At 44.4% G+C, this 57,671-nt stretch carries 56 protein-coding genes; 18 read left to right on the top strand and 38 right to left on the bottom strand.

The genetic code is table 11. The annotated features are described in order from the left end of the window. Positions 1 to 55: 55 nt before the first annotated feature. The 6 genes from lysM to VXQ92_RS09405 form a co-directional block, all read right to left on the bottom strand. A complete protein-coding gene (lysM, locus tag VXQ92_RS09430; RefSeq protein ID WP_064101792.1) occupies positions 56 to 553 on the bottom strand; it encodes a peptidoglycan-binding protein LysM in 498 nt (165 codons plus the stop codon). A gap of 187 nt (positions 554 to 740) precedes the next feature. Continuing rightward, positions 741 to 977, bottom strand: a complete 237-nt coding sequence (gene acpP, locus VXQ92_RS09425) for an acyl carrier protein (protein WP_064096988.1) — start codon at positions 975 to 977, stop codon at positions 741 to 743. Positions 978 to 1,060: 83 nt separating this feature from the next. Then, positions 1,061 to 1,795, bottom strand: a complete 735-nt coding sequence (gene fabG / locus VXQ92_RS09420; protein WP_064101793.1) for a 3-oxoacyl-ACP reductase FabG — start codon at positions 1,793 to 1,795, stop codon at positions 1,061 to 1,063. Next, positions 1,792 to 2,778, bottom strand: a complete 987-nt coding sequence (gene fabD / locus VXQ92_RS09415) for an ACP S-malonyltransferase (RefSeq protein ID WP_416681211.1) — start codon at positions 2,776 to 2,778, stop codon at positions 1,792 to 1,794. Before fabD ends, fabG begins: the two co-directional genes overlap by 4 nt. Positions 2,779 to 3,028: 250 nt before the next feature. Then, entirely contained in the window at positions 3,029 to 3,211 is a 183-nt protein-coding gene (rpmF, locus tag VXQ92_RS09410; protein ID WP_004279227.1) for a 50S ribosomal protein L32, read from the bottom strand. A 77-nt stretch (positions 3,212 to 3,288) separates the two neighbouring features. Continuing rightward, complete coding sequence (locus tag VXQ92_RS09405) at positions 3,289 to 3,846, bottom strand: YceD family protein (RefSeq protein WP_416681210.1); 558 nt, start codon at positions 3,844 to 3,846, stop codon at positions 3,289 to 3,291. Between the two features lie 99 nt (positions 3,847 to 3,945). Here VXQ92_RS09405 and VXQ92_RS09400 point away from each other — a divergent pair, with 99 nt between their 5' ends. From VXQ92_RS09400 to VXQ92_RS09390, 3 genes are all read left to right on the top strand, one after another. Further along, a complete protein-coding gene (locus VXQ92_RS09400; RefSeq protein WP_416681209.1) occupies positions 3,946 to 4,608 on the top strand; it encodes an elongation factor P hydroxylase in 663 nt (220 codons plus the stop codon). A gap of 87 nt (positions 4,609 to 4,695) precedes the next feature. Next, positions 4,696 to 5,313 (top strand): L-threonylcarbamoyladenylate synthase, encoded by a 618-nt coding sequence (locus VXQ92_RS09395; RefSeq protein ID WP_416681208.1) that lies wholly within the window; start codon positions 4,696 to 4,698, stop codon positions 5,311 to 5,313. A gap of 54 nt (positions 5,314 to 5,367) precedes the next feature. Continuing rightward, the gene (locus VXQ92_RS09390; protein WP_416681207.1) at positions 5,368 to 5,652 is read left to right on the top strand and encodes a hypothetical protein; all 285 of its coding nucleotides are present in this window, start codon (positions 5,368 to 5,370) and stop codon (positions 5,650 to 5,652) included. An 81-nt stretch (positions 5,653 to 5,733) separates the two neighbouring features. Here the strand turns inward: VXQ92_RS09390 and VXQ92_RS09385 are convergent, their stop codons facing one another. After that, complete coding sequence (locus tag VXQ92_RS09385) at positions 5,734 to 6,213, bottom strand: hypothetical protein (RefSeq protein WP_416681205.1); 480 nt, start codon at positions 6,211 to 6,213, stop codon at positions 5,734 to 5,736. Positions 6,214 to 6,716: 503 nt separating this feature from the next. On the opposite strand from VXQ92_RS09385, the gene VXQ92_RS09380 reads away from it, so the two are divergent. From VXQ92_RS09380 to rluB, 3 genes are read left to right on the top strand one after another with little or no spacing between them, the layout of a single operon-like run. Continuing rightward, entirely contained in the window at positions 6,717 to 7,511 is a 795-nt protein-coding gene (locus VXQ92_RS09380; RefSeq protein ID WP_416681204.1) for a segregation and condensation protein A, read from the top strand. Then, on the top strand, positions 7,508 to 8,098 hold the full coding sequence (gene scpB, locus VXQ92_RS09375) for an SMC-Scp complex subunit ScpB (protein ID WP_416681203.1): 591 nt from the start codon (positions 7,508 to 7,510) through the stop codon (positions 8,096 to 8,098). Before VXQ92_RS09380 ends, scpB begins: the two co-directional genes overlap by 4 nt. A 41-nt stretch (positions 8,099 to 8,139) precedes the next feature. Then, positions 8,140 to 9,192 carry a 23S rRNA pseudouridine(2605) synthase RluB gene (gene rluB / locus VXQ92_RS09370; RefSeq protein ID WP_416681201.1) on the top strand — a complete coding sequence of 351 codons (1,053 nt, stop codon included), beginning with the start codon at positions 8,140 to 8,142 and terminating at the stop codon, positions 9,190 to 9,192. Between the two features lie 58 nt (positions 9,193 to 9,250). On the opposite strand, the gene VXQ92_RS09365 is transcribed toward rluB, so the two are convergent. The 6 genes from VXQ92_RS09365 to VXQ92_RS09340 are packed head-to-tail and all read right to left on the bottom strand — an operon-like array spanning position 9,251 to position 18,717. Continuing rightward, positions 9,251 to 10,987 (bottom strand): ABC transporter ATP-binding protein, encoded by a 1,737-nt coding sequence (locus VXQ92_RS09365; RefSeq protein ID WP_064096999.1) that lies wholly within the window; start codon positions 10,985 to 10,987, stop codon positions 9,251 to 9,253. A gap of 10 nt (positions 10,988 to 10,997) precedes the next feature. Continuing rightward, entirely contained in the window at positions 10,998 to 12,149 is a 1,152-nt protein-coding gene (locus VXQ92_RS09360; protein WP_416681200.1) for an ABC transporter permease, read from the bottom strand. 7 nt (positions 12,150 to 12,156) lie between these two features. Beyond that, positions 12,157 to 13,095 carry an ABC transporter permease gene (locus VXQ92_RS09355; protein WP_004279216.1) on the bottom strand — a complete coding sequence of 313 codons (939 nt, stop codon included), beginning with the start codon at positions 13,093 to 13,095 and terminating at the stop codon, positions 12,157 to 12,159. Between the two features lie 12 nt (positions 13,096 to 13,107). Further along, complete coding sequence (locus VXQ92_RS09350; RefSeq protein ID WP_064097001.1) at positions 13,108 to 15,114, bottom strand: M3 family metallopeptidase; 2,007 nt, start codon at positions 15,112 to 15,114, stop codon at positions 13,108 to 13,110. 20 nt (positions 15,115 to 15,134) lie between these two features. Then, complete coding sequence (locus VXQ92_RS09345) at positions 15,135 to 16,937, bottom strand: ABC transporter substrate-binding protein (protein WP_416681199.1); 1,803 nt, start codon at positions 16,935 to 16,937, stop codon at positions 15,135 to 15,137. Between the two features lie 22 nt (positions 16,938 to 16,959). After that, entirely contained in the window at positions 16,960 to 18,717 is a 1,758-nt protein-coding gene (locus tag VXQ92_RS09340; protein WP_416681198.1) for an ABC transporter substrate-binding protein, read from the bottom strand. Positions 18,718 to 19,457: 740 nt separating this feature from the next. Between VXQ92_RS09340 and VXQ92_RS09335 the strand changes: the two genes are divergently transcribed. The 5 genes from VXQ92_RS09335 (at position 19,458) to VXQ92_RS09315 (ending at position 24,796) form a co-directional block, all read left to right on the top strand. Further along, positions 19,458 to 22,124, top strand: coding sequence for a TonB-dependent receptor (locus VXQ92_RS09335; protein WP_064097004.1), 2,667 nt, complete (start codon positions 19,458 to 19,460; stop codon positions 22,122 to 22,124). Positions 22,125 to 22,273: 149 nt separating this feature from the next. After that, entirely contained in the window at positions 22,274 to 22,978 is a 705-nt protein-coding gene (locus tag VXQ92_RS09330) for an energy transducer TonB (protein ID WP_064101801.1), read from the top strand. A gap of 35 nt (positions 22,979 to 23,013) precedes the next feature. Next, positions 23,014 to 23,913, top strand: a complete 900-nt coding sequence (locus VXQ92_RS09325) for a MotA/TolQ/ExbB proton channel family protein (RefSeq protein WP_416681197.1) — start codon at positions 23,014 to 23,016, stop codon at positions 23,911 to 23,913. Positions 23,914 to 23,929: 16 nt separating this feature from the next. Then, positions 23,930 to 24,355, top strand: a complete 426-nt coding sequence (locus VXQ92_RS09320) for an ExbD/TolR family protein (protein WP_064097007.1) — start codon at positions 23,930 to 23,932, stop codon at positions 24,353 to 24,355. A 21-nt stretch (positions 24,356 to 24,376) separates the two neighbouring features. Continuing rightward, positions 24,377 to 24,796: an ExbD/TolR family protein gene (locus VXQ92_RS09315; RefSeq protein WP_064097008.1), complete on the top strand. Its 420-nt coding sequence runs from the start codon at positions 24,377 to 24,379 to the stop codon at positions 24,794 to 24,796. Positions 24,797 to 24,851: 55 nt separating this feature from the next. Here the strand turns inward: VXQ92_RS09315 and ftn are convergent, their stop codons facing one another. Next, complete coding sequence (gene ftn / locus VXQ92_RS09310; RefSeq protein ID WP_064097009.1) at positions 24,852 to 25,316, bottom strand: heteropolymeric bacterioferritin subunit Ftn; 465 nt, start codon at positions 25,314 to 25,316, stop codon at positions 24,852 to 24,854. A gap of 336 nt (positions 25,317 to 25,652) precedes the next feature. On the opposite strand from ftn, the gene VXQ92_RS09305 reads away from it, so the two are divergent. Beyond that, complete coding sequence (locus tag VXQ92_RS09305; RefSeq protein ID WP_416681196.1) at positions 25,653 to 26,720, top strand: SDR family oxidoreductase; 1,068 nt, start codon at positions 25,653 to 25,655, stop codon at positions 26,718 to 26,720. A 79-nt stretch (positions 26,721 to 26,799) separates the two neighbouring features. Here VXQ92_RS09305 and ligA read toward each other — a convergent pair whose 3' ends face one another. The 5 genes from ligA to VXQ92_RS09280 form a co-directional block, all read right to left on the bottom strand. Next, entirely contained in the window at positions 26,800 to 28,839 is a 2,040-nt protein-coding gene (ligA, locus tag VXQ92_RS09300) for an NAD-dependent DNA ligase LigA (protein WP_416681195.1), read from the bottom strand. 115 nt (positions 28,840 to 28,954) lie between these two features. Further along, entirely contained in the window at positions 28,955 to 29,941 is a 987-nt protein-coding gene (locus VXQ92_RS09295) for a cell division protein ZipA C-terminal FtsZ-binding domain-containing protein (RefSeq protein WP_416681194.1), read from the bottom strand. A gap of 1 nt (position 29,942) precedes the next feature. After that, positions 29,943 to 33,395, bottom strand: a complete 3,453-nt coding sequence (smc, locus tag VXQ92_RS09290; RefSeq protein ID WP_416681259.1) for a chromosome segregation protein SMC — start codon at positions 33,393 to 33,395, stop codon at positions 29,943 to 29,945. A gap of 11 nt (positions 33,396 to 33,406) precedes the next feature. Next, entirely contained in the window at positions 33,407 to 34,102 is a 696-nt protein-coding gene (locus tag VXQ92_RS09285; RefSeq protein ID WP_144724252.1) for a GntR family transcriptional regulator, read from the bottom strand. Positions 34,103 to 34,301: 199 nt separating this feature from the next. Then, entirely contained in the window at positions 34,302 to 35,105 is an 804-nt protein-coding gene (locus VXQ92_RS09280; protein ID WP_416681193.1) for a sulfite exporter TauE/SafE family protein, read from the bottom strand. 27 nt (positions 35,106 to 35,132) lie between these two features. Between VXQ92_RS09280 and VXQ92_RS09275 the strand changes: the two genes are divergently transcribed. Together VXQ92_RS09275 and VXQ92_RS09270 are read left to right on the top strand one after the other, a co-directional pair. Next, positions 35,133 to 35,888 (top strand): biotin--[acetyl-CoA-carboxylase] ligase, encoded by a 756-nt coding sequence (locus VXQ92_RS09275; protein ID WP_416681191.1) that lies wholly within the window; start codon positions 35,133 to 35,135, stop codon positions 35,886 to 35,888. Between the two features lie 14 nt (positions 35,889 to 35,902). Next, complete coding sequence (locus tag VXQ92_RS09270; RefSeq protein WP_416681190.1) at positions 35,903 to 36,643, top strand: type III pantothenate kinase; 741 nt, start codon at positions 35,903 to 35,905, stop codon at positions 36,641 to 36,643. Here the strand turns inward: VXQ92_RS09270 and VXQ92_RS09265 are convergent. From VXQ92_RS09265 to ffh, 3 genes are all read right to left on the bottom strand, one after another. Then, a complete protein-coding gene (locus VXQ92_RS09265; RefSeq protein WP_416681189.1) occupies positions 36,597 to 37,202 on the bottom strand; it encodes an RBBP9/YdeN family alpha/beta hydrolase in 606 nt (201 codons plus the stop codon). The two genes, VXQ92_RS09270 and VXQ92_RS09265, sit on opposite strands and share 47 nt — an antisense overlap. Before the next feature lie 143 nt (positions 37,203 to 37,345). Then, a complete protein-coding gene (locus tag VXQ92_RS09260; RefSeq protein WP_064097019.1) occupies positions 37,346 to 37,912 on the bottom strand; it encodes an RBBP9/YdeN family alpha/beta hydrolase in 567 nt (188 codons plus the stop codon). A 151-nt stretch (positions 37,913 to 38,063) separates the two neighbouring features. Then, positions 38,064 to 39,470: a signal recognition particle protein gene (gene ffh / locus VXQ92_RS09255; protein WP_005247147.1), complete on the bottom strand. Its 1,407-nt coding sequence runs from the start codon at positions 39,468 to 39,470 to the stop codon at positions 38,064 to 38,066. A gap of 138 nt (positions 39,471 to 39,608) precedes the next feature. Here ffh and VXQ92_RS09250 point away from each other — a divergent pair, with 138 nt between their 5' ends. Further along, positions 39,609 to 40,418, top strand: coding sequence for a cytochrome C assembly family protein (locus VXQ92_RS09250; protein ID WP_064097021.1), 810 nt, complete (start codon positions 39,609 to 39,611; stop codon positions 40,416 to 40,418). A gap of 60 nt (positions 40,419 to 40,478) precedes the next feature. Here the strand turns inward: VXQ92_RS09250 and VXQ92_RS09245 are convergent, their stop codons facing one another. After that, positions 40,479 to 41,240, bottom strand: coding sequence for a class I SAM-dependent methyltransferase (locus VXQ92_RS09245; RefSeq protein WP_416681188.1), 762 nt, complete (start codon positions 41,238 to 41,240; stop codon positions 40,479 to 40,481). Between the two features lie 211 nt (positions 41,241 to 41,451). Between VXQ92_RS09245 and VXQ92_RS09240 the strand changes: the two genes are divergently transcribed. After that, positions 41,452 to 42,387: a tRNA-dihydrouridine synthase gene (locus VXQ92_RS09240; RefSeq protein ID WP_416681187.1), complete on the top strand. Its 936-nt coding sequence runs from the start codon at positions 41,452 to 41,454 to the stop codon at positions 42,385 to 42,387. A gap of 52 nt (positions 42,388 to 42,439) precedes the next feature. On the opposite strand, the gene VXQ92_RS09235 is transcribed toward VXQ92_RS09240, so the two are convergent. The 4 genes from VXQ92_RS09235 to rpe all read right to left on the bottom strand — a co-directional run bounded on the left by VXQ92_RS09235 (position 42,440) and on the right by rpe (position 45,330). Next, positions 42,440 to 43,102: a nuclease-related domain-containing protein gene (locus VXQ92_RS09235; RefSeq protein ID WP_064101813.1), complete on the bottom strand. Its 663-nt coding sequence runs from the start codon at positions 43,100 to 43,102 to the stop codon at positions 42,440 to 42,442. A gap of 34 nt (positions 43,103 to 43,136) precedes the next feature. Further along, complete coding sequence (locus tag VXQ92_RS09230; RefSeq protein ID WP_416681186.1) at positions 43,137 to 43,619, bottom strand: methylated-DNA--[protein]-cysteine S-methyltransferase; 483 nt, start codon at positions 43,617 to 43,619, stop codon at positions 43,137 to 43,139. 73 nt (positions 43,620 to 43,692) lie between these two features. Beyond that, the gene (gene sugE / locus VXQ92_RS09225) at positions 43,693 to 44,010 is read right to left on the bottom strand and encodes a quaternary ammonium compound efflux SMR transporter SugE (protein ID WP_064101815.1); all 318 of its coding nucleotides are present in this window, start codon (positions 44,008 to 44,010) and stop codon (positions 43,693 to 43,695) included. Positions 44,011 to 44,643: 633 nt separating this feature from the next. Further along, entirely contained in the window at positions 44,644 to 45,330 is a 687-nt protein-coding gene (gene rpe, locus VXQ92_RS09220; RefSeq protein WP_416681185.1) for a ribulose-phosphate 3-epimerase, read from the bottom strand. A 168-nt stretch (positions 45,331 to 45,498) separates the two neighbouring features. Here rpe and VXQ92_RS09215 point away from each other — a divergent pair, with 168 nt between their 5' ends. Further along, complete coding sequence (locus VXQ92_RS09215) at positions 45,499 to 45,783, top strand: DUF2218 domain-containing protein (protein WP_064101817.1); 285 nt, start codon at positions 45,499 to 45,501, stop codon at positions 45,781 to 45,783. A 1-nt stretch (position 45,784) separates the two neighbouring features. On the opposite strand, the gene VXQ92_RS09210 is transcribed toward VXQ92_RS09215, so the two are convergent. The 9 genes from VXQ92_RS09210 to VXQ92_RS09170 form a co-directional block, all read right to left on the bottom strand. Then, positions 45,785 to 46,855: a M48 family metallopeptidase gene (locus tag VXQ92_RS09210; RefSeq protein WP_416681184.1), complete on the bottom strand. Its 1,071-nt coding sequence runs from the start codon at positions 46,853 to 46,855 to the stop codon at positions 45,785 to 45,787. 11 nt (positions 46,856 to 46,866) lie between these two features. Then, positions 46,867 to 47,967, bottom strand: coding sequence for a YjgN family protein (locus tag VXQ92_RS09205; protein ID WP_416681183.1), 1,101 nt, complete (start codon positions 47,965 to 47,967; stop codon positions 46,867 to 46,869). Between the two features lie 120 nt (positions 47,968 to 48,087). Beyond that, positions 48,088 to 48,924 carry an S-formylglutathione hydrolase gene (gene fghA / locus VXQ92_RS09200; protein ID WP_416681181.1) on the bottom strand — a complete coding sequence of 279 codons (837 nt, stop codon included), beginning with the start codon at positions 48,922 to 48,924 and terminating at the stop codon, positions 48,088 to 48,090. Positions 48,925 to 48,967: 43 nt separating this feature from the next. After that, complete coding sequence (locus tag VXQ92_RS09195) at positions 48,968 to 50,350, bottom strand: C13 family peptidase (RefSeq protein ID WP_416681180.1); 1,383 nt, start codon at positions 50,348 to 50,350, stop codon at positions 48,968 to 48,970. A gap of 120 nt (positions 50,351 to 50,470) precedes the next feature. After that, positions 50,471 to 51,292, bottom strand: a complete 822-nt coding sequence (locus tag VXQ92_RS09190) for a class I SAM-dependent methyltransferase (protein ID WP_416681179.1) — start codon at positions 51,290 to 51,292, stop codon at positions 50,471 to 50,473. Then, a complete protein-coding gene (locus VXQ92_RS09185; protein ID WP_064101820.1) occupies positions 51,286 to 52,110 on the bottom strand; it encodes an undecaprenyl-diphosphate phosphatase in 825 nt (274 codons plus the stop codon). Before VXQ92_RS09185 ends, VXQ92_RS09190 begins: the two co-directional genes overlap by 7 nt. 16 nt (positions 52,111 to 52,126) lie before the next feature. After that, entirely contained in the window at positions 52,127 to 52,792 is a 666-nt protein-coding gene (gene tsaB, locus VXQ92_RS09180; protein ID WP_064097034.1) for a tRNA (adenosine(37)-N6)-threonylcarbamoyltransferase complex dimerization subunit type 1 TsaB, read from the bottom strand. Between the two features lie 142 nt (positions 52,793 to 52,934). Further along, positions 52,935 to 53,462, bottom strand: coding sequence for a gamma carbonic anhydrase family protein (locus tag VXQ92_RS09175; protein ID WP_416681255.1), 528 nt, complete (start codon positions 53,460 to 53,462; stop codon positions 52,935 to 52,937). 17 nt (positions 53,463 to 53,479) lie between these two features. Then, positions 53,480 to 54,094: an NUDIX hydrolase gene (locus VXQ92_RS09170; RefSeq protein ID WP_416681178.1), complete on the bottom strand. Its 615-nt coding sequence runs from the start codon at positions 54,092 to 54,094 to the stop codon at positions 53,480 to 53,482. A gap of 123 nt (positions 54,095 to 54,217) precedes the next feature. On the opposite strand from VXQ92_RS09170, the gene VXQ92_RS09165 reads away from it, so the two are divergent. Continuing rightward, complete coding sequence (locus VXQ92_RS09165; protein WP_171255272.1) at positions 54,218 to 54,766, top strand: NUDIX hydrolase; 549 nt, start codon at positions 54,218 to 54,220, stop codon at positions 54,764 to 54,766. A 56-nt stretch (positions 54,767 to 54,822) separates the two neighbouring features. Here the strand turns inward: VXQ92_RS09165 and VXQ92_RS09160 are convergent, their stop codons facing one another. Next, complete coding sequence (locus VXQ92_RS09160) at positions 54,823 to 56,751, bottom strand: hypothetical protein (RefSeq protein ID WP_416681177.1); 1,929 nt, start codon at positions 56,749 to 56,751, stop codon at positions 54,823 to 54,825. A 20-nt stretch (positions 56,752 to 56,771) separates the two neighbouring features. After that, positions 56,772 to 57,671, bottom strand: a 900-nt coding sequence (gene filE / locus VXQ92_RS09155; RefSeq protein WP_416681176.1) for a putative pilus assembly protein FilE, incomplete at its 5' end; no start/stop codon positions are given.

The raw sequence follows: 57,671 nt of genomic DNA, 5'->3' as shown, positions 1-57,671 counted from the left end.
CGTTAAAGCCCCGGAAGGGGCTTTATGTTCGAAAATTCATTGATTTTATCAATCCTTAAGCAGGAATACGCAGTACCTGTCCGGGAAAAATATCATCCGCATTTTTAAGCAAGGGACGATTAGCCTCAAAGATCTTATTATACTGATTGGCATCCCCATAAAACTCTTTTGAGATTTTAGATAAAGTATCGCCAGATTTGACTGTATAGAATTTACTTTCAGGTTCTGGATTAGTCACGGTTAGCTGATCATCTACTTTGGCGACATGATCAATATTTCCGACTGCCAGAATAATCTTTTCACGATCGGCCTGACTTTTTACCTGTCCGCGCACGGTGGCCAGATCAGAGGTCGAGTTATAGCTAATCGACAAACCTGTAATCGGCAAGCCTAAACTTTTGACATGGCCCAATAGCTTATTTGCCATTTCCTGGGCAGAAGGCTCTGCAGGTGCGGCTTTAGGTGCCTGCGGTGTCGCTGCCGGAGTTTGCTGTGGTTCTGCAGCAGCCGTATTTTTCTTACCGATACCTTTTACGAAATCAAAAAGACCCATGGTGAACTCCGTTCTTGTTGTTAATGTCACATCACTCCTATTTTTATAATGAAAAAAGAGCCCAAAGATAGTTAGTCATTGGTGACATAAAGGTAATGGATTGTAAAACCTTTATGCATGTGAAAAGCGGACACAAAAAAACCACCTTGCGGTGGTCTTTAGGTTCAGCAAAGCTGAAAATCAGCAATTAACCAAGTTTTTTAGTAACATAGTCAATAGCAGATTGAACAGTTGTGATTTCGTTAGAATCTTCATCAGGAATCGTGATGTCGAAGTCATTTTCGAAAGACATAACAAGTTCAACTAGGTCTAGAGAGTCAGCACCCAAGTCATCCATGAAAGATGCTTCGTTTTTAATCTCTTCGATTTTGATACCAAGTTGTTCTGCAACCGCTTGCTTAACGCGTTGTTCGATATCGCTCACAGGAATTCTCCTCATTGCTTGTGGCGTTTTTAATGCCGTTAGTTTAATTGAATCTAAAAAATTTGGAAAGTTTATACTTGAGCTTAGCTCATGTATAAGCCCCCATTTACATGAATAACTGTACCAGTAATGTAACTGGCTTTATCCGAAGCCAAGAAACTTACGGCATTGGCGATATCCTGCGGATTACCCAAACGGTTTAAAGCCACCTGTTCAGTCATCTTTTTACGAATATCTTCACTTAACTGCTCAGTCATTTCAGTGGCAATAAATCCTGGCGCCACCGAGTTTACCGTAATCTGACGACTGCCCATTTCTTTGGCCAGGCTGCGGCTAAATGCTTCAATACCAGCTTTGGCAGCAGAATAGTTGGCTTGCCCCGGGTTGGCAAAGTGTGCCACCACAGAACTGATATTGATAATGCGGCCGAAACGCGCCTTGGTCATGCCTTTCAGTACACGTTTAGATAAACGGTAAACGGCCTTCAAGTGAATATTTAAAATATCATCCCAGTCATCTTCTGACATGCGCAGTAACAGGTTATCTTTGGTAATCCCGGCATTATTCACCAATACCAGTACCGGACCATAGTTTTGCTCGATATCACTCACCAGTGCATCAATCGCAGCACCATCACGCACATCTAAAACTTTACCGGCACCATTTTCAGCAAAATGTGCAGTTAATTTTTCTGCACCAGCTTCAGAAGTCGCAGTACCGACGACAAAATAACCGTCCTGAATGAGTTGTTGCGCAATTGCAGCCCCAATGCCGCGACTCGCACCTGTTACCAAGGCAACTTTACGTTCCTGTGTCATGCAATTTTCCCTTCTGCCACCAGTACGGTGTTAAGCGCATCTTCCAGACGAGATTTGGTATCCAGTGGAAGTGCTTTTTCGATATTTGGTAAACGTTTCGCCATATTCGCCAGTACATTACCTGGACCGCATTCTACAATATACTCAACTCCTTCATCTTGAAGGAATTGTAGTGTTTTGGTCCACTGTACCGACTCATATAGCTGCGCCGTCAAGGCCTGACGAAGTTCAGTCACATCAGCCGCCGCTCTCGCGCCTACATTTTGTAATACAGGTATACGGGGCATCTCAATGGCCGTTTGTTCCAAAGCTGGCGCGAACTGCTCGGCAGCAGGTTTCATTAGTGAACAGTGCGAAGGAACTGAAACAGGCAGCGCAATGGCTTTAGCGCCATTTTCCTTGGCCAGTGCCATAACAGCTTCTACACGTTCTTTATTCCCTGCAACCACAACTTGGCCTTGTGCATTATAGTTCGCTGCTTCGACAGAACCTTCACCTGCTTCAGTCGCTTTCGCACAAAGCTCAATCACTTTGGTGTCATCCAAACCTAGAATGGCTGCCATTGCACCGACACCTTGAGGTACTGCATCTTGCATCAGTTTACCACGCAGGTTCACCAGCTTAACTGCATCACCCAGGCTTAAAGCACCGGATGCAACCAGTGCGCTGTATTCACCCAGTGAATGACCCGCCATGTATTTTGGTGCCACCCCGCCTAACTCCAACCATACACGCCATAAGGCAATTGATGCAGTTAAGAGCACAGGTTGAGTAAATTCGGTTTGATCCAGACCTTCACCACTTTGGGCGATCTGCCACAGATCAAAGCCCACCGCTGCAGATGCCTCGGCAAATGTATCGCGGATACCACTAAACTGTTCTGCAAGTTCAGCGAGCATGCCGACTTTTTGTGAACCCTGACCTGGGAATACAAATGCAGTTTTAGTTGCTTGAGCTGCTTGTTCGAGTTGTTTAGCAGACATAAATAAAATCCTTTCATTCAAGAGGTGCGAATCTTTTAAGCAAGCCAAAGAATTGGCCAATCAGATCACCCTACCCATTGTGGAGCGCAATTTAGCACGTAATTTCGGCTTGGGTAATTGCCAAATACAACAAAAACCGCAACTTCAATATTAAACATGCAAAACTTAGACATAAAAAATCAGCCATAAAAAAAGGGAGCTTAACGCTCCCATTTTTTCTACTAAGCTTTAACGCTTAATACATCATCAATTATTCAGCAGATGCTTTAGCGAATAATTGACGACCACGGTAGATACCATCTTTAGATACGTGGTGACGACGATGAGTTTCACCAGTAGCTTGGTCTACAGTTAATGCATTCTCAGTTAAAGCGTCATGTGAACGGCGCATGTCACGGCGAGAGCGACTTTTACGGTTTTGCTGAACGGCCATGATGGCTCCTTACAAATATCGAAAAAATGGATCAGAACAAATTCGATTGTCTTATACATATGAGTATAACACAAAAATTAGTTAAGTTTACCCTTCAGAGCTGCCAAAACTTCAAACGGATTATCCCGTTTTTCTTCAACAACTTCTTCTACGGCAGGTTGATGCTTATGTTCGCAAGCATCATGCTTAGCAGACAGCGGCATCAACAATAACAATTCATCTTCTATCAGTGCGAGTAAATCAGCGGTGGCAGGTGCATCATATGAACCTTTCGTCGTTGCTTCACTTTCACCTAGGACGATGAAATCAGCATCCTCATCCAAGCGCTCTATCAGTGACTCATCATCTACAAGAGCCAGATGAAAATCTGAAACGAGTTCAATTTCAACGGTGTCCAGACAACGCTGGCATTCCATTGGAACTTTCGTTTCAACATGACCATCTAGCCATGCAATGCGATGATAGGCATCCATTGATAGCTTACAGTCTATGTTAATCAATTGATCATCAATTGATCCAACAGCTTCACGAGCGATACGAACAAAGCGAGACAATGGCAGGGTACCTGACCATGTAAAGCCTTGTTCAGCCCATTTAAACGGCTCAATCTGTGCCGGAAAGGTATTTGCTGACATAATTAAGGCGGCAATTCTACAAATTCATCAGAACTCTGTCAAAGATTAAGATACAATTTTGTACTTATTTTTAGACAGACCAATTGGGTAATTTCAGTCATGCATCTGTTGCAGCCGCAAACAGAAGTGAATATTTCATCACTCGTTAGCACACTTTCAACCTCCGATTCTGACAGCTCACTACAGCAAGTGCAACGCTTACCGTGGGCGAATTTATTATCAGAAGTGCAGCAGGTTGATTGGCTCATCTTACACTTTAATCACTGGTTTTCCCACCTAAATGTCACTTTAGTCCGTGGCGCTTTTGAACCAGAATATTTCCCGGCAACCCAGGATGCCCCTGCCCGGATCCAGTTTGCGCACGGTTTCTTTAATAGTGCCTTGCATGAAATCAGTCACTGGACCATTGCCGGAGACAAACGCCGCCTGTTGCCAGATCTGGGCTACTGGTATGCGCCAGATGGGCGTACCCAGGAACAGCAGGCTTTATTTGAACAGGTCGAAGTCAAGCCGCAGGCGATTGAATGGATGTTTGCCCAGGCTTTTGGCCGTAAATTCCGGGTATCTTTGGATAATCTGACTGGCGACGGCGGGGATGGCAAGGGCTTTAAAGACAATGTCTACACCCAGGTGCAGGCTTATTTCAACGGCACGGCCAAGCTTCCACGTGATGCAATGCGCTTTATCCAATGTATCTGTGCCTGTACCAGAGGTGGTAAAAGTTTACAATCTGATGAATTTAGACGTGAAATGCTTGATTAAATTACACAAATCTACCTTTTTAATGATTGTCAGATTTGACTCAAGCGCCACATAATAAGCCATCAGTCCAAGCTTGGAGTAGCCTCTATGCTGCATTTACGCGTACACCCAGATAACCCACAACCCCGCTTAATCAGTCAGGCAGTGGAACGTATCCGTGCGGGTGATGTGGTGGTCTATCCCACTGATGCGGCCTATGCGATTGGTTGCCAGATCGGGAACAAGAGTGCCATGGAACGGATTGCGCAGATTCGTGGTCTGAGTCCAAAGCATCAATATGCGATTCTGTGCTGTGATTTGTCCGATATTGCCACCTATGCCAAAGTGGACAATGCCATGTACCGTTTGCTGAAAAATAATACACCGGCAGTCACGACCTTTATTTTACCTGCGACCAGTGAAGTCCCGCGTCGTTTGATGCATCCCAAAAAGAAAACTATCGGTCTACGCATTCCGAATAATCCGGTATGCCAGATGCTGCTCAAAGAACTCGGTGAACCGCTGTTGACCTCTACCCTAATTTTATCAGGACAGACCGATCCACTTGATGATCCTTATGATATTGAAATGCAGTTGGGCAAACGCATTGATGTTTTTATAGATAGCGGCTTAGGCACGCTGAGCACAACTTCTATTGTAGATTTATCCGGTGATCATCCAGAAGTGATCCGTCGGGGTGTCGGTGATGTGAGTGCATTTGAATAGTCGTTAAATGAAGAATGCGAAAATTGTCCTTCAGTATTGAGAGAGTTCGAATGCATGGATCTATTTTATTTGCTTCTGAATCAGCATGAATTTTCTGCACAGGATTTAATCTATGCAGAAATGCCTTGGACTCTACAATCCAAGGCAATCATGGTCGAAGCACATTCTTCTCCCCATCCCACTGTAAATATTGATCATACTGAGTACCAATTTTTCCTGACGTTGGCTCTAGTGAGACAGTGGTTGCAGATCAATTCAAACCAAAATGTATGCCTGGCAGAGACCTGTCAGCGTCTCATTGAGTTTGCCGCTAAGGAATATAGTCATTCCTCACTATAAAAATCTAAAACAGCATATGGTGAGAGGTTGCAGTTTTATTCTTTTCAATTCGACAGGTATGTGGTGGTTGCCAAAAACAGTTTAGGAGTCTGAACTACGTTCATAATGACGAACTGCAATGAAATTTGGGCATTGCGATAGCTTCTGTTCATGGTGCATGAGTTCCTCGCCCAGTTTATTTTTCAGATACACATGAAAAACGATCTGATCTTCCTCCAGTACGTTTAGCATTGCTGTACGTGCCTTGGGTTCCATGACTTTAAAGGAATTGATTGACTCACAAGACATGGCTTGCATATCCAGCTTAACCCTTTCGTCCAGCTGGTCCCCTTCATAGGCCATATGCCGCATATAAAAACGGATCTGAGGATATTGGTCAAGGATGCTAAAATCCATTTTCATGGCCTGCATGACAGGCTGGGCCCGTTCGGCAAAAGCCGAGAATCCCCCTGATTTCAGTCCTGTGCGTGCTTCATCTTCAAGCTGCATAATCTGATATTTGGGATAAGCCCAAAATCCCCCGAATGCGATCATTCCAATAACAAGCAAAATAAGAGGCATACTTTCTTCACCTTTTTAATATTTTTTGTGAGCTTCGACTATTTTTTCAGCAGTATAGCGAAGTTTTTGACCAAAAATTATAGAAGTGCATTTTATTAATATTTATTAATTTCATGTTTCTTAATGGAAAATCCGTTTAAAATTCATTCAGCGCCTATCCACTAAATAACTTTCTCTTTCCAGTAAGAAGGACAGCCTTTATCCAGCTTTTTGCATGCATCAACCGATGTTTACCCTTCGGTCTCTTAATTTTTAAACTCGTATTAACATGAAGATCATCGTATATTTTCTGCTGTACTCAGTCTTTTGTTCTATGCTTTTTTTAAAGAGCAGTTAAATTCCATTATTTTTTTAAGTTTTTATTGCTTTGAGTGTTTATTTAATTTATTTAAAGTTACTTTTCCAGTACAATGCCACTGCTAAATCCTGTGCTTTTGTTTCGATCAGATACCGAAAATCAAGCCTTTGCATGCCTTTGAAAATTCGCGTGGCCTATAATTGTAATGACTCAAATTATCCATAACATTAGGGAATCTGCTCCGCACATTCGGGTTCTGGATGAATGGCAGGAGACAATCCCGGAGGATCTGTATATTCCTCCAGCAGCATTTGAAATTTTATTAGAACATTTTGAAGGCCCGCTCGACTTTTTAATTTACCTGATTCAAAAAAACGGTTTTGACCTGTTACAGGTCGATATTGCACCGATTGCAGCCCAGTATTTGTCTTACATGGACGCAATGAAATCCCTGAATATCGAACTGACAGCAGACTATATGGTGATGGCCGCATTACTGGCAGATCTGAAATCACGTTTGCTATTACCTAAACCGAAAAGTCTGGCTGCAATTGAACAAGATCCAAAACAAGAACTGATTGACCGTTTAGAAAATTATTTAAGAATTAAACAGGCAGCAGAACGTCTGGGCCAGATGCCGATTCTGGAACGTGACACCTTTACCGCCAATGTCACTCTGGGAGACATCCAGCAGCCGAATGAAGGCTATTCAAGCGATTTACTGCGTGATGCCTTGCTTTGTATATTTAACCGTCCTGAACCGGTGATTCATCAGGTACAACAGGAACCGGTACTGCTGGAAGAACGGATTGCCTATATTGAAAGTTGTATTGAAACTGGCGCAGTACTCAGCTTTAAGGACTTGTTAAAACCGAGCCAAGGCCGTATGGGCATGGTGGTCACCTTTATGGCCGTGCTGGAACTAACCCGACAACAAAAAATTCAGATTATTGCTACAGGTATTGAAGCCCCGCTCGCGATTCAAGGAGCCAGCCAATGACACCCAATCAGAATATGCTGTTATCTGCAGAAGATAATCTGCATGAAGTCCTGATGCAGCTTGAAGCGATTATTTTTGCCAGCGACACTACGGTTTCATTGGCCCGTCTGAAAGAAGCTTTTCAGGATCGTTATAGCAAACAGGAATTACGTCAGTATTTACAACAGCTTTCCATGCTGATGCATGGCCGCTCAATTGAACTGGTGGAAACAGCACAAGGTTATCGTTTTCAAGTACGTGCAAAATATCGTAATATTATTGCACAGACCTGGCCTGAACGACCGGCTCGCTTGTCGCCTTCATTACTGGAGACGCTTGCAGTGATTGCTTATCATCAGCCTGTGACTCGAGCGGATATTGAACAGATTCGTGGTGTTACGAATAACAGTCAAAACCTGCGTACGCTGTTTGACTGGAACTGGATTAAAGAGTCTGGATTTCGTGAACTCCCTGGAAGACCTGCGTTGTTAATGACAACGCCACAATTTTTAAATGCGTTTGGCCTGAATAGTTTGGGCCAATTGCCTCCCCTGCAGGATGCCAAGGAAGCTTTTATGGCCCTCGATGCAAATGCACCGAAGTCATAAATAGGTGAACTGTTGATAATTATTTCTAAGGTTATGCTGTCATGAGTGAAAAGTTGCAAAAGGTGCTTGCACGCGTTGGTTTGGGTTCTCGCCGTTATATGGAAGAAGTCATTGCCGCAGGTCGTGTAAGTGTCAACGGGCAAATTGCCCAAGTGGGTGAACGAATCGAACCAGGTGATGAGCTTCGCATCGATGGTCGTAAAGTTGCGTTCCAGATTGAAGACGAAATCCGTCGTCGTGTCATTATTTATTACAAACCTGAAGGCGAAATCTGCTCACGTAGCGATCCTGAAAACCGTCCGACTGTGTTTGAACAACTGCCTGCTATTCCGGGCGATCGCTGGGTAATGGTGGGTCGTCTGGATATTAACTCGACCGGTCTGCTACTGTTTACCAATGATGGCGAACTTGCGAATCGTCTGATGCACCCATCGAATGAAATCGAACGTGAATATGCGGTTCGTGTCATGGGCGAAGTAACACCACAACTGAAAAATAACATGTTGAAAGGCGTAGTGCTGGATGATGGTCCTGCGAAATTTGAATCTTTCTCTGAACTTGGCGGTGACGGGATCAACCGCTGGTATCAGGTGGTGGTAAAAGAAGGGCGTAACCGTGAAGTCCGTCGTATCTTTGAATCACAAGGCTTGAAAGTCAGCCGTCTACTGCGTACCCGTTATGGTAGCGTGATTTTGCCACGCGAACTGCGTACCGGTCGCTGGATTGAACTGGATAAACAGGATATTGACAACCTGACTAAATCAGTGGAATTGAAACCACGTCAAGGTACTGGCTTGTTTGGTATGGCAAAACGCCGTAATGAACGTATGCAGGACAAGCCGATGGCTGCACGCCGTGGCGGTTTCTTGCGTCAGCAACGTCGTGACAGTGATGAGCAACCACAAAATAACACTGGCCGTGAGCGTCGTGATGACAATGCTTATGGTCGTCGTGACAGAAGTGAAAACCAGAATGGCACTCAGTTCGTTCGTCGTGAAAACCGTCCGGATCAGGGCTTTGGTCGTCGTGAAGAGCGTGATGAAAATGCGCCGCGTCGTCCATATGGCGCCAACAAAGGCTTTAAAAAGTTTTAATAATTAAGATAAATAAAAAAAGTCAGGCACATTGCCTGACTTTTTTATGTCTTATGCATCAGGCACTTTGTGGAATCCCTTGCGGGATAGCACCGAGTAAACGCTTGGTATATTCATGCTGTGGTGATTGATACAGTTCATCTGAATTGGCGATTTCTACCAGCTCCCCATGATTCATCACCATGATCTGATCAGAAATATATTTCACCACCGACAAATCATGCGAAATAAAGATATAGCTCAGACCAAATTCATCCTGTAAGTCTTGCAGTAAATTCAGCACCTGCGCCTGTACTGATACATCCAGCGCCGAGACCGATTCATCACAGATTAAAATCTCAGGTTTTAAAGTCAGACAACGTGCAATTGCAATCCGCTGGCGTTGACCCCCGGAAAACTCATGCGGATAACGATAAAAAGCCTGTGCAGGCAAGCTGACCCGCTCCAACAGGTCTAAAGCCATTTGTTTGCGTTCGGCATCATCCTGACCAATCTTGTGAATCTGCATCGGTTCCATCAGGATTTGTCCAACAGTAAAACGTGGATTCAGCGAAGCATAGGGATTCTGGAAAATGATCTGGATTTTACGTTGATACTGGGTAAACTCCTGTTCCGACATGTCCAGAATGTCCCGACCCTGAAACAGTGCCTTACCACCCGTAGCCTGTTGCAGACGCATCAGCAATAAACCGATGGTAGTTTTACCTGAACCGGATTCCCCGACCAGCCCCAAGGTCTTGCCTTTGGCCAACTGGAAAGAAACCCCTTTTACTGCCTGAAATTCATCTTTGCCAAACAGTCCTTTACGACTATAAAAAGATTTTTTCAGATCCCGTACATCCAGAATAATTTCCTCTCCGCCCTTTAGTCCACGTGAACGTTGTGGGAGCTGAGTATTCAGACGGATATCTTCCAGCCAGGTTGAACCATCCTGTTTCATAAAATCGCTGATCATCGGCAAACGTAACGGACGTTGCGACAATTGTGGACGGCAGTGTAACAAGGCTTTGGTATACATGTCCTGAGGCCGGTCCAGCACCTCCCGAACCGGACCCTGTTCACGGATTTCCCCATGGCGCATCACAATCACCTGATCGGCAATTTCACCAACCAATGCCAGATCATGGGTAATAAACAGCATCGACATCTGGCGACGCTGACGCAGCGATTCCAGCAAGTCCAGAATCTGCTTTTGAATAGTCACATCCAGAGCTGTGGTCGGTTCATCTGCAATCAACAGTTTAGGTTCACAGGCAATGGCCATGGCAATCATGACCCGTTGCTGCTGTCCACCGGAAAGCTGCCCCGGATAGGCATCAATTTTAGTTTCTGGCGCAGGGATCCCCACTTCTTTGAGGAGCTCCAGGGTACGTTGCCGCGCCTGTTTTTTATTCATGCCCAAATGTAGTTGCAGGATTTCTGCAATCTGCATGCCTACCGTAAATACCGGATTTAGCGAAGACATGGGCTCCTGAAAAATCATGGCAATGTCTTTGCCACACATTTGGCGCATTTCACGGGTTTTAAGCTTGAGCAGGTTTTTCCCTTCAAAGATGATCTGGCTATCTTCTGAAATACGGGCGCTTTCTGCCGGAAGCAGGCCCATAGTAGCGAGGGAAGTAACCGACTTGCCACTCCCCGACTCACCTACCAGTGCAACCGTGGTATTGGCCGGAATCTCGAAAGAAACCCCTTTTACGGTCTCAATATATTCTTTATTTTCACCTTTAAAACTGACTCGCAGATTTTCTACGCGAAGTAACGCAGGTACTGTGCTTGGATTGATTTCAGACATCGTTGCGCTCCTATTTCAGTTTTGGATCTAATGCATCACGGAGTGCATCGGTAAACATCGAGAAAGCAGTCACCAATACCGCCATGGCGATTGAGGCTGCCGCCAGTTGCCACCATTTACCCAAAATCAGCTCACTTTGCGCTTCATTTAGCATACTGCCCCATGACACGACCCCGATAGGCACACCGAAACCAAGGAAGCTCAAAATGACTTCAGACTTGATAAATGCCACCACCAGAATAGACATCTGTACCAGGGCAATATGGCTGACATTGGGAAAAATGTGGACAAACATACGACGCATATTACTCACGCCAATCGCCTTGGCAGCCAGTACATATTCACGTGCCGTATGTTTCATGTATTCGGCACGAACCAAACGGAAAACCCCGGTCCAGCCAGTCAGACCTAAAATCAGGATGATTGATAAAATACCTTTCTGCTGTAACACTGCGGCAATCGCCAAAACTAGCAACAGATAGGGAATCGAAGTAAAGATATTATAAAACCAGTTTAGGACATCATCGACCCAACCACCAAAGTAACCTGCTATTGCACCCAGTGCAGTCCCAATCAGTACAGCGACAAAGGCTGCAATCAGTCCAACCAGAATCGAGGTTTCAGCCCCCTTAATGGTTTTCTGTAAAACATCCTGCCCCCATTTATCGGCGCCGAAGACCAGACTTTGCTTGAGTTCCCCACTTTCATCCATCAGCTGGCCGCCGAGCTCCTGATTAATGGCCTTCATGTCTTCTGCCAGCGGATCGACCACTCCATAATAATCGATGCCTGCACCAGCACCCTGCTCAGCAGCAATTTCAGCATTCAATTCAGCAATGACATCTTTTAAGGGATCAACTGGATTGACCGGTAGAGGCACAGATTCTGCGCTCTGCTCTGTATCAGATGCAACCGGAACTGGCGCTGCACTGATAAAACTCGGCGGTGCATAGCTGACCGCCACTTCTTTATTCCAGTCTTTAGCAATCAGGCCGCTCATTGACAGCACCAGCAGCAGCAGATAAAACAGCACCACATACAGGGAAAACATGGCAATCCGGTCACGTTTCAAACGGCGCATGGCCAGTTGCCATAATCCTGTTGAAGCCGATTCAGGTGCTGCTTCAGCCGCTTGTTCTTTTTTAAATATCGCACTCAGCATAATTCACCTACTTCAACTGTACACGTGGATCGACCCATTTATAGATCAGATCGGCAATCAGGTTGAATATCATGGTCGCAGCAGCGACATAGACCGTAATGGCTTTAATCACAGGAAAATCGGAACGTTCTACCGCAATAATAACTTCACGGCCAATTCCCGGAATACCAAAAAAACGCTCAATCAGGAAAGCACCGATCAGCAGTGCCGGAAGTCCTGCCATCACATCGGTAATAATCGGAATGGAGGCATTGCGCAGGACATGCACGCCCATGATACGGTTTTCACCTAGGCCTTTGGCACGCGCAGTACGTACATAGTCCTGATTGACTTCATCCAGTACAAAACTACGGTATAGACGTAAAGTCGGTGCAATACTGACCACCAACATAATCAGCACAGGTAGCAAGGCATATTTGAAAAGATTATCGGCGAAATTATCGCTCCAGCCCTGTACCGGGAACCAGCTCAATTCATAAGCCAGGAAATACTGGAACACGATGATGTATACCAGAATACTGATCGACATACCGATCGTACACAGCATCATGATCATGCGATCTGTCAAAGAACCACGAACCGAAGCCACACCCAAAGCCAGAATGATAGAAATAATGGTTTGCAGAATGGTCAGTGGAATCAGAATGGTCAGTGACGGCCCCAAACGGGTGGTGATAATCTGTGCTACCGACTCCCCGGTACTCCAGCTCACCCCATAATCAAAGGTTAAAATCTGCTTGATAAATATCCACAGTTGTACGTAATACGGTTGATCCACACCCAGTTGCTGACGGATGTTCTCAATCTGTTCCGCATTGGCCATTTTACCGGCCAGAATATAGGCAGGGTCTCCACCTACCCAGTTAAACAGCAGGAATATCAGCAAAATCACCCCGAGCATGGTCGGGATCATTTGCCAAAGCCGTCGAATAATATATGCCAGCATCGCTTGCCTTCCTTAATTTTTTCCAGAGATTTCATTAAAGAAAGCTTTGCTGTCCGGATCACGACCCAAGAAGTCTTTCACCATTTGCTCGCCATGCTTTTGACCACCTTGAGCCAGAACCGTATTGCGATAATGCGCACCGACTTTCTTGTCCATCAGCTGATCGCCAAAGGATGAAAGCATATCCAGGGCAATGACCTCAGACCACATATAGCTGTAGTAACCTGCCTGATAGCCGCCCATCAGATGCCCGAATTGTCCCGGGAACTGCTGACCGTTGACATAACCCAAGGCGGTTTTACCTTCCATATCCTGCCAGAGTTTTAAAGGCTCAATGTTTTTTGCATCTTTACCATGCAGGGCCATATCATATTGGGCATATAAAGCCTGACGGGCATAATGCAGGCCTCGGCCGTAATTCTTCACATTCTTTAAGCGCTCGGTCATGGCAGCATCCACGCGAGGACATGCCGGCTCACAGTAATCCGCTACTTTTGACAAGGTTTCCAGACGGCGTGCCCACTCTTCATACATCTGTGATGGCGCTTCAACAAAGTCACGCTCTACCGAGGTACCAGACTGTTCCGTATAACGGGTTTTCGATAGAATCCCGTGCAAGGCATGCCCCATTTCATGCACAAAGGTTTCCAGTTCGTTGCTATTCAAGCCCTTACGGTTAAAATTGGTTACCAGTACCGATACCGGACGACGCTGATTCAGGGTACTGCCGCCATAAGCTCCCCAGACAGCTGCATGCCCATATTTGCCTTCACGCGGGTATTTATCGACATATAATCCGCCCAGGAATTCGCCCGTAGCCTTGTCATGTACCGCATAATATTCCACTTCATCATGCCAAGCCTTGACTTTCACCGGCTTGAACTCAATGCCATAGAGTTCCGAAGAAATAGCGAATAACCATTTTTGCGATGCTTCTGTCGGGAAATAATCCCGTAATTTTTCCTGGTCTACCTTGTATTTGGCCTGACGCAGTTTTTCACTCCAGTAACCCTGATTCCAACGTGTAATTTCTGCTTTCTCTACTGGAACTTTTAAAGTTTCAGCCTTGAACTGACGTAATTGTTCTACATCCTGCTTTTCTAGAGGTGCAACTTTGGCATAAACCTCATCCAGAAAACCGTTCACTGCTTCAGGAGTTTTGGCCATGCGGAATTCAAGCGCAGAATGGGCATAGCTTTCCTTGTCAAAAAGTTGTGCCATTTCATAACGTAGATCAATGGCCTTTTTCATGAATTGCAGGTTTTGTTCGGTCCCGCGACGCGTGTAAGCGGTCTGGTAGCGTTTGCGTGCTTCATCACTTTCTGCCAGCTCCATAAAAGGCTGGTATTCCGGATAATCAAAGCCCAGCAAATAATTGCCCTTTTCATTTTTCTTTAAATTTGCGATGTAACTTTCTGGCAGGCCTTTCATTTCAGCTGGAGTAAATTCAACTTTTTCAGGGTTATCCCGCACATTTTTGGAAAAGTCCTGCCCCAGTTTAGTACTTTCTTCAATAATTTCTTTCAGTCGTTTCTGTTTTTCTGCACTGAGTTGTACCCCGGTGTTCTCAAACTGCTCCAGAATATCTTCTAAAAATTTCTGATCAATCGGATCACTGGCTTTCAGTTTCTTGAACTGGGCATACAGTTTCGGATTCTGATACAGGGTGGTCTGGTATTTGCTGATTTTAAGTTCACAGTCATCGGCTGCCTGACGCAATGCAGGATCCGGATCGACATTACTATATAGTCCTACTGCAGCACCGAAATCACGGGCTTTGGCATGCAACTCATCCCATTCGGCCAGATAAGGCCCTGCCTTGGCATTATCTTTAATTTTTTTATTTTCAAATATCTGGATATCTTTTTGCATGGAAGCCAGACTGGCATCACATAAAGATGGAATTTCTGCAGCCTTGAATAATGGCAGCAGCTGTACTTGGGTATCTGCCGCTACACCTTGATACCCCCCCATTATCATTAAACATAAGGTACTTAATTTTAAAGGCTTTAACTTCATATTCATCTCCAGATTTTTTCTTACTTTTTCGTATTAATATCGATATACATCCATTCTGAAGACAGAATCGGATGGGACTTATGTCCGATAATTTGGGGTTGGGTCAAGGCGTTACGGTAGCTGCTATAGAGCATCAGGGTCGGCATGTTGACTTCCAGAATCCGGGTCATTTTGCGGTAGAGCAGATCACGCTCAGGGCCTGGCGGCATGCTCTGGGTTTGCTCGTAAAGACGGTCAAATTCAGGATGCTTGAAACAGGCATTGTTGGTGACATTGACATTCTTGCCATAGAACAACTGCATAAAATTGTCGGCATCCGGATAGTCAGCAATCCATGCAGAACTCTTGAACATGGTTTTACATTGCTTTTCCAGCTTGATACTTTCAGCAAATGGCATGGCCTTACTGGTCATTTGAATATGAATACTGTCCAGGGTCTTTTTCCAGAATTCACCCTGCTGCTGGCCCCGACTGGTATTGTAAACAATCATTTCAATTACCAGAGGTTTCCCTTCAGGCGTCTTCCGCCAACCATCTGCACCGATCTTGTAATTATAGCGATCGAGCAACATATTGGCTGCCTTGACCGAATATGGCGTACTGCTTTTATAGGACGGTGAATAGCCTTCTACACCTGGGGGAATAGGCATGTGCAGTTTTGCACCATCTCCTTTGAGTAAAATACTGATCATGTTTTCAACTGAGAATGCCATTGCCATGGCACGACGTAAGGCAATTTTTTCTGGCGCGAAACCACCCACGACCGGATTTTGCATATTCCAGTAATGGTAACTAATGGAGGGCTCTAAAATACGTGACAGCTTTACCCCCTGCTGGGCCAGCTCAGGCTTTAATTTATCGCCATCGAGGGCCTGAACGACGATATCGCCCTCAATTTCGAGCAGGTCCAGTTCATTTTTCTTAAATGCCAGCATCCGTGATTGCGCTTCTTCAATAACACGCACATCAATGGTGCCAATTTGCGGCATTTTTTTGCCCTGCATGGCTTTGACAATGGCCTGATCTTCGCTGCTACTGGCTTTAAAGTCCCAGACAAAACCGCGATAAGCTGGATTTGGCTTTAAGATTATCCGTGAACCCGGAGTCCAGTGACTCAGTACATAAGGACCTGTCCCCACAGGCCTGTTCATGACCCAACCCGCTTTGTCTTTATATCGTTCAATTACTTCACGCGCCACTGCGGCGGCTGGGCCATGGGCCAGCAACATCGGAAAGTTCTGATCCGGATTATTCAGCTTTAATACCAAGGTATAGCGGTCTGGGATCTGAATCCCTTCAAACGGATTTTCATAGGCTTTGCCATTCTTTTTGGTCAGGGCCATCCATGCGTCCAGCCCTTTAATTCGGCCATCCAGCAACCAGCTGTTCGGTGAATGCAGCTTTGGATCCAGTAGACGTTTCAAGCTATAAGCATAGTCATAAGCGGTCAGTTCACGTTTTTTTCCCGCAAAGACCGGATCATCGGCAAAGTAAATACCCTTTTTGATTTTGATGGTATAAGTCAGGCCATCCGCACTCACTTGAGGCAGACTGACTGCAGTCAATGGCACTAATTTTGCCGGTGAGGCCAGATAATCATAGGTATATAAGGTTTCGAAAATCGCCGAGTTAATCTTGGCCGAATAACGGTCATGGATATAGCCCGGATCAAAACCGGTTTCAGCTGCCAGAAATACTGTTTTTAAAACCTTATTCGGGTTGGCAGGATTGCTGGCCCATGTCGATGCACTCCCTGCCATCATCAAACCGGCCACTAACACCCCACTGGCCAGTTTTTTTAAAGTATTTTTATTCACATTCATACTGGTTCTTAATCTTCTCAAGTTATTTTTTAACAGGTTCAATATCCATATATTGCCAAACTGCTCTGGTCACCGGATGGGCTTTAAAGCCCTGTACATGCGGATGAATCAACCAGTTACGTATCCGGGTATTGTGCAGAATCCATGGATTATCGGCCTCCATCTGACGGTTCATCTGCTCATAATATGGCGTCCGCTGCTGCGGCGGCAGTTTCATCGCGGTCTGGTACAACGCGTCATAGGCTTTTGAGGTATAGCAACTCAGGTTGCCTTGCTGCGCATTTGGCCCATACAGTAACTGGGCAAAGTTTTCCCCTTCCGGATAGTCCGCAATCCAGGCTCCCCCCCACATCATATGTTTACATTGGGTGGCTTCTTTTAAATTGTCAGCAAAATTACTGACCTTGAATTCAATTCGCACTCCGATCGCATCCAGATTCTTTTTCCATAACTCTGCAGAAATCACCGAAGAGCTTGAGCTGGTTGAATTCATTTTTAGTATCAAAGGCTTGCCATCGGGCAAGGTGCGGTAACCATCAGCACCTTTCTTATAACCAAAGCGGTCAAGCAGTTTATTGGCCAGTAATGGGTTATAAGCAATACTGCTTTTATACTTCGGGTCATGTCCACCCACTCCCTCTGGAAAAATCATTTCAGCTTTATCGGCATGACCTTTGTACAACTGCTGGATAGCTTCTTTCTGGTTATAGGACAAGGCGAGAGCACGACGTAAGGCAATTTTTTCCAGTGAATTTCCACCAATTAACGGATCACGCATATTCATGATGGTATAGGTAATTTCCGGTTCTTTATTCGGATAATGCAGGATGCCTTTTTTCTTGTATTCGCTTTTCAGCTGCTTATTTTCCAGTGCCTGTTCAGCGCCGCTCGCAGTGAGTTTGTCATAGTCCAGTTGTCCAGACTTTAAAGCCAGCCAGCGAGACTGTTCCTCTTCAATAATACTGATTTTGATCTTGCCAATTTGCGGCATCTGCTTGCCTTGCATGGCTTTGACAATACGTTGATCCCATTCAGAACCATCACCCTTAAAGTTCCAGACAAAACCACGATAATTCGGGTTGGCGGTCAGTTCAATACGGCTACGCGGCACATATTTGTGTAATTGATACGCCCCTGTTCCAACCGGATGCTGACCTGCCCGATGACCATAGTGTTCGATCGCTTCCCGTGCGGTACCACTAAAAGCCACATAAGCCAGAATATATGGAAAATTCAGATCGGAACGGGTCAGGGTAATTTGTAAAGTATATTTATCTAGTGCTTTTAAACCGGGAATAGCTGCATCGTAGTTGAACTTGCCAGTTTTTTTAGCCTGCTGGATGACCTGATCTGCCCCAAGTATTTTTCCCTCGATAAAAGAAAAAGAAGGAGAATGATTTTTGGGATCCATGATCCTTTGCATGGAGTAGATATAATCACGCGCCACCAGTTCACGCTTCTTGCCCTGAAATGCCGGATCTGGGCTGAAGTAGATTCCCGGCTTGACTTTAAAGGTATAGACTTTCCCATCCTTCTCAACCTTGGGTAAAGATTCAGCGGTATTTGGTACCAGAATTGCCGGCCGCGCCAGATAGTCATAACGTAACAAAGGTTCAAAAATAGCCTCGGCAACGCTACCACTATAAAAATTATAAGTTTTGACCATATCAAAACCATCATCAGGTGCTTCGAAAGCCAGGTTTAAAACCTTATCTGGTTGTGCAGGTGATTTTGCTAAGGTTATTTCCCCGGATACCACTGCCAGCGCTAAAACTGTCATCCTTATAATTGCTGATTTCAAATTCATACCTATTTTTGTTTATTTAAGCTATTTAAACGATTAAGTTTTTTTGAAAGCATCTATCTTTTTTTGATTGGCTTCATGTTTTTTTATTTTTCAACACTCAGCCTATCTTATGACTCCAGCGTTTGAAAGCTAATTTCATGCCACTCTAAGTTTTAAGCAGTAATTAAGTTCTTTTTACAGCAAAAAACATATTTTTATTAATTATTTAAAATAATAATGATTTAGAAAATTATTCAGATAAATTCCGAAATATTTATTACATTAATCCTACAATGACTTTCATTATATTGCACAAAAATAATTCACCAGTGAGTCATTTTATAGCACATCTCAACTTTTCAATTTATAACTAAAAAAATAATCCTTTATATTTTAATAACTAAGAGTATGATCAATAATTGATCAATTATGCTCTACAGCCCATTTCATATCTATGTTACAGAATTTTTAAATGTGAACCATTTCACATATTCTTTAAATAACACTTACTGAAAAACAATTAATACTGATTTTCAATATCATTTTTTCTTATATTTTCCAATACAGCCTGTCTGCTTTCCATGACGCACAAGTTCTTTCTTTATAAATCCTTATAAAGTAAACATTTCTCAATATATTCAATATTTTTATAAGAATTACAGCTAAGTTGGCACTTGCTTTGCTTAAAAAGAATACAGCATTATCTTCACACAACAAGAAAGGTGAACTTTACGATGAAAATAAACAAACTAGTCGGATCTATGGGGGCTCCAACAGTTGGCAAAACAATACTTAAGTTAAGTACGCTTACCTTAAGTATGATGTGTTTGTCTTTGGCACATGCAGCCGATGAACCAGAAAACTCCGCTACGCAGCCGACCAAGGTGCAAAAAGTGACAGTAACGGGTTCATCTATTAAAGGGGTAGCTGCACAGAGTGCATCGCCAATTACTGTACTTAAAGTCGAAGATCTGGTGAATCAGGGGGTCACCACTGTTGAGGAAGCACTGAATAGGGTCAGCGCCAATCAGGCCGGTTTTGCTGTATCCCAGAATATTGGTAAAAGTAATACTTCAGGCTCTTCTGCGAACCTTCGTGGTATTGGTACCGATAAGACCCTGATTTTATTAAATGGTCGCCGTCTGGCCAACAGTCCTTTCAGTACATCTGAAGTTAACTTAAATATTATTCCACTCGCTATGGTTGAACGTATTGAGGTGCTACGCGATGGTGCTTCTGCCGTGTATGGTGCAGATGCTATTGCCGGGGTAATCAACTTCATTCTCAAGAAAGAATACCAAGGTTTTGGCATATCTGGTGGACTTCAATTACCTGAACACAAGAATGGGGATGAATATGATGTTTCCATCTTCGGTGGCTATGGTGATCTGGACGAGCAAGGATTCAACGTCTATGGGGTAATCGATTATCGTACGTCCGACATGATCATGGCGAAAGACCGCAAAGTCAGCCGCCGCGGCGGTCTGATTCCTGAACTAGGGATGGCGATCGGTTCGACTGCTGGCTTTCCAGCAAATATTTCAAATCCAGGCGTGGGTATAGTTAACCCTTATATCAACCAGAACTGTAATAATGCTCCAAATACGTTTATCTCTGGCACACGCTGCCTGCTGAATACACAGGCATTAATTGGTATTACTCCGGATGAAGAAGCCTTCTCCGCTTTAGCGAAAGGTACCTTAAAACTTACCGATTCATTAAACGCGGTCGCGGAATATGTTTACACTAAAAGCGAAGTGACCACTTCTATTGCACCTGATGTATGGGGTGGTAGCCTGACTATTCCAGACAGCAGCAAATACTATCCTGGTCAAGGAATCACTCCAGATATTCCCGGCTTGACAGGCACATCCTCAATACTTTATTTACGTTCCCAGGCTGGCAACCGTGTATCTAAATCAGAGAATGAATCCAACCGGATCTTTGCTGGAATCGAAGGTGAAGCCTACGGCTGGGACCTCAACGGTGGTGTAACTTATGCCAAAGGCGAAGCGACTGATAATTTCGTCAGCGGTTACTTAAACCAAAGTAGAGTCCAGGCAGCCCTGAATGACGGTACACTCAACCCGTTTGGCCCTCAAGCACCGGAAGATGCCGGAAAATGGTCTACTTTTGATGTCGCAGGTCCGACAAATCAGGCAACGCTAGATTCAACTACCGTGGATTTCACCCTAAGCCGTCCTATCTATGAATTGCCTGCAGGTGAGGTCGGTTTTGCCGTAGGTGGTAGTTACACTACCCAAGACTGGGAAGCCAAAATAAATTCCGATCTTGTCCGTCAGGTGCCAGGCAGTGGTATAGACCCGGACAAACCAATCAGTAAAGGTGATCGCGATATCACTGCAATATTTACTGAATTTCACATACCAATCGTAGCCGGGTTAGAAGCTCAACTTGCTGCACGTTATGATGACTATAGCGACTTTGGCGATTCTTTCAATCCGAAAGCCTCGCTACGTTGGGAGCCGGTAAAAGAGCTCATGTTCCGTACTTCGTATAGCACAGGTTTCCGTGCACCGAGCTTATGGGAAATAAACTCTCCGCAAAGCGAAACCTATACCAGTTCACCTTTCAATAACCCGCGTTTCTGTAATGCTGATGGCACACCGAACAACCTTCAGTTTGCCGATCAGTGCGGTATGCAGTTTAAACGTAAACAAGGCGGTAACCCGGACTTACAACCTGAAGAGTCAACTTCTTATACTGCCGGTTTTGTCTACGAGCCAATCAAGAACCTGGTTTTCACAGCTGATTACTACAACATTAAAATCGAAGATCTGGTCGGTACAGTCTCTCCAGATATGATTTTTGATGATCTTGATCGCTATGGCAACCTGATTGTTTATGCACCAGATGGCCGTATCCAGTATTTAAATACGACCTTACAAAATATGGGTGGCCTAAAAACTCAAGGGATCGACCTCAGTCTGAACTATTTAAGTCCAATGACCGCGACTGGCCGTTTTGGTTTCGGAATTGATGGGACTTATGTCATCAAAATGGATTACCAAATAGAACCAGGTGGTGAATGGGAAGATTACGTAGGTATTTATGATGATCCGGCAGTCGTTCGCTGGAAACATATTGCCAATGTGAACTGGACTTATGAAAACTGGAGAATGTTGTTAGAGCAACAATATATCCGTGGATATAAAGATTTTTCAGAAACACGTGATGTAGGTGCATGGATGGTTTACAACTTTGCAGGAACATATAAAGGATTCAAGAACCTTGAATTGACTGCAGGGATCAAGAACATGTTTGATAAAGAACCACCTGCGTCTGATGCAACCAACAATGCACAATATGGCTATGACCCTCGTCATGGTGACCCTACAGGCCGTAGCTACTTCTTACGCGGTACTTATAAATTCTTTTAATTAATCACTTTGCAAACACTGCTGCCAAGCGGTGTTTGCAGTTTTCCCCGTTTAATTTTGGCCAAACAAAAAATAATGCAGCCTGTAACTAAAAATAATTTTCTCATCAGTGCACTATTTCCTGTTTGTCTTAAATTCTAGGAGTCATGATGGGCACAAAGTTTGAAGACTTAGAAAAAAACTCCGCCAAAAAACTGACTGGTATTGGGGTGGTAATTTTATTGCATATTCTAGTTGGCCTGGTGCTGATAGCAGGTATGGCAAAAGAAATAATAAAACCGTCAGAACAGCCGGTAGAACTGATGATCATTCAGGATATTAAGCCGCCTGAACCTGAACCACCAAAAGAAACACCACCTGAACCACCTAAAATAGTGGAGAAAGTGGCGCAAGTGCCTGAGGTGAAACCGGTTGAAAAAGTCGTTCCTGTACAGAAAACACTTCCAACGCCAACCCAACCGACAACTGTTGCAGTACCTACCCCTGTTGCAGCCAGTCCTTCGCCAAGCCCAGTAGCAGCCCCGGCTCCAGTTGTTGCAGCCGCTCCAGCACCAGCTCCACCTCAGCCTTCTGGAGTCACTCGTGGTGTTTCTCAAGGTGAAGCGGGTTGTAAACGCCCAGACTATCCACGTGATGCACTAATGAATGAAGAGCAAGGTGAAGTGCTGATCTCTGTATATGTAAATACTGCTGGCAAGGTCCAGGATGCAAAGGTGAAAAAGTCGAGCGGAAGCCGTGCATTGGATCGTGCCGCATCGAAAGCCTTCAGTTTATGTACCTTCAAGCCGGCAATGAAAAATGGCGAACCGCAAGAATCTTGGTATGACATTCCATATGAATTTGTCCTTGACTAACAGATACAACAGATAAAGAAAAAATCAGGAGATCCATGATGAAAAAATCACTAAAACCTTTAAAAAATATGGCTGCTGCCGGCGTAATTGCCATGAGCACTTTATTGCCTTTACAAGCAGTTTTTGCAGAACAGTCCGCCACACCCAATACCAGTGCTGTCACTGAAACAGCGGTAACAACACCAGCAACAGCGGCTACACCGACCCCGCCGCCATTACCAGCTGAAGCTAAGGATGAAAAGGCTGGATATAATCCTTATGGTCTGGAAGCCATGTGGAAAGAAGGTGATATTGTTTCGAAAATTACCCTGTTCATTCTATTGATTATGTCGATTGGTACCTGGTACATCATGATCAGCAAATGCCTGCAACAAGGCAAGATTCGCAAGCAAGCCAAGGAAGCTGAACACCAGTTCTGGGAATCGTCTTCTCTGGATAACGCAGCCCAAAACCTCAATGAAGCCAGCGTCTACCGCTTTATTGCAGAAAAAGGTATCAAGTCGACCCAAAATCATGGTGGTAATTTACTTGAACGTATTGATTTCAATACCTGGGTCACCATTTCGATTTCCCGTGCAATCGACAAAATCCAGAACCATCTGAGTGGTGGCCTGGCCTTCCTTGCCACAGTCGGTTCTACTGCACCCTTTGTTGGCCTGTTTGGTACGGTTTGGGGTATCTACCACGCGCTTACCGCGATTGGTGTTTCTGGTCAGGCTTCGATTGATAAAGTAGCAGGTCCAGTGGGTGAAGCACTGATCATGACTGCAATCGGTCTGGCCGTCGCTGTACCGGCAGTACTGGGCTACAACTGGTTGACCCGCCGTAATAAAGCAGTGATGGAAGAAGTGCGTACTTTTGGTTCTGATTTACACGCAGTATTACTCAGCGGTGAAATTACAACCAATAATCCTGTTAATCGTGACGTGAAGTAAGAGTGAGGCATCAGCCATGGGAATGATGGTCAATTCAAACGACAGCGATGATGAGGTAATTGGAACCATTAATACCACCCCTTTGGTTGATATTATGCTGGTTCTGCTCATTATCTTCCTGATTACTGTACCGGTTGCCATTCATACTGTACCTGTCGATCTACCTGAAGAAAGAAATGTACCGTATGAAACCAAACCGGAAAACATCCAGCTGGCAGTTAACAAAACAGGTGATATTTTCTGGAACGAAATCTATATCGCAGATAAATCAGTTTTACTGACCCGTTTACAGGCAGAAGCCCAAAAACGTCCGCAGCCTGAAGTGCATATCCGTGGTGATCAGATAACGCCTTATGAGGCAATTGATCAGGTGATCAGCACGACCCAGCAAGCGGGTATTGGCAAAATTGCTTTTGTCACCACTCCGCCCGCTACACCTTAAGCACAAAGAGGGATTAAGTTTATGGGTATGAATGTTGGTTCAAATCAAGATGATGATGTGATGCTAGATGTCAACATGACACCACTGATTGATGTCATGCTGGTCTTGTTGATTATGTTTATCATCACAATTCCTTTACCAAACAACTCGATTAATATTGACCTGCCAAATGGCACACCGCCTGTAACCGAAGAAAAACCGCCTGAGCTGGTGGAATTACGTCTGGATGCACAAGGTAAGATTTTCTGGAATGATCAACCAGTAGAAAATACCCAGGCTCTGGAAAACTTATTCAAGACAGTAGCGCAAAAAGCGGATCAGGATCAGATTAAAATCAAGGCAGATCGTGCGACAGAATATAAGCATATCGCCATGGTCATGGCGGCAGCTCAACGGCTGGAAGTCAAAAAAATCGGGATCGTGAGTAATAATAATTCTTAAGTCATCAGTTATAAAAAAACCCAGCAAATGCTGGGTTTTTTTATAACTGCATATTTTACATTTGTGACTGAATATAATTTTGCAGACCAATCAGCTCGATCAAGCGTAACTGTTTTTCTAACCAGTAGGTATGATCTTCTTCAGTATCCGACATTTGCTGGCGCAGCATGTCACGGGTTACATAATCACCCTGCTCTTCGCAAAGTTTTACCCCTTGAGCCAGTTTTTCACGCACATGATATTCAAGCTTGAGGTCAGCTTTCAGACAAGTCACAACATCTGCACCCACTTCAATATCATCTCGCTGCATATTCGGCGTACCTTCCAGGAACAGGACACGACGGATCAGGGCATCTGCATGCTGTGCTTCTTCCTGCATTTCATGATCGATGCGTTCAAAGATTTTAGTCAGACCCCAATCTTCATACATACGAGAGTGAATCAGGTATTGGTCACGAGCAGCCAGTTCGCCACCGATCAGCATATTTAAATAATCTACGACTTCTGGATTACCGCGCATTTGAATTACTCCCTGCTTTTATCTTGCTATTATGGAGAAAAGATTTTCGATTTGCAAAATTAAAATTATTGTAAATATATGATTTTTATATAATTAAAATGAGAAGCACTTGCATTTACGCTCTCTATTAGGCCAAATCCCATTTATAAAACAAGGTGTTGCATTTTTTGTACCCGCTTTATTCAGATGAACTGGCTGGAATATTCAAACGTTTATTTTTGTAAATATTAATAAGCACTTATCTTGTTACTTATTTTTGTCTTGGACTCACTAGTTTGGTCTGGTTCGTGCATAATTGTGACGACGATGCGAAGTTAAAACAACAATGGTTAAAATATGACATTACAACACAGTACAGCACCTGTTCTGGTGACCGGTGCATCTGGCTATATTGCCAGCTGGGTGATCCAGAAACTTCTGACACAAGGTTATACCGTACATGCCACGGTACGTGATCTAAACAAAAGCCAGAGTTATACGCATTTGGAACAAATTGCTGACAGCAGTCCGGGCACACTTAAACTGTTTGAAGCCAATCTGCTCAAGCCAGGTTCTTTTAATGCAGCCATGCAAGGCTGTGAGATTGTCTTTCATATGGCTTCGCCTTTTGTGGTGACCAATTATAAAGATGCGCTCAAGGATATTATTGAACCTGCGATTTTAGGCACGCAAAATGTGCTCAACAGTGTCAATAAAACCGAATCGGTCCAACGTGTGATCGTGACGTCAAGTATTGCTTCAACTTATGGTGATGCAATTGATATTTTGCAAACCGAGCACACCAGCTTTGATGAATCACACTGGAACACCACCAGTTCAGAAATCCATCAGCCTTATCCATACTCCAAGGTTATGGCAGAACGTAAAGCCTGGGAAATGGCTGAAGCACAGGATCGCTGGGATCTGGTCTGCATCAATCCTGCACTGGTTTTTGGGCAATCCTTAACGCCAAATACCCAGTCTGGCAGCGTAGAAGTCCTGCAACAGTTCGCCAACGGCATGACCCTGCTTGGCGTTCCACCGATGTGGAATGGCGTGGTCGATGTTCAGGATGTCGCTGAAGCACATATCCGTGCTGCCTTTAACCCACAAGCGCACGGTCGCTATATTGTCTCTAGTGAGACTTTAAGCCTGCTGGAAATGGGTAAAATCCTGCGTGAAGCGTTTGGTCCTAAATTTCCGTTCCCGCGCAATCAACTGCCGAAAACAGCCTTCAAGCTGTTTGGTCCTGTGGCAGGCTTTAGTCGCAAGTTTGTCGAATTAAATATGGGCTATCCAATTTTCTTCAATGCTCAAAAAAGCAAGGATGAGCTCGGCATCGAATACCGCCCTGTGAATGAAAGTCTGGTCGAACATTTCCAGCAGCTGCTGGATGATGGTCTGGTCAAAAAATATATTCCTTAATTTTTTTCTTCCCTTCATAAAAAAGCCACCTTCTTGGTGGCTTTTTTATGAGCTAAAATTCTAAAAGATCTCGGAAAAATCAGCCTTCAAGCTGGCCATAGTTCTGCATCAAGGTAATAAATTGTTCTTCATTGATTACCGGTACGCCAAGCTTTTCTGCTTTGTCCAGTTTTGAGCCGGCTTTTTCACCTGCAACTACACATTTGGTCTTGCTAGACACACTCCCGCTAACCCGGGCACCTAATGCCTGTAATAATTGAGTCGCTTCATCACGTCCCATCGAACTTAAAGTGCCAGTCACGACCCAGCTTTCACCGTTCAGTGGCTGGCGGGTTGGTGCAATTGGTGCATCCCAATGAATGCCTGCTGCCAGCAAACGATCCAGAACTTCCAGGTTATGTGGGGCCTGGAAGAAATCCACAATCCACTCAGCAGTAATATCACCGACATCCGGGGTTTTCTTTAATGCTTCAATATCAGCATCGCGTAATGCTTCCAAAGTCTGGAAAGTATTAGCCAGCATACGTGCCGTAGTTTCTCCCACGCCACGAATACCGAGTGCATAGATGAAAGCTGCCAATGTGGTTTTCTTGCTGTTCTCGATAGAATCAATTAAATTCTGGACCGATTTCTCCCCCATTTTTTCGATCTGGAGTAACTGTTCACGGTGCTTATGCAGATGGTAAATATCTGATACATCTTTCAGAAGATTTAGATGTAGCAGTGACTCTACCCAGCGATCACCCAGCCCTTCGATATCCATGGCCTTACGCGACACAAAGTGACGAATGGTTTCGATCCGCTGTGCAGCACAATAGAGTTCGCCAGAACAGCGAGCCAATGCTTCACCTTCCGGCATCACCACTGGTGAATCACATACCGGACAATTGGCCGGTAAATGCACTTCTACGGCATCGACTGGGCGGAATTCCGGCCAGACCTTTTCGACTTTAGGAATCACATCACCACTGCGGTATACGCTGACTGTATCCCCGATTCTTACGTCTAAACGGTGAATTTCACCGATATTATGCAAGGTCACATTGGAAACCGTAACGCCACCGACTGCAACCGGATTCAGGCGTGCTACAGGGGTCAGAGTCCCGGTACGGCCTACCTGCCAGTCAATATTTTCCACTGTGGTCAGTGCAGCCACTGCAGGGAATTTATAGGCAGTGGCCCAGCGTGGTTCCCGGCTCAGAAAACCTAGTTTTTGTTGCTGTTTCAGATCATTGACCTTGATCACCATGCCATCAATTTCAACGCTTAGCTTCGGACGTTTCTCCATGACCTGCTCATAAACCTGCTGCACTTCTTCAATGCTGCTACAGACAAAATGGCACTCACCTACAGCAAAGCCAAATTGTTGCAGCCATTCCAGACTGCCCGACATGGTGCTTTGACCATGAGGCGGTACACACTGAGCAATGCCATACGCATAAAATGCCAATGGTCGTGAAGCAGCAATATTCGGATCCAGCTGACGTAAACTACCTGCAGCAGCATTTCGCGGATTGGCAAAGGTTTTTTCGCCCTTGGCGGCATTGGCAGCATTCAGACGTTCAAAGCCAGACTTGGGCATCAGCACTTCGCCGCGTACCTCCAGAAGCTCTGGAATAATTCCATTGACTGGAGGCAGGAATTTTGGCAGGTTACGGATCGTTTTGACATTCTGGGTAATATCTTCACCCGTTTCGCCATCACCACGCGTGACACCGCGCACCAGTACGCCATGTTCATACCAGAGTGAAATCGCCAGGCCATCAAATTTCAGCTCAACATCATATTCAATTTTTTGATTTGGCAAACGTTCTTCAATACGGCGGGCAAAAGCCAGCAGATCTTCCTGATTGAACACATTCCCCAAAGACAGCATCGGCACGGCATGCGTGACAGTTACAAATTTTGCAAGTGCCTGCCCCCCCACCTTGATAGTGGGTGTATCGGGTTGCTGCAAGTGTGGATATTGTTCTTCTAGGGCTTTGAGCTGATGAAAGAGCTGATCATATTCACTGTCTTCAATGCTCGGTTGATCCATCACATAATAAGCATGATTATGCTTGGCAAGCAGTTGAATCAATTGACGCATTTGCGCAATCACAGTGGCATCTTGGGTCATAATTTCACCATAAAAAAGGGCGGAAAATCCGCCCTGTAGAATATTCAGCTTTTGGCTATTATAAAAATTGCAGTCTACAGATTCAACTTGGAGATTGAACAAAGCAATCTTCGAATCAGGTGGCCTGTCCCGGGCGATAATCAATTGCCTGATGGCGCCAGAATTCACGTAATTGTGGCGTGAATTCCTGCTGGTTCTGATCATAGACCAGACCATCCACTTCACGAGCAATTAACCGCGAAATACTGTCCATGGTATCAAAAGCATTTTGTACATCACTATGCGGTAAAGCCAGGAAGAATGCCAGACCTTTGACTTCCTGAGTCGACAGAGTCTCCAGATCAAAGCCTTCCATACCTGTATCAGTCATTTGCAGTACCGAAAACAGCAGTTTTGAACCATCTTCACTATAACGGTGAAAACAGGCCAGTTCGCCATAACGCAGACCATATTTCAGTAGAACTTTCAAAGTCTTATCACCTGAAAGCACACGACCTTGCGGATAGATATGCAAAGAAATAATGGTTTCAGCACTGGATAATGCACTTTCTTCATCCACTATTTTTTGCTCATGCAGATGTGCATCCAGAATACTGCTTTCATCATTAAATTCAGAAATTTCAGCTTTTTCAATATTGCTGTTCAGACTGAATTCGGCAGCTTTATCTTTATTTTCGGCGTGATTGTTTTCCTGTTCTGTTTCAGCCAGCTTTTGCTCTACTGCTGTGTCAGCTGCTTCTGTCGCGACCGATGTTGCCCCCACTTTAGCCTCTGTCACATCGCCCGAATGGGCAGCTACAGGAGTTTCAACCGCTTTTGGCTCAACCGGAGTTGATCCAGCCTTACGAAAGGCGGAAGGCTTTTCAGGAGCCGGTTCACCTGCACTCAGGCTTGGCTCTATGCGTTGTGTTGAATCTGCGTCCTGCTTTGCCAGTTGCGATCGTACATGCCGAGGAATGACAGGGGTCTGGCTATCCGGGTCGATATGCAGGCTGGCATCCAGTGAAGGAGCTGCCTCGACAGGTTTTTTGAGCAACATTCTGATGCCCAACAGCATGATGATAATTGCAATAACAATCCCGATAATGGTGGTGATTTCCATATTATACCTCCGCAGCTAAGCCGTATTCTTTTGCCTGTTCCAAATTTACTGTCACTAATTTTGAGGTTCCCGGTTCAGGCATGGTTACACCTAAAAGATCAGTCGCCATCATCATTGCAAGTTTGTTATGGGTAATATAAATAAATTGCACTTGTTCAGAAAGCTCTTTGACTAAATTACAAAAACGTCCCACATTGGCATCATCCAGGGGTGCATCGACTTCATCCAGTACACAAAATGGTGCCGGATTTAAGCGGAAAATTGCGAAGACCAATGCCAAGGCAGTTAAAGCCTTTTCCCCGCCAGAAAGTAACGCGAGTGAACTGTTACGCTTGCCTGGTGGTCGGGCCATTAGTTTTACACCCGATTGCCATCCATCTTCAAGACTTAAACTCGCTTCACCGCCCTCAAATACTTTCGGAAACAGGTTTTGCAGCTCGGCATTGACCTGATCAAACGTGTGCATAAACAGTTTACGGGTTTCCTGATCAATACTTTTCATCGCAGCCTGTAGCTGTTCAACCGTATTTTCCAGATCCTGCATCTGGTGACTCAGTTCCTCGTAACGTTTTGATACTTCTTCATATTCTTCAGAAGCCGCCAGATTGACTGCGCCGAGTTTATCGAACTGGGTTTGGGCTTTTTCCAGCTTCGCCTGATGGGCTTTAATATCAATATTTAAGCCGCTAATGACATCATGGTTCAGTTCTTTCAGCTGTTCTGAATAATGCTGCAAATCAGATTTGGCTGCCTGCCAAGCTAAACGTTTGGCTTCCAGCTCACTACGCAGCTGTTCATCCTGCTGCTGGAAGCTGTGACGCTGTTCGGTCAGCTGCTGCTGCTTGCTCTGCACCTGATTTAATTCAACCTGCCAGTCGGCCCAGGTCTTTTGCAGCTTTTCAGTGATCTGCGCCTGTTCATTAAACTGACTCTGTAAAGCAGGCAATTCTAGCTGTACCGGATCGACAAATTTCTTGGCCTGTTCGATTTGTGCAGTAATTTGCTGAAACTGTTCTTTCAGGAATACCTGATCTTTTTCCAGTAATTCGATCTGCTGCTGGCTTTGCACACATTGACGGCGTAGCAATTCCAGTTCCTGCTGCGCTTGCTGGCTAAGCTGCTGCGAGTCATCTAACTGAGCACTCAATTCTTCTAGCTGAAATTGCAGGGTTTTATAATTCGGTAAAGCCTGTTCCAGCTTTAGATTCAGGGCATGCAGATCAATTTCCAGATCGTCTTTTTGCATGGCATCTTCTTCAAGCTGCTCATCCAGTTGTTGCAGCTGATGCTGTAATTGCTGCTTTTGCAATGCGAAAGCCTGCGCACTGCTTTGTACTTTGGCAATCTTGACATCGAGCTGCTGCAGCTGTTTTTGAGCTTGTTTCTGCTGCTCGCTGATACTCTGAATCTGGCTTTGCAAAGTTTTAACCTGATCGGTGAGTTCAGGTAACTGCTGCTCCAGCTGCATAAACTTAGGTTCAAGTTTCGCAAGCTGCTGCTCTATTTCATCCAGTCGAATTCGATGGCTTAAAGCACCTTGTCCGGCCTGACTGGCTTCATCATAATCCAGGGCAATGACCCAGTCTGCACCGACATGGTAGCCATCCAGACTTAAAATCGACTGGCCTGCGCTTAGTTGGGTTTGCAAATCAAGAGCATGTCTAAAGTTCTCAGTCACAGCCACCTGTTGCCAGAGTGAATATTGAGGCTCATCAATCCAGTCTGCCAGACATGGGAGACCGGCAATCTGAATTTTATCCTGAACAGCCTGTTGCTTTAACTGACGCGCACAATCTTCAAGGAAGTACTCGCCCTCAGCCAGAATCTGGGCAGACAGCCATTTTGCCAGAAACTTTTCGATCAGGCTGGCATGTGCCTTGCCTGCATCATTGAGCTTAAGTACATGCATCAGCTGGACCGCATCACTCTTGCTATTCGGGTTGGCTTTGGTCAGTAATTGGCTCAGGTTTTTCTGTTCTGAATGTAGCACCTGAATTTCAGATTTGAGCTGCATCAAGCGCTGTTGTTGGGTCGCCTGCTCTTCCTGAATCTGCTCGAATTGAGTTCTTAAATCTGTTAATTGAATTTCATAGCCAACGATTTGCTGTTCAGCTTGGGCTTTATCTGTCTGATACTGCTCCAGCTCATCTTGCTGCGCCTGTTGCTGAATCTGTGTGCTTTGCTGTTGTAGCGTCTGTTTCTGCTGTTCAATCCGTTCAATATTCTTTGCCAGTTGCTCGCTTTGAGCCAGCATTTGCAATTTACGCTGTTGCTGCTGTTCGACCTGAGTTTTAATCTGTGCGAATTGCGCTGTAATTGTACTCTGCTGGGATTTGAGCTCACTCAGATTCTGACTATGCGTCTGACTCTGGCCATCTTGTTGCTGCAATTGTGCCTGCTGATCTTCAAATTGCTGCTGTAAAGTATCGAGTTGCAGTTCAATCAACTGCAAACGCTCTTTGGTCTGGGCTTTTTGCTGTTCCAGTTTAACCAGACTTGTAGAATTCTGCTCCAGCAAAGACTGCTTTTGCTGCAGTGTCATTTCCAGTTCAGCCAGTTTTTTCTCGGCCTGTTGCCATTCGCTTTGCAAAGGGGTGGATTGCTGAATCAGACGCTGGAACAGTTCACTGGTACTGCCTAAATCATGTTCTACGGTAGTCAGTTCAGAACGCACCAGCTTAAACTTTTCCCCGAGCGTATTCATCTCAAGGGTATATTCTTCCTGTAAGCGCTGGCTCTGCTCACATTGAAAAGACAGAATTTCAATCTTGATCGTACGGATCTGCCCTTCCAGTTCTTTATATTGAATCGCACTTTCCGACTGACGTTTCAGGGTTTTTAGCTGGGATTTCAGTTCAGAAGCAATATCTTCCAGACGCGACAGGTTTTGTGTGGTGTGATCCAGATGCAGCATGGTTTCACGGCGACGCGCCTGATAGCGCGATACCCCAGCCGCTTCTTCGATATAAACCCGCATTTCATCTGGCTTGGCATCCACCAGACGGTTGATCATGCCCTGCTCGATAATCGCATAGGAACGCGGACCCAAACCGGTGCCAAGGAAAATATCGGTAATATCACGACGACGGCATTTGCTGCCATTCAGGAAATATTCGGACTTGCCATCGCGGTTGACCTGCCGGCGTACCGCCAGTTCATTATAGGCATTATAGGCACCGCCGAGCTTGCCATAAGTATTGTCAAAGCGCAGTTCCACACTGGCCATACCGACCGGTTTACGCTTGGCAGTTCCGGTAAAGATGACATCCTGCATGCTGCCACCACGCAACTGACGCGCACTGGACTCGCCCATGACCCAGCGTATGGCATCAATGACATTGGATTTACCACAACCATTTGGTCCCACGACCGCAGTACGATTATCTTTAAAATGTAAGGTGGTACTGTCGGCAAAAGATTTAAAGCCTGAAAGTTTTAAACTGCTTAAACGCATAATGTCCTGATTTAACGTCGTGAGCGTCTGGCCCACGCGAGTTCAATTTGTTTCATCCGTGTCAGAGATTCCAACACAAGGTTGCGCAAGTGTCGACAAAAATCTTCCATAAATAAAGTGGCCTGATGGGTTTTTCGTATCAAAATTGCTTCAGTGACCAGTTTAAATAAGTCAAAAGATTCTTGTAACTCGCGTCTGGAAATATTCAGGGTCAGAAAATAGCTCCGACGTAAAGATGGCAGCAGTTCCTGATAGTAGCGCATCAGATAAGGATTCCCCACCATCTCATGCTGCTGGGCCATGCCCTGAAAGATCAAATCATAAAACTTTTCAGTGTGTCCTTGGCGGGTTTCTGCTTCTAATTGCTCTAATAATAGCTGAATGCGCTCAGCTTCATGCACCCGCCAGGTCTCCGCCATGCGATGCACCATCTGCCCGAGCAATAACGAGGTCATGTCAAATAAGGCACGCACCTGCAAGGCCGACATTTCTGAAACAATTGCTCCCCGGCGTGGAAAAATTTCAATCAGTTGGGTGCGTTCCAGCAACAACAGTGCTTCACGAACCGAACCCCGGCTGACATCAAGCTCCGAGGCAATCCTAAGTTCCTGTATACGTTCGCCTTCGACCAGTTCACCGCGAATAATTTGTTCGCTAATATGCTTGGCAATCTGCTCAGACAAACTTTGCGCTTGTTCTAATGGCATACCGTTCCTGTGTTTATTTTTATGAATAATGGTTTAACCCTTTATTTGGGCTATGTTGCTATTAAACGGCTTTTTTTTAATGATTACTTTGACATTGTCAGACAATCTTGTGTCTATATAGCCAACTCCCACTTACAAAAAAGGAGAATAGTGATCTATTCTCCTGCAGCGACGCATTGATTTAACCTGAACATTTGAATCAGGCAATGAAACCCTGATAAATAAAATACAGGCCGACGGTAGTCAGCAAGGCCGCAAAACATTTTTTCAATACAGCCGGTGAAAGCAGATGTGCCACTTTTGCGCCCAGTTTCGCAGTGAAAAAGCTCATCGTGCTGATACCGAGAAACGCATAAATATGAATATAACCGATAGTATTTGGTACGGTGACCTGCGCCTGTTTACCAAACCACATAAAACCTAATGCACCCGCGATTGCAATTGGCAAGCCACAAGCGGCAGAGGTCGCTACTGCTTTTTGCATGACAACCCCACAGCGATTCAGAAATGGGACCGTCAAACTGCCCCCGCCAATTCCAAAAATGGCCGATGCCACACCGATCCCGCCACCCGCAGCAATTTGCAGCGGTGTTGAAGGTAATTTTTGGTTTGGATCGACCTGAATATTGGCACCTTTAAACATTCGAAACGCTACCCAGACCGCAAAGAACCCGATTAACAATTGCAAACCTCGACCAGATAAATAATCGGCAATCCCCGCACCCACAAATGACCCTATCACCAGACCTGGCGCCAGATTACGAAACACAGGCCACAGCACTGCCCCTCGTTGATGATGTGCCATGACCGAGCTGATAGAAGTCACAATAATCGTCGCCAGGGAAGTACCCACCGCCATATGCATAATCACGCTAGGATCGTACTGAAGCTGGGTAAAAACAATGTAGAGGATGGGTACAATGATCAGACCTCCACCGACTCCAAACAGGCCTGCGGCGAATCCGGCAATTGCACCAATCAATAAATATATGATTAACTCCATAACGATATTTACCACGTTTAGATTCAAATGGATGTAGAAACTCGTGAACTGCAACAACGATTAAGCGATGCAGGCCAACTCCCGGAAGTATTACTCATCAAACCGATTACCACATCGACCAATGATGATGTGCGCGAATTGGCAACGAAAGGGGTACAGCAGGTTCTGGTATGCAGTCATGTGCAGACCCACGGCCGTGGACAGCGTCAACGTCAGTGGATATCACCTGAAGGGAACATCTATTTAAGCACATTGCTGCATACACAAAAACCCATTGATGGTCGTCTGGCGCTAGAAATTGCGTTAAATATCTTGCAAATGCCAAGCCTAAAAGGCCTGGAATTACAGGTGAAATGGCCGAATGACCTGTACAGCCTGCATGGAAAATGGGGGGGTATTCTGGTCGAGCCAGTTTCAACCACGCAGGTGGTGGTCGGGGTCGGGCTAAATATTGATCCTCTGCCCACCAACCTTCCAGACCAGCTGGTCAGTTCCCTGAGCGAGCTGGGTTTATCCTGCACCTCAAGAGTCGAACTGATTGCCCAGTTATATCTGGCGATTCAACAAGCCGGGCAATGGTTTAATTATGGCAGTCAAAATCTGGCGGCGCGTTTCAATCGATCGGCTGCATTTATGCAACAAACAGTTGAATTTACCGATGTGCAAGGGCAATATTCCGGTACTTTTCTCGGAATTCAGGATGATGGTGCAGTCAAGATTTTGACCGATCAAGGAATCCAGACTTTTTATCAGGGACAGCTCCGCCTTCAACACGGTGGATGAACAGGCATACAGCAATGAAAAAATTATGGTTGGATATTGGCAATACCAGGCTGAAATACTGGATTACCGAGCATGATCAGATTATTGAACAGGCAGCGGAATTACATTTACAGTCTCCTGCCGATTTATTACTGGGCCTAATCCAGCATTTTAAAACACTGGGCTTGCATCAGGTGGGTCTATCCTCGGTCCAGGATAAAATCAATAATGAGCGTATTCTCAGCATTTTAGAAAGTCTGCATATTCCAGTGATTTTTGCTCAGGTACAGGCGGAATATGCTGGTCTGATCTGTGGCTATGATGAACCTTCTCAGCTGGGCATTGACCGCTGGTTACAGGTACTTGCAGTGGCGACTCAAGCGCATAAAAATTACTGTGTAATTAGTTGTGGTACGGCACTGACCATTGATCTGGCGCAAGGACAACAACATTTGGGTGGATTTATTCTGCCGAATCTGTACTTGCAACGCGATGCACTGATTCAGAATACCAAAGGCATTAAAATTCCGGAGGGTGCTTTTTCTGAACTTAATCCTGGCCGCAATACCTTGGATGCTGTACATCATGGCATTCTGCTGGGCCTGCTCAGCACCATTGAAAAAGTCCTGTATGATTTCCCAGCACAGCTGGTTTTAACCGGTGGAGATGCTCCACTGTTTGCGCAGCATCTCAGCCATCACCATCCCCAGATTGAACCTGATCTTTTACTTAAAGGCCTGCAGCATTTTGCAGCTCATTTGCCAGACACTGTTTGATAATATCCAGCAATTGAGGGAATTCGGAAAAGCCATCAGATTTATTAAAATGCCCGGCTTTTTTGATCTCAAAAATTTGTGCATTCAAGCTATGGGCTAAACGCAAGGAAATCGGTGCAGGCACATAGGGATCATTACTGGAAATCAGCATCACCGCACGTTTATAGCTATAGGGCAAGTTTTTCAGATCAAGTCGCACAGCCTGCAGTATTTTATTCAGTTCTGACCATGCCACCAAGGGTGTATCAAAGGCTGAGACCAGAATGATGCCGCCAATCTTGCGTTGCTGCTGAATATAATGTTCCTGTAAAAAGTTTAAAACACTGACGCAACTCAGGCCATGTGCAACTAAAAAGGTATGTTCATCCATGTGCGGAATGTGCAGTTTCAGATTCTGCTGCCACTCTTCTAAATCAGGCTGAAAAGGGTTGGCCAGCATAATCCGCTTGGACTCAAAACCGGCATTTTTAAGCTGGCGACTGAGCCAAGGGTACCAGTGATCATTGGAGGTCGCCTGATAATCCGGCACGATATAGACTTTTTTTATTATATTTTTCATAGTGCATTACTTATAATTATTGAACGCAAACGGCGTCGATAAAAATCAGTTTTAAACAGTCTGGAGATGGAATTCAAGTACCTTTTTGAACACCATCTCATGTTGAGTTTTAAAATTTAGCGAATACAATAACATGCCTAAATTTAAGATTTAATCAGATAAGGCTCGATTACTTTCCAGAGCTCCGGCAGATCAGTACAGCCTTGTGAATCAATAAAATGTCCGTGATGCTTGGCATTCACCACAATCGCATCCAGGCTGTCCGCCTGTTCCAGACTAAATTCTGGTGCAACTCGGTCATCTCCTTCGGAGTAAATCACCACACGCTCTGCAACCTGTTGTTTGAGTAAATCAAAATCGATATCCGCGGCATCAATAAAAGGGTTTACTTCATCCAGACGACCCAGCCGGCCATTAAATCCTGCGATCAATACCAGTTGCTGAATTTTCTGCTGTTTTAATTCTCTGGATAGGTAATGTAATGCGGCTACAGTTCCCAAGCTATGTGCAATAAAAATACTGTCCTCATCAATTGCATCAATCTGTTCACGCATTTGCTGATCCCAAGTGTCCAGTGTCGGTGTAGTTGATGGATCCAGCCGGAGGACTTTTAAACTGACATTTTCCTGTTGGGCTTTTTCCTGAATCCATGGGTACCAGTTTTCTTCCGGGCTTGCAGTATAACCATGTACGACAATTACTTGGTTCATTTGAAATTTCTCTTTATTTTGTGCTGATATTCCCGAGTCTGCCTGATTAGATTTTTATTTTGGGTAAGTAAATGTTGTTTTGTTTAAACCAGTTTGACCATCTATTCGCAATAAAAAAAAGGCGCATATTGCGCCTTTTTTAAAACAAAACTTATTTCTTGTCGTTGCCGCCGAACAATGGTCCCATACCACCGCCGCCGCCAAACTGTTTCTGCAGACCGCCGAGTGATTTCATCATTTTTGCCATACCGGATGGATTGGCAAATTTTTTCATCATCTTGGCCATCTGCGCATGTTGCTTGATCAGCTTGTTGACTTCTGCCACTTCCATACCACAACCTGCTGCGATACGTTTTTTACGGCTTGGGTTCATCAAGTCTGGATTACGGCGCTCTTTCAGGGTCATCGACTGGATAATCGCTTCCATTTTCTTGACCTGCTTTTCAGGATTGGCTTGCGCCAACGCATCTTGCAGACCGGCATTGCTCATGCCAGGAAGTTTGTCCAGGAAGCCCATCATGCCGCCCATTTTGTTCATCTGCTCAAACTGCATCAGCATGTCTTCAAAGTTGAAGCTGCCGCCTTTTTGCAGTTTTTTCGCCATTTTTTCGGCTTTTTCTTTGTCGACCTTGCGTTCAAGTTCTTCGACCAAAGAAAGTACATCACCCATACCGAGAATACGCTGTGCAACACGCTCAGGATGGAATGGCTCCAAGGCATCGAGTTTCTCACCCATACCCAAGAATTTGATTGGCTTGCCGGTAATCGCGCGTACTGAAAGCGCTGCACCACCGCGCGCATCACCATCAGTTTTGGTCAGGATCACACCAGTTAAAGGCAAGGCATCGTTGAATGCTTTCGCGGTGTTTGCCGCATCCTGACCGGTCATGGCATCGACCACGAACAGGGTTTCAGTCGGGTTTATCGCAGCATGCAGCTCTTTGATTTCACCCATCATGTCATCATCGATATGCAAACGGCCTGCCGTATCGACAATCAGCACATCGGCAAACTGGATTTTTGCCTGTTCAATCGCACGATTGACAATCGTAATTGGTTTTTCGTCTGCGCTGGATTCCAGGAAAATCGCACCGACTTCACCCGCGACAGTCTGTAGTTGTTTGATCGCAGCCGGACGATATACGTCGGCAGAGACCATCGCTACTTTTTTCTTTTGACGTTCTTGTAAGAAGCGTGCAAGTTTCGCTGCAGTTGTTGTTTTACCTGCACCCTGCAAGCCTGCAAGTAGGACAACCACAGGTGGTTTTGCAGCGAGGTCGAGGCTTTCATTGGCCTCGCCCATCATTTTGGTCAATTCGTCATGAACGATTTTGACAAAAGCCTGCCCAGGAGATAACTGAGTCATCACTTCCTGGCCCAATGCTTCTTCCTTAACTTTCGCGATGAATTCACGAGTTACAGGTAACGCAACATCGGCCTCAAGAAGCGCCATACGCACTTCACGTAACGTATCTTTAATATTGTCTTCGGTTAGCTGCCCTGAGCCAGTAACATTTCTTAAACTCTGCGTGAGTCGTTCTGTTAAGGTATCAAACATTGCAAAATCCGCTTAAAATAGCCATGAGCAAAAAATTGTTTCTTAAAATAGAAAATTTATGCATAGAATGCTATAGGATACTGTAGTTCGCAGCGAATTTATATAAATGAATATTCATCACCCTTAAAAAGGTTTGACATGGTTAGCCTCCCCTTGGTTTATACGATCTTAGCATTAGTCGCTTATACCGCTTCTTTCTGGTATCTGTTCATTCATTTAATGTCTAAACGTACTCCTAATCAATGGTTTGTTTCGCTAACTGCACTGCTTGGACTGAGCCTGCATGCACTGGTGTTATATGGTGATATGCATACTCCGCTAGGCATCAATTATGATGTCTTTTCCCTGTTTTCTTTTACCTCGGGTTTGATGCTGCTGCTCAGTATTATTTACAGTACTTATCGTCCGATTATTGCCCTGAACCTGATCGGGATTCCAGTGGCTGCCACAGGTTTGATCCTCGGTTTTGTCTTTACCCAGCCAGCTAAAATTATTATTCAGAACTCTCTAGGCTTGGACATTCATATTATTTTGTCTTTGTCTGCTTATGCAGTATTGCTCATGGCAACCATTCAGGCTGTAATTTTACGTTTTCAGGATCGTGAGCTGAAAAAGAAGCACAAACGCCGGGTTTGGGTCAGTTTGCTACCCTCTTATCAAGACATGGAATCACTGCTGTTTGATATGCTGATGACCGGTTTTGTTTTACTTACCCTCGCTTTGGGCTTTGGCTTCTTTACCATCGACAATTTCTTTGCTCAGCATCTGGCACATAAAACTGCGTTCAGTATTATTTCCTGGCTGGTTTATGGTTCACTATTAATCGGACACTGGAAGTTTGGCTGGCGTGGCCAGAAAGCCGTGCGCTTTACCCTGCTCGGTTTTGGCTTGCTGGCACTGGGTTTTATTGGGTCTAAATTTGTGCTGGAAATGATTCTAGGGCGATAATTCTGAGCCTTGAAATATTCAATTCATTGTCCAATAAACAGGCTTTAGCTTGAATATTCTTTAAACGGTGATACGCCCCACACGCACCGACAATGGCCAGCGAATCACTCTAGGCAATTCTGGATCTTCCCATTCTGGCAATAAGGCATCTGCCAGTACGTTCAGTGGATTATGTCCGAGTGCTTTAGTGGCAGCTTTCACGGCTGACCAGGTACTCATATAACCTATTAACTGATAAAAGTTCCATTCAACCTCTAATACAGGTGGCTCAATCGAAATTTCCTGAAATGGAAATGGTAGATTTTTATATCCTTCATCTACATGGCGACGTTCAGGCGGCCAGTACGGTACAAGCGTGACTTCATAAAAATGCTTAAAATAATGATTCAGATGCGGCTCATCCACACTGAACACGCCATAGCTAATTAAAGCCAGAATGACATTGGGCCGGGCAATACGGCGAACTTCTGCGTAGAATTTTTCCAGATCGAGCCAATGCGCTGCTTGAGCCACTGAAATCAGATCAATACTCTGGTCAGCACACGGGATCTCTTCAGCGAATGCCTGACCATACTGAATTTTTGGATGTGGTTTGGCCTGGGCAAGCTGTTCACTACTCGCATCAATCGCCATCACCTGATCAAAGTAATTCGCCAAAACTTCTGAAAGCTGTCCAGAACCACAGCCGACATCTACAGCCAATTTGGTACTTGGTGATAGCTCTGCCAATAGCTTTCCCAATGCATCCGGATAATGCGGACGAAACAAGGCATAATCCTGTGATTGCTGGGAGAAATGATCCTTGAAATGAGGCTGTTCCATACTGCCACCTGATATATTTATGATTCTTTTCAATATAGCTATTCATCTTTAAAACTCTATTATTTTATTGTGCCGAAGACAGCTGCTTTATTAATATCTCCTAAATCCCTTCTCACCCTCTCTCCCCTTTATGAAGCGTGAAATTTAGACTACCTGGACATTCAGGCTAAAAAAACGTATAACACCGTTTTAAATTTACAGGTGTGCACCGTTGAAACTTGTGCTTGCTCCCATGGAAGGCTTAACCGATCCGATTATGCGTGATGTACTAACATCCGTAGGTAGCTTTGACTGGTGTGTGACCGAGTTTATCCGTGTCACCGATTCCATTCTGCCCGACCATATTTATCACACATACTGTCCAGAACTGTTGAATGATGGCAAGACGGCGGCAGGTACACCGGTACATGTGCAGTTTCTGGGAAATAATCCGGAGATGCTGGCAGTGAATGCCGCCAAAGTGGCAGCCATGGGCGCACCGGCAATTGACATGAATTTTGGTTGTCCGGCCAAAACCGTGAATCGTCATCGCGGCGGCTCAATCCTTTTAGATGAACCCGAGGTCGTACATGAGCTGGTTAAAGCCGTGCGTGATGCCGTTCCTGCGCATATTCCAGTTTCCGCCAAAATGCGTCTGGGTTATATGGACCGCAATTTTATGCTGGAAAATGCGCATGCCATTGAAGATGCAGGAGCTTCATGGGTTACGGTACATGCACGTACTAAGGCCGATGGCTACACTCCGCCAGCATTCTGGGACCAACTACAACCGATTCGTGAAGCACTCAAGATCAATGTGATCGCCAATGGTGAAATCTGGAACAATGCCGATGCCAAACATTGCCGTCTGGAATCTGGTTGCGAAGACCTGATGATTGGCCGTGGTGCAGTAACCACACCCGACCTGACCCAATGTATCCGTCAAAATTCGGATGCACCTTTGATGAACTGGAATGAACTGCTGCAACTGCAAATTCGTTTTATCAACGGCCCAGCCAAAACTGAGATCGGTATGGTCGGTCGTTACAAGCAATGGCTCGGCATGATGTCGAAACATTATCCTGAAGCCAAAGCATTATGGGATGAAGTAAAACGAATTAAAGTTCTAGCCGAAATTACCAAAAAACTGAAAGCTTCAAATATTTAAAACCCAAAAGCCTTTGAATCATTCAAAGGCTTTTTTATGGGCTCATAAAAGCTTATGACTGCTTACGCTGCTTTAAACTTTCTACGTGATCCCGATTGGTTTTCCAAGATTTTTCTAAAACTTCTTTTTCTAGCCGCAGTTGTATCCGTTTTAATTTCATTTCAGAAATCATCTGCTGATCAAAACTTTTCACATAGTCGGTCCAGCCTGCCCCCCGAAATACATGATTTGGCATCGGGGTTTTAAACACGGCATCCGGCATAAATACAATCACAAAATGCAATAGATCTGGTTCCAAAATATCTGCTAACAGCTGCTCCAATACTTTGATGTGCTTATAGTTCTGATGAATCGGATTCTGAAATTTATAACTGTTTCTATAGATTTTCTGGGTCCAGGTTTTTTGTCGCTCGTTTCCAAATATCCAGCCTTTATAGTTTTTGGTCTCAATCACAAATATTCCGTAAGGACTTAATAACAGATGATCGATCTGCGTGGTCGCGCCCATTCCGTCTGGAAGAGTCAAATCATTGAGCAGAATATATTGAGGATCTTTTAAATACAGTTTGACATGAGCAGCAACCGCAAATTCTCCTAATTTCCCTTTTAAAAATGGCTTGAATAATTTAAAAATCATCACGCCAAAGAAAAGCAGAAGAATCCACCCTAAGCTGGACCAGAGTGGACTTAATAGCTGTATCGTAGAATGCTCCATATTCTAATTTTCATTTATTTTAAGTATTTAAATATTAATGCGTTCGCTCAATATTTAATAGGATTTCTTTTTTATCCAAACCACCGGCAAATCCTACCAGCTTGCCACTGCGACCAATCACCCGATGACAGGGTGCAATAATCGAAATCGGGTTTTTGCCATTGGCTGCACCCACGGCACGTACCGCCTTGATATTACCCACCTGTTCAGCAATGTCGCGATAGCTTCGTGTTTGTCCGTAGGGAATATTCAGTAGAGCCTGCCAGACTTTTTTCTGAAAATCAGTACCGGCAAAGTCCAAAGGCAGGTCAAAAACATTGCGCTGACCAGCAAAATATTCCTGAAGCTGACGTCTGGTTTCAATCAATACCGGGTGCTGCGGATTTTCAACCAGGGGCGCCAGTTTCACCCGATTCGGCTGTTCACAATCCCAAAGCACAGCTACCAGCGCGGTTTTATTCGCGACCAGTCGTAACTGTCCTACCGGAGAATCCATATAGAGATAACTTAAGTTCATGATGGCGCCCTGTCCCAATCACTATAGTTCATTTTCTATATTAACCCAGTTCACCGAGATAGACAGAAACAAATTATGAAGAGGATACTTTCATCAAAACCAGACCGGAAATGATGAGTACAGCAGCCAGCATACGCAAGGCAGAAGCAGGTTCACCCAGAACCCAAATACCGATGAGAAATGAACCCACTGCACCAATCCCGGTCCAGATCGTATAGGCTGTACCTAGCGGCAAAGTACGCATCGCATAAGCCAGCAAAGCAAAACTCAGCACCATGAAAACAATGGTAATGATACTGGGGGTTAAACGAGTAAAACCTTCAGACAGCTTCATCGAATAAGCCCAAACGATTTCAAAAATACCTGCAAGAATAAGTACGATCCAGGCCATGCAGCCCTCCTCCTTTTATATAAGAATCAGGCCGTCCTGACGATTTTTCCTGTAAATTTTGCACTGCAATCCACAAGGGAGGTCGTTCCTCCTCAATATCCAGATATAGAAATTTTATTAATTCGCGTGCTAACAATGTGGTCATTGTTACAAAACATGCCTTTTAGAGATACAAATTAACTTTGTCTTACTCAAGTCTTCACGACATTCTTATCTGCTCTGGTTATGGTAGAGACTAAAAATGGTAAGTTAGTATAGTTCCATACTCGGGCAGTTGAATTAATAACAATTAAATGAGAGTTGCTCAGAATGTTAAGTTATACACATTAATTAAATTCAAACATTTTAGGGATAAATTACATGATTAAACATAAATTCGTGAGAGATTGATCATTTTTTACTTGGTTGAATTATTAACTCTTGATTAACAAATAACCACCAAACATAAGGGTTATATGTAATAAAAAGAACCCAATTTGAGTTCTTTTTATACAAATATTGTCTAAATTGCAATCAACCACGGTACAAATGATTACATTTTATGCAACATATCCATATGGTTATCAACATAGATATCTACACACTTATCCATAAAGTTATCCACATATTTATGCGCATCTGATGTTTTAGCGATTAGAGTTGAATCTGCCCTACTCTGGCTAACTCTGCACGCATTTCATCAATCACAGCTTTATAATCTGGCTTGCCAAAAATAGCTGAACCTGCCACAAACATATCGGCGCCCGCTTCAGCAATTTCACGAATATTACTCGGCGTAACACCACCATCGACTTCCAGACGAATATCACGACCTGAAGCATCGATCAGTTGACGTGCCTGACGCAATTTATCCAAAGTCATTGGAATAAATTTCTGTCCACCAAAGCCCGGGTTTACACTCATGAGCAGGATTTGATCGACTTTATCCAGTACATAGTCCAGATAATGCAGTGGCGTTGCCGGATTAAATACCAAGCCCGCTTTGGCACCACCCGACTTGATCAACTGTAAAGAACGGTCAATATGATCAGAAGCTTCCGGATGGAAAGTAATGATGTCGGCACCCGCTTCGAGAAAATCCCCGATCATGCGATCTACCGGCTTAACCATCAAATGCACATCAATGGGTGCTTTGATGCTATATTTTTTCAAAGCCTTACACACGCCAGCACCAAAAGTCAGATTCGGCACGTAATGGTTATCCATAACATCAAAATGGACAACGTCTGCACCTGCGTCCAACACGTTCTCGACTTCTTCGCCTAGACGGGCAAAGTCAGCAGACAAAATAGAAGGGGCAATTAAATAAGACTTGGACATGGAGAACCTGGCTCGTTGAAATTGGATTTTTCCCATTATATCAAATCCGCTCCGGCTACTGTGACTTCGATGTTGCAAGAATAAAACGCTATGTAACGCTTTGCGGCTTATGATTCCACCCATGACTGGTTTAAAGTACAGGGGAATGATTACAAGTATAGAAGATCAATGAAGAAAAGTACTGCCCATATCCAGACACAACAAGCCTCACGCGTTGCCAAACGCCTGGCCAATCACTGGAAACATAAATTCAATATTGATGAAAATGAATCAGCTTTTCTGATTCATTTTCCAAGTGCGGAAGTGAACCTGGCGCCAGAAGCAGAGCATCTTACTGTAACGATTCAAAGTAACGATGACGCTACTGATCTGAATAAACTTGAAAATGTTGTGCTGGATCATCTAATCCGTATGGGCCAAGAACCACTGGAAGCAAATTGGCAACGTGATTAACTCAATCACGACTGACTGCTTGCTTAGACATTTTTGCATCAAAGGCATGAATACGCTCGATACGTTCCTGTTCTTCGGGATGCGTATTCAGCCATTTTTCAAGTTCAATCTGAATTACCAGCTCATCTTTTTTCGGCTGTGATAAACGCAGGTTTTCCACCCGTTGCAAGAAATTGGATAAATGAATACTGGAAATGCCGCGTCCGTGTAAATGTTTCATGGCATAGTCGTCTGCATCATATTCCAGATGTTTTGAATAATCAGCATCACTTAACTTCACTGCAGCTGCAGTGAGCATACTGCTGCCATCCTGGAAAATCATTTCCCATGCCATCGCGACACTGGATGCTGCAATCAGCTTTTGCATGGCATGCTGGCGTACAATATGACCTTGTTCATGCGCCAGTACTGCAAGTACCTCTTCTTCATTTTCTGCGATCGCCACCAATTCATCCGTGACTAAAATAGTATTGTTCGGAATCGCCAAGGCATTGGCGCCCAGCTCTTTACCTTTACGGAAAATCAGTTTAGCAGGCGCATGCGGATTTTCAGCAATTTCCTGTTGAAAACGCTGACGTATGCGACTTTGATAATCAGCACTTAAAGCAGACACTTCCGTTCTTTTCACCAAATTTTGTTCAGTAACATCACCAATGCGCTGTACCGTATTGTCTGGTACCCAGGCTGCAACTTGTTTGGCACCCCACGGAATCACCCATTTCACGACACTAAAGATCATGACCAAAGCCAATACTAGCAAGGTGAGCAACTGCGCAGGCGAGCGCTCCAATTGCCATATTGCTTCATAAATAGCTTTTTGTGGTTTGGCAAACCAATGTGGTACACGGCCAATAAACTCAATACGTGCATCATTCGGAAGTTCTACAATCGCAGGTCGACGGCCCACAGCACCAATAAAAGCCATCATTTTATAAGGAATCTCTACATCCCGGTTTTCGTCATCGATATAACTTAATTGAATGAGGTGCTGATCAAGGGGGCGGATTAAAGCGGGATGTGCTATTGCAGAGCTACCATCATAATAAAGCACTTCAACAGGTCTTTTTTGCATGATGATTTCCCCTACAATGATGCATCAAAATCAAACATAGAACTGAATTCAGCTGCCAGGGAATTAGGGTCAGGCTGCAACATATTTTGTAATTCGTTAGGGTCATCCAAGACAAAGAGTTCCAACATACTGGTTTTATATTGATAAAAACGGATGTCGGCCCATGCGGATAACAGGCCCAAACTGATAATTTTTAATACCCAGTTTGACAAAACAATCCATGCATAACGCCATGGATTGGCACGTGTTTTAAAAAAATTCTCCCCTAGAAACAGATTGTTCCATGTGGTGATATAGATCCGTGCCAACATGATCGGTAAGATAAAAATCAGGCCAATGACCCACAGCAATAATAAAATCACAATCAACAAGTCATGTTCTGAGTTTGACGATTGACTTGCATCAATCAGGGCCACCATCGCAAAGCTAAAAGCCAGCATCAACAGTAAAGGTCGATAGACAGCCGACATATAGTTTTTGTGGGTAGCGTTCAAGCGAAATTTAAATTGTCCCAATTGTAAATGATCGAAGCAATAATGCTTATAGAGCCAAATTAAACGAGGTAGCAAAATAAATATACTTAAGAGAGTCTTGATTACCTCGACACTCAATAAGCGATATAAATATTTGTTTTCACCATAGAAATAAAAACGTGTATTGCCAAATTTGGTGTTGCGACTCCTAAATTTAAGCGTCAGGCGAAACAACCACGGTACCGCCATATACAACATGCCCAAGCCCAGAGTGGCCAACAACACCGAGTAGTTCGACACCATCAAGAACACTATATAAATTTCCAGGGCTAAAAGCCGGCCAAGAAAAATCTTGCTGGGTAAACCGGTAAAATCAAAGCGACGCTGCAAAAATTCGGTATTGCCATAAAAATAACGCTGACGACGCGATTTCGCCCAAGGTGAATACAAGGTCAAGGTCAATACCGTCAATAAAATATTACTCAACCAGATACCAAAATATTCCGAGGTACTACCATGAAACTTGAATTCATATCGCTGATATTTCGGTCTGACCGAAGGCGTGGCTTCAGTCGAAAAACTTGAAGCAGCTGAAAATAATGGCTCACTGACACGAATACCGCCTGCTGTCTGCTGCATGACGACCCCAATTTTTTATACTTTTATACACCTGATATTAAAAGAAAAACCCCCAGAATGTAAAAACATTTTGGAGGTTTTTTAATCTTTTTAGCGCTATTACATCTTTGCAATACCGATTTAAGGATTTAACTGCACGGCATGGAATTGCAAATGGTCATCTACAAAACTTTGAATAAAGTAATACCCATGATCATAGCCCTGATGTTCACGCAAAGTTAAGGGCTGGTTCACGGTATCACAAGCCTGCTGAAACAAGGCTGGATTGAGCTGACTATAAAACTGGTCTGAGAACCCCTGATCAATCAGGATATCATTGAACAATGCGCCTTTCTCCTGAACCAAAGCGGTCGCATCATGCTTGAGCCATTCTTCACGGTTTTCACCCAGATAATTCGAGAACGCCTTGTCGCCCCACGGGCACTGGCTTGGCGCACAAATGGGTGCAAAGGCTGAAACAGATTTGAATTTTTCCGGATATTTAAATGCCAGGGTCAAGGCGCCATGCCCACCCATAGAGTGGCCAAAGATGCCGATTTTACTGGAATGGATCACGAATTCCTCAGTGACCAGTGCATAGAGCTCATCCACAATGAAGCTTTCCATCTGGTAATGTTCAGCCCACGGCTCCTGGGTTGCATTGATATAGAAACCCGCACCCTGACCAATATCCCAGTTGTCGCCTTCTGCCACGCCTTCACCACGTGGTGAGGTATCCGGTGTGATTAAAATTAACCCCAATTGTGATGCCAGGCGCTGGGCATGTGCCTTGATGGCAAAGGTTTCTTCAGTACAGGTCAAACCTGCCAGATAGAATAATGCCGGACAGCTATGACCTTCCAAGGCTTGAGGCGGCAGATAAATTCCAAATTTAGTCGGGGTTTTAAGATAGCGCGAATCAAAACGATAAATCCGCTGTTCACCCTCAAAGCTTCTATTGTTCTGTATAAGTTCCATGGCTATTCCTTATTATTGCAGCCGATCTATTGGGGATATTGGGCTAGGGAAACTGTATCGTGGTGCTGTTCTGGGGAAATAAACGCTGCTCCAGTTGAGGCAACATCAATTCCATATTCTTGCCAATCACCCATTGCGGTTCTGAAGGTTCGAAGCCCTGGACTGCCTCCCATTTAGCTACCGTAGTTTTAGCCTGTTCAAAAGAGGCTTTTAGACTATTATTTTCACGCATGGCTTCATCAAATAATGCCCGGCCAAAATAGGTATAATCCGCTTCATTGGAACAGCCAAAAGACTGGCGGTCAGCTGCTGAGGCAGTGATAATCAGGGTATTATCATTCTGCAAGGCAGAAGCAAAACTGCCCGAGAAACAGGCTGAAATCACAATCACCCGCCAGCGGATTCCGGATGCATCCAAGGTATCACGCAACCATTTTGGATCGACTTGTGCCAGATCCAGCGGAGCATTTTCCATTTCGAACACATTTGGCAAACCGTGAGAAGTCATATATAAAAACAGCACATCACTTTCACGGTTCATCTGCTGCCCCATACGGCGCAATGCCAGTTCCATACTGGTTCTGGAAGCAATCGGTACGGTGGTACGTGTCGCCGGATGATTAACCAGGGCAATGGATCGGCCAAAAGTACCAAAACGGGTATCAAACTGTTCTTTAATCCGCTCGACTTCAGAATAGAATACATCCTGATAGCTGGCTCCAGCCACCCCCATGAAATACCAGTGCGACTGTGCAAATTCACCATATTCAATGTTTTCCAGCGCTTTGTTCAGCAGAACCGGCTGGGCATAGAATGCATCTTCAGCAAAACTTGGTGGAATTTCTTCAACTTTCCAGATGGGCTGATCTTTGACTGAAATCTGCCAGACTACAAGGGTAAACAAGGTCGCCAGCATGATCAGTGCACGTTCCCACCACGGCCATTTTAATTCACGCGAGATGACCCAGACCACTGCCAGACTTTGCCAGACAAACAGCATGACAAAGAGCGTTGGAATATAGTCATAGAGGATATATGGCAGGTAATCCAGATCACCCAGATACTGGATCAGGCACTGGAACAGCATGATATGGGTATCTAACACCAGCCATAATAGGGCCGGTACCAGCATCAGGCGTGGATTATTGACCCGTTGCGAAAGAAAAATACCAACAATCAGGGCAATAAAAGGCCATAGCGCATAACTGATCAGGCCTTGAGAGTTAAAATCTCCCATACGGCCTGAACTGAGCCAGCTAAATAAACTGTTGGCACAACCTCCCAAAATACCCCAGAACACCAGTTGCATGATGGATGGACGAACCAGCTGTAAAGAACGCCGAGATCCCAAAAATAACCACATCCCGGCAGTTTGGTTGCTTTTAAAATCGTGCCAAAAATTAATGGAGGGTTTAAAGTCGATCATAGGATGTCAAGGAGATAAGTGGTTCGCCAATGTGCTGAATAAGTTTATGCTTGATAAGCATTTAATCAATGTTAATTTTAAATATATAACAAATCTTTGCTTAATAAAGAAGCCATTCTCCTATTCAGCTACAAGTTCATGCTGAAAATACGCATCAAAGCGACAAGCATCACCTTGCCATTGATGATTAGGTTCTTTTCCGGCCAGAAATACCGCCAGACGCGGACGCTTGACCACGACACGCCTGCCAATTTTTTGTGCCAGTTCCAGAAGATTATCGCCCAGATCCATTTCACCATCTTCAGGCAATAACATATGTAACAGCTGCATCTGTTTTTTGACCTGTGCCTGTTTTTTGACTGCCTGCTGGTTTTGGTCACGCTGAGGGAACATCGGGTCAAGATAAACCACATCAACAATCTGCTGCTGCTCGGCCTGCTGTTTTAAATAATCGGCTGAATCTGAAAATACCAAATGAATCCGGGATACGACCTGACTCAGGAACGCATCCGACTGGGCACGTGTATGGCTATCTTCCAGCAAGGTGAATAAAATCGGATGCCGTTCAACCAGGGTGACTTTCGCGCCTAAATGTGCCATCAACAGACTGTCATGTCCCAAACCTGCAGTAGCATCAATCAGGCTCGGCTTCTCAGCTAAATTACAAGCGCGTGCAATCATTTCCGATTTTAAAGAAGCCCGTTTTAACCGTCCGGTTTCCGCTCGCCAGTCTGGTTGCATTTTCATACCATTGGCACATAACCAGAGTCCGTCAGCATCAACACAAAGGGCCAGTTCAGGATTTAAACGGAAAAAACGTGCATTGAGTTTTTCAACGTGTTCAATCTCGACCACTACCCCACGAACAGAAAGCACAGCCTTGAAGTGCTGTGCTTTCTCTTGATAGTCAGATTCGGCATATAAGCGAATCGTGCTTACCATAATTTCCAACCTGTATAGGCAAATAATAAAATCAGCAGACCTGAAACAATACGGTACCAGGCAAAGATCATAAAGTCGCGCTTGGCCACATATGCTACCAGCGCACGGATGAGTAACAATGCCGAAACGAAAGAAACCAGAAGCCCGACCGCAATTACGGTCCAGTCTTCAGTGGTATTTAGAACATCATAGCTTTGATAAAGATCGAGCAGGCCAGCACCAATAATCACCGGAATACCCAGAAAAAATGAGAACTCAGTTGCGGCCTTGCGTGATACGCCCAGGAACATCGCACCAATAATGGTCGCACCAGAACGAGACGTCCCCGGTATCAAGGACAAGACCTGAATCAGACCAATCCAGCACGCATCTTTAATGCTGAGCTCTTCAACTTCATGGACACGCACTTGAGGTGGATTCTTTTCAATCCAGATAATAATCAGACCACCAATAATCAGTCCCATGGCGATGGCAATATCATTGAACAGAAACTGCTTGACCGTTTGGCCAAAAGTCAGACCAATCAATACAATCGGGATAGATGCCAGAATCAGACCTATACCTAGACGGCGACCTTGTGGCTCACCACTGACAATCCCGGTCGCTGCTCCCCAAAGACGTGCCCAGTATTCATAAATAACTGCAGCAATTGCCCCCATCTGGATTGCGATGACAAATACATCACTCTTTTCCTTGGTCCAGAAATTCATTAATTCTGATGCCAAAATCAAATGGCCGGTACTGGAAATAGGCAAAAACTCGGTAATGCCTTCGACAACACCCATGAGAGCCGCTTTGAGTAGCAGTAAAAGATCCATGCTTTATCCTAGTTAATTATGCTTTACCTTGTTCTGGAATTTTTTTCCATGCGTTATCACGTAAATATACCGGTAATGCCAATTCTGCACTGACCCAGTTTTCGGTTTGTGCTGCTACACGTGCGATGCTGGCAATATCCTGTGCGGTCGCGTGCACATTTTTATAAATTGACGTTTCACTTTGTACCAGTTCAGCTCCTGAACCGACCGGAGTATACTTTACTGCCTGACGACCCTCAGCATAATTTAACAGTTGCTCATCATCGACCGGCTGCATAATTCCTTGGGTATCCAGTTGATAGCTCGCGATATAGACTTCGCTCATGCGAGCATCCAACACGGCAGACACTTCAGTCAACCCGTGTAAGCGGTAGGCGGCTTGAGCCAAAGCCTGCAAAGTCGACACCGGAATCACTGGCAAATCATTGGACCAGGCCAGAGCCTGAGTTACAGCAGCATTAATCCGCACACCACTAAATGAACCCGGACCACGACTAAAGGCAATCGCGGTCAAGTCAGCAATGTCCAGTCCAAGATCTCGCAGACCTTGTTCAATCATCGGAAGAATCGTTTGCGTTTGTGCCCTGGCGCGCGCATCAAGCTGAAAAAATAATTCTTGTGTATCATCGATTACAGAAACGGAACACTGCTCATTGGCAGTCTCCAATGCCAGCACTTTCATGCACAACCTTAATTCAGAGAATATAAAAACGCGCATATGATACTCCACTCATATCCGCTGCGCGAGATTTTCCCGAAACAGATACAAAAATGCCTAGAAAATCTAGGCTTATAATTCAGACTATAGAATAAAGAAAAGTACCCTAAAGTTGCACTTCTTCCAAGTCCTGAAAGTTTTGAAAATGCTCGGCATAATGCATGGCACTCATTTTCAGTTTTTGAATACTGTCATCATCCAGCGTTTTTACCACTTTACCGGGTGAGCCCATCACCACAGAATTGTCTGGAATCACCTTACCTTCAGGAATCAGAGCATTGGCACCAATAATACAATTCTTGCCAATCACGGCATGGTTCAGAATAACTGCCTGAATTCCGATCAGGCTATTATCGCCAATGGTACAGCCATGCAGCATGGCCTGATGGCCGATTGTCACATAATCACCAATGTGCATCTCAATGCCTGCATCCGTATGCAACACTGCATTTTCCTGCACATTGCTAAAGTCACCCAATTTAATTTTACTGTTATCTGCACGTACTACAGCCCCAAACCAGACACTGACTTGGCGCCCCAGTTCAACTTGTCCAATCACGGTTGCCGTTGGTGCCACCCAGCCATCCCAAGGCTGATGTGTAGCATTAGGGGTATAGTCCTTAAATTTATACAACATTGATAAAATCCTGTTCAATGGTTAAAAAAGTTTGGAGATTTAAAGGCCGGCGAATTCAGCAAAAATGGCCAGTCTTTCTTATAATCCAGTCCATACTGGAACAGAGAAATCAGCATACGTGCGGTCAATCCCCAGACCACTTCATTTTCTACCCGCATACTCGGAAAATATAAAGATTGCTGGGCAAAACGGACTTCATAGGGCGTGGGCGTCACTTCAAGCAAATGCTGCAATGAAGCAAAGAAAATCCGGTCAATTTCTGTTGGCTGTGGAATCAGTTGCACTTGCGGAGGAATCAACCCCACAATCGGCTTGACCAGCATACCATTTCGGGCTTTTTGCATGGGCAAATCACCCATTAAATGCACATCAAAGGGGTTCAATGCCGTTTCTTCATAGGCCTCTCTTAAAGCCACTACAATATTACTGGTATCTTGCGGATCACGCTTCCCCCCGGGAAATGAGACTTCTCCAGCATGATTATTCAAATAGGCTGAACGGCGTGTCAGCAATACTTTGGGGTCAGCTTCATCTGTAATTGCAATCAACACGGCAGCATGCGCAGATCGGATACGCCTGGAAAAACGTAATCTCTGCCGCAACCTTTGTGTCAATTCACATCCATCCATTCTTTCAGCCCTAGCAATGATCATAATTTCATCATAGCTGATTTTTGTCAGGACGGGAGAGAAATGATGCCAAATTTAGGTTTTTCAGTTATCCTGAGCTTACTTTTATCATTGATGATGAATATGAACTTCTGTGTGAATTGTGGACATAAAACCACAGCTAAAATTCCTTTGGGCGATCAGCAGATTCGCAGCGTGTGTGATTCATGCGGCTCTATTCATTATATTAATCCGAAAGTCATTTGTGGTGCTTTGGTCCTGTTCGAAAACAAGGTGCTGCTGTGCCGTCGTGCCATTGAACCACGTTACGGCTTATGGACGTTACCTGCCGGCTATATGGAACTGTTTGAAACCATGGAGCAAGGCGCGGCACGGGAAACCCGTGAAGAAGCTGAAGCTGAAGTAGACATTGAACAGCTGTACTGCATGTATAACATTCCGCGTATTGGTCAGATTTATGTACTGTTTAAAGCCAATCTGATTGATGGAAAATTTGGTGCGGGTGAAGAAACCATCGAAAGCCGTCTATTCGATGAAGCGGATATTCCCTGGACTGAACTTGCCTTCCCGAGTGTAGAACATACCCTCAGACATTATTTTGAAGACCGGAAAAATAATACTTTCCCAATGCATCTGGAAACCTTAGGCACACGTCTAGACCATACCGGCTAAATTCAGCATGCATAAAAAATCCCACACTAAGATGGGATTTTTTATTTTTAAAAATATTATTTGGCTTTGACTTGATAACAATCTGCCAGCTTAAACTCAACAGACCCACCATTTAGTTTAGCCAGTTGAGTATCTGCAGGCGTTAAATCCTTATTATTGTTATTATAAACTTTCTGAAAACTGGCATAGGTATTGGCCCACTGCACCTCTTCACCTACCGAATTCAGGAAAGTGACACGTCCAGTCTGGCCAACATTGCTATTCAATACATTAGACAAATTAAGCAATGCGCCACCGATCACAATCGAATCCTTTGGATCCGTTGAGGACTGGATACGCGAGTCAAGCCCAACCAATGCACCATTTAAGTTGCCAAACTTTTCATTGGCCAGAATCAGGCGCATTGATACCGCTTTATCGACAACAAATGCACGACCTAAAGTGCCAAGTCGGTATTGCTGTACACCGTTGATTAACAGGTTACTGCCTAATACATCTCCCTGGCAACCTGCTACCGGGTCAGTTGCCAAATTGCTGGCAGATTGCATATTGGTACGTACATCCCCATTACTGTCAATCACAATTCCCAAGGTAATTGGATTCACTGTGCTCTCGGTAAATTTAAACTCCAGATTGGCGTACATTGGGAAAATATAACTCTGCCCAGGTTCTACGTTCTCCGCTGTTCTAAAGATCTGACGATCCAGATAACTAATCGGGAAAATCTTGTAGAGGTCAAAGCTTCCAGCATAATTCTCATTATCAGCCGCTAAGCGCCATAAACCCAAGTTGGCTCGGTCAGAGGCATCTAGTACCGTTTTGTCAGTTACTTTTTTATAAAAAGCTTCATTACCTGCGATCACATAATCATTCAATAATTTGCCTTGGTACAGTTCAAGCGGATTACTAGAATTCGCCACATTCAGGCGATAAGGCGTAGTGATGGTTTTTCTGGTTGGGTGAATCCAGGAACTTTGTGGATCTGCAGTCATCTGTACCGGCTTCACCTTACGGATAAGCTGAGCATTAATGCCCCCCAAGGAAGATAAATTTTCTGTCGCCATTTTTAACTGTGTATCACGCCATTGCAGGCCACTACCAAAGGTATAGCCTTGGCGATCGGTAATCAGCATAAAATGGCCAAATAAATATTTGGTATTTTTATTTTTAATATCACATGGACTTAGGTTACAACCTACCAGTCCATCTGAACCCGACAGATTAGTACCAATTACACCTGAAGTTGAGAACAATGAAAACTCTGGCTGATACACGGCTGCATTGGCAATCGTTACCAGTTTTTTAACTGTGGCAAAAGCCACCTCATCAGTAATCTGGCTGACATCCACAAAATCTTTAATTTTCTTTTCAAAATCAGTATCAGTCAGGCTGATATTTCCGCTGGTTTTTGCCAGGTCTTTGCGCATCTCTTCGGTAATATATAAAGGCTGTACATCCGATGGATTTACAATACGCCCTTCTTGTAGCGCCAAAGCTTGTAAAATTTTAACCAGACGCATAGCCACCTGAACGGTAGGGTCTGTAGTGACCAAATCACCTACTCGGCGTCCGGTAATCCCACTTGCAATATCAATTACACTTAAACGCGGCAACTGGGTCTGGGCATTAAAAATGGCATAGTCGCTCAGTTTAATTTGCCCTAAATTGATCTTGTTTGAAGCAAAACTTTGAATATAAAATTCAATATTATCTGTCTTTGTACAGGTTCCGGAAGCTACACCATTTTTACTATCAAATAATGTAATAAATGTATTTTCTGTATCACTACTACAGTTAAAGTTCAGACCATCGAGTGGATATTCCAGTCCCCATTCCACACAGTTGGTGGTACCGGGAGTACACGTACCATTGGTCGTGGCTTCATCATTTTTTTCTGGAATAACGTTGGCACTTTCCCCACCGCAACCACCGAGTGTGGCCAAAAGTGCAGTTACAGCAAATGGGTATAATAATTTATTTTTCATTTTTTATACTCGAATAGTCCTTATCGAATAGCGACTAATTTTAGTTGTCCATGATTTGTCAGCATCTTGTCTTCGACATCTATAGCTGAGGCTAAAGGTGTCAATAATACGTATTCAGTTTTTGCAGGTATCTGCAGGATCCCTTCAATATGTTCATGTTGAATAATATTCGCCGGCCCTTCCTGATTTTTAAAACCGCCAGCGCCTTCCAGCACACAGCCACGATTGTCTAAAAATACAACAAAAGGCCAATAATAAGTTGGATTTTTTTGGCTTGAAGCATAAGAGTTAATCTGAATATTTTTAATATCAGATTGAAGTTTCACCACTTCAAAATCAAATTCGTCTGCTTTAAGAGGCACACGAGGCCACAGATTGATCGCTTTTTTAAAGCTGATTTCTTTAGCATTTTTAATTTTTTTATCGTTAAAACACTGTTTCCCTAAGCTATCGATGGTTTCAGGCTGTGATATACGATAATAACTTTGTGCCAGTACCACAGGACCAAAATCTAGCTCTGGCGTTTGAAACAGGGCTTTTAACAGGGATTGCCCGACCCCTTTTTCACGCTCAATCGTCTGGATCCGCGTAGTTCCCATATTTTTGTCTACCACACCTTCAGGCATGCTATAGAAACGTTTTTTACCGTCTACATTGAATTCTTTATTTTCCAGATATTCACTATCCACATATTCAATGCCTTCTATCTGGCTAAATCCGGGTTTTTGCACAGTTGCTGCAGAAGATTTAAGGCCAGTATTAGCAATTTGAGGAACTTGAGCTTGTGATTCAGACTTCAATCGCGTTTTAGACTGCGTCCGTTCTGGGGCAATAACTGGTTGTACTGGTTGTACTGGTTGTACTGGTTGTACTGGTTGTACTGGTTGTACTGGTTGTACTGGTTGTACTGGTTGTACTGG

The sequence above is a fragment of the Acinetobacter sp. 228 genome, from assembly GCF_048147885.1.
Note: the sequence above shows the minus strand (reverse complement) of the source record. Positions and strands in the feature narration are given on the sequence as shown.

Excerpts from the sequence above, each read along its gene's own strand:
- lysM (WP_064101792.1), bottom strand. The coding sequence starts at position 553 with ATGGGTCTTTTTGATTTCGTAAAAGGTATCGGTAAGAAAAATACGGCT.
- fabG (WP_064101793.1), bottom strand. The coding sequence starts at position 1,795 with ATGACACAGGAACGTAAAGTTGCCTTGGTAACAGGTGCGAGTCGCGGC.
- fabD (WP_416681211.1), bottom strand. The coding sequence starts at position 2,778 with ATGTCTGCTAAACAACTCGAACAAGCAGCTCAAGCAACTAAAACTGCA.
- rpmF (WP_004279227.1), bottom strand. The coding sequence starts at position 3,211 with ATGGCCGTTCAGCAAAACCGTAAAAGTCGCTCTCGCCGTGACATGCGC.
- VXQ92_RS09405 (WP_416681210.1), bottom strand. The coding sequence starts at position 3,846 with ATGTCAGCAAATACCTTTCCGGCACAGATTGAGCCGTTTAAATGGGCT.
- VXQ92_RS09400 (WP_416681209.1), top strand. The coding sequence starts at position 3,946 with ATGCATCTGTTGCAGCCGCAAACAGAAGTGAATATTTCATCACTCGTT.
- VXQ92_RS09395 (WP_416681208.1), top strand. The coding sequence starts at position 4,696 with ATGCTGCATTTACGCGTACACCCAGATAACCCACAACCCCGCTTAATC.
- VXQ92_RS09390 (WP_416681207.1), top strand. The coding sequence starts at position 5,368 with ATGGATCTATTTTATTTGCTTCTGAATCAGCATGAATTTTCTGCACAG.
- VXQ92_RS09385 (WP_416681205.1), bottom strand. The coding sequence starts at position 6,213 with ATGCCTCTTATTTTGCTTGTTATTGGAATGATCGCATTCGGGGGATTT.
- VXQ92_RS09380 (WP_416681204.1), top strand. The coding sequence starts at position 6,717 with ATGACTCAAATTATCCATAACATTAGGGAATCTGCTCCGCACATTCGG.
- scpB (WP_416681203.1), top strand. The coding sequence starts at position 7,508 with ATGACACCCAATCAGAATATGCTGTTATCTGCAGAAGATAATCTGCAT.
- rluB (WP_416681201.1), top strand. The coding sequence starts at position 8,140 with ATGAGTGAAAAGTTGCAAAAGGTGCTTGCACGCGTTGGTTTGGGTTCT.
- VXQ92_RS09365 (WP_064096999.1), bottom strand. The coding sequence starts at position 10,987 with ATGTCTGAAATCAATCCAAGCACAGTACCTGCGTTACTTCGCGTAGAA.
- VXQ92_RS09360 (WP_416681200.1), bottom strand. The coding sequence starts at position 12,149 with ATGCTGAGTGCGATATTTAAAAAAGAACAAGCGGCTGAAGCAGCACCT.
- VXQ92_RS09355 (WP_004279216.1), bottom strand. The coding sequence starts at position 13,095 with ATGCTGGCATATATTATTCGACGGCTTTGGCAAATGATCCCGACCATG.
- VXQ92_RS09350 (WP_064097001.1), bottom strand. The coding sequence starts at position 15,114 with ATGAAGTTAAAGCCTTTAAAATTAAGTACCTTATGTTTAATGATAATG.
- VXQ92_RS09345 (WP_416681199.1), bottom strand. The coding sequence starts at position 16,937 with ATGAATGTGAATAAAAATACTTTAAAAAAACTGGCCAGTGGGGTGTTA.
- VXQ92_RS09340 (WP_416681198.1), bottom strand. The coding sequence starts at position 18,717 with ATGACAGTTTTAGCGCTGGCAGTGGTATCCGGGGAAATAACCTTAGCA.
- VXQ92_RS09335 (WP_064097004.1), top strand. The coding sequence starts at position 19,458 with ATGAAAATAAACAAACTAGTCGGATCTATGGGGGCTCCAACAGTTGGC.
- VXQ92_RS09330 (WP_064101801.1), top strand. The coding sequence starts at position 22,274 with ATGGGCACAAAGTTTGAAGACTTAGAAAAAAACTCCGCCAAAAAACTG.
- VXQ92_RS09325 (WP_416681197.1), top strand. The coding sequence starts at position 23,014 with ATGATGAAAAAATCACTAAAACCTTTAAAAAATATGGCTGCTGCCGGC.
- VXQ92_RS09320 (WP_064097007.1), top strand. The coding sequence starts at position 23,930 with ATGGGAATGATGGTCAATTCAAACGACAGCGATGATGAGGTAATTGGA.
- VXQ92_RS09315 (WP_064097008.1), top strand. The coding sequence starts at position 24,377 with ATGGGTATGAATGTTGGTTCAAATCAAGATGATGATGTGATGCTAGAT.
- ftn (WP_064097009.1), bottom strand. The coding sequence starts at position 25,316 with ATGCGCGGTAATCCAGAAGTCGTAGATTATTTAAATATGCTGATCGGT.
- VXQ92_RS09305 (WP_416681196.1), top strand. The coding sequence starts at position 25,653 with ATGACATTACAACACAGTACAGCACCTGTTCTGGTGACCGGTGCATCT.
- ligA (WP_416681195.1), bottom strand. The coding sequence starts at position 28,839 with ATGACCCAAGATGCCACTGTGATTGCGCAAATGCGTCAATTGATTCAA.
- VXQ92_RS09295 (WP_416681194.1), bottom strand. The coding sequence starts at position 29,941 with ATGGAAATCACCACCATTATCGGGATTGTTATTGCAATTATCATCATG.
- smc (WP_416681259.1), bottom strand. The coding sequence starts at position 33,395 with ATGCGTTTAAGCAGTTTAAAACTTTCAGGCTTTAAATCTTTTGCCGAC.
- VXQ92_RS09285 (WP_144724252.1), bottom strand. The coding sequence starts at position 34,102 with ATGCCATTAGAACAAGCGCAAAGTTTGTCTGAGCAGATTGCCAAGCAT.
- VXQ92_RS09280 (WP_416681193.1), bottom strand. The coding sequence starts at position 35,105 with ATGGAGTTAATCATATATTTATTGATTGGTGCAATTGCCGGATTCGCC.
- VXQ92_RS09275 (WP_416681191.1), top strand. The coding sequence starts at position 35,133 with ATGGATGTAGAAACTCGTGAACTGCAACAACGATTAAGCGATGCAGGC.
- VXQ92_RS09270 (WP_416681190.1), top strand. The coding sequence starts at position 35,903 with ATGAAAAAATTATGGTTGGATATTGGCAATACCAGGCTGAAATACTGG.
- VXQ92_RS09265 (WP_416681189.1), bottom strand. The coding sequence starts at position 37,202 with ATGAAAAATATAATAAAAAAAGTCTATATCGTGCCGGATTATCAGGCG.
- VXQ92_RS09260 (WP_064097019.1), bottom strand. The coding sequence starts at position 37,912 with ATGAACCAAGTAATTGTCGTACATGGTTATACTGCAAGCCCGGAAGAA.
- ffh (WP_005247147.1), bottom strand. The coding sequence starts at position 39,470 with ATGTTTGATACCTTAACAGAACGACTCACGCAGAGTTTAAGAAATGTT.
- VXQ92_RS09250 (WP_064097021.1), top strand. The coding sequence starts at position 39,609 with ATGGTTAGCCTCCCCTTGGTTTATACGATCTTAGCATTAGTCGCTTAT.
- VXQ92_RS09245 (WP_416681188.1), bottom strand. The coding sequence starts at position 41,240 with ATGGAACAGCCTCATTTCAAGGATCATTTCTCCCAGCAATCACAGGAT.
- VXQ92_RS09235 (WP_064101813.1), bottom strand. The coding sequence starts at position 43,102 with ATGGAGCATTCTACGATACAGCTATTAAGTCCACTCTGGTCCAGCTTA.
- VXQ92_RS09230 (WP_416681186.1), bottom strand. The coding sequence starts at position 43,619 with ATGAACTTAAGTTATCTCTATATGGATTCTCCGGTAGGACAGTTACGA.
- sugE (WP_064101815.1), bottom strand. The coding sequence starts at position 44,010 with ATGGCCTGGATCGTACTTATTCTTGCAGGTATTTTTGAAATCGTTTGG.
- rpe (WP_416681185.1), bottom strand. The coding sequence starts at position 45,330 with ATGTCCAAGTCTTATTTAATTGCCCCTTCTATTTTGTCTGCTGACTTT.
- VXQ92_RS09215 (WP_064101817.1), top strand. The coding sequence starts at position 45,499 with ATGAAGAAAAGTACTGCCCATATCCAGACACAACAAGCCTCACGCGTT.
- VXQ92_RS09210 (WP_416681184.1), bottom strand. The coding sequence starts at position 46,855 with ATGCAAAAAAGACCTGTTGAAGTGCTTTATTATGATGGTAGCTCTGCA.
- VXQ92_RS09205 (WP_416681183.1), bottom strand. The coding sequence starts at position 47,967 with ATGCAGCAGACAGCAGGCGGTATTCGTGTCAGTGAGCCATTATTTTCA.
- fghA (WP_416681181.1), bottom strand. The coding sequence starts at position 48,924 with ATGGAACTTATACAGAACAATAGAAGCTTTGAGGGTGAACAGCGGATT.
- VXQ92_RS09195 (WP_416681180.1), bottom strand. The coding sequence starts at position 50,350 with ATGATCGACTTTAAACCCTCCATTAATTTTTGGCACGATTTTAAAAGC.
- VXQ92_RS09190 (WP_416681179.1), bottom strand. The coding sequence starts at position 51,292 with ATGGTAAGCACGATTCGCTTATATGCCGAATCTGACTATCAAGAGAAA.
- VXQ92_RS09185 (WP_064101820.1), bottom strand. The coding sequence starts at position 52,110 with ATGGATCTTTTACTGCTACTCAAAGCGGCTCTCATGGGTGTTGTCGAA.
- tsaB (WP_064097034.1), bottom strand. The coding sequence starts at position 52,792 with ATGAAAGTGCTGGCATTGGAGACTGCCAATGAGCAGTGTTCCGTTTCT.
- VXQ92_RS09170 (WP_416681178.1), bottom strand. The coding sequence starts at position 54,094 with ATGGATGGATGTGAATTGACACAAAGGTTGCGGCAGAGATTACGTTTT.
- VXQ92_RS09165 (WP_171255272.1), top strand. The coding sequence starts at position 54,218 with ATGAACTTCTGTGTGAATTGTGGACATAAAACCACAGCTAAAATTCCT.
- VXQ92_RS09160 (WP_416681177.1), bottom strand. The coding sequence starts at position 56,751 with ATGAAAAATAAATTATTATACCCATTTGCTGTAACTGCACTTTTGGCC.